56 protein-coding genes are annotated in these 41,870 nt (G+C 55.2%); 31 read left to right on the forward strand and 25 right to left on the reverse strand.

Annotated elements, in window-relative coordinates:
* From F7C11_RS05125 to F7C11_RS05180, 12 genes are all read right to left on the reverse strand, one after another.
* Window positions 1-643: hypothetical protein (locus F7C11_RS05125; protein ID WP_297091598.1), on the reverse strand; the 643-nt coding region annotated here is incomplete at its 3' end.
* A 133-nt stretch (window positions 644-776) separates the two neighbouring features.
* Window positions 777-1,310 carry a DUF998 domain-containing protein gene (locus F7C11_RS05130; protein WP_394354841.1) on the reverse strand — a complete coding sequence of 178 codons (534 nt, stop codon included), beginning with the start codon at window positions 1,308-1,310 and terminating at the stop codon, window positions 777-779.
* Between the two features lie 68 nt (window positions 1,311-1,378).
* Complete coding sequence (locus tag F7C11_RS05135) at window positions 1,379-1,762, reverse strand: 2-oxoacid:acceptor oxidoreductase family protein (protein ID WP_297091600.1); 384 nt, start codon at window positions 1,760-1,762, stop codon at window positions 1,379-1,381.
* Entirely contained in the window at window positions 1,750-1,980 is a 231-nt protein-coding gene (locus F7C11_RS05140; RefSeq protein WP_297091602.1) for a hypothetical protein, read from the reverse strand. Before F7C11_RS05140 ends, F7C11_RS05135 begins: the two co-directional genes overlap by 13 nt.
* A 165-nt stretch (window positions 1,981-2,145) precedes the next feature.
* Complete coding sequence (locus tag F7C11_RS05145; RefSeq protein WP_297091604.1) at window positions 2,146-2,625, reverse strand: PadR family transcriptional regulator; 480 nt, start codon at window positions 2,623-2,625, stop codon at window positions 2,146-2,148.
* A 117-nt stretch (window positions 2,626-2,742) separates the two neighbouring features.
* A complete protein-coding gene (locus F7C11_RS05150; protein ID WP_297091606.1) occupies window positions 2,743-4,416 on the reverse strand; it encodes an oleate hydratase in 1,674 nt (557 codons plus the stop codon).
* Window positions 4,417-4,578: 162 nt separating this feature from the next.
* Window positions 4,579-5,718: a SufD family Fe-S cluster assembly protein gene (locus F7C11_RS05155; protein ID WP_297091608.1), complete on the reverse strand. Its 1,140-nt coding sequence runs from the start codon at window positions 5,716-5,718 to the stop codon at window positions 4,579-4,581.
* Window positions 5,718-7,145, reverse strand: a complete 1,428-nt coding sequence (gene sufB, locus F7C11_RS05160; RefSeq protein WP_297091609.1) for a Fe-S cluster assembly protein SufB — start codon at window positions 7,143-7,145, stop codon at window positions 5,718-5,720. Before sufB ends, F7C11_RS05155 begins: the two co-directional genes overlap by 1 nt.
* Window positions 7,123-7,866: a Fe-S cluster assembly ATPase SufC gene (sufC, locus tag F7C11_RS05165; RefSeq protein ID WP_297091690.1), complete on the reverse strand. Its 744-nt coding sequence runs from the start codon at window positions 7,864-7,866 to the stop codon at window positions 7,123-7,125. Before sufC ends, sufB begins: the two co-directional genes overlap by 23 nt.
* Before the next feature lie 119 nt (window positions 7,867-7,985).
* Window positions 7,986-8,510, reverse strand: a complete 525-nt coding sequence (locus tag F7C11_RS05170) for a ferritin (protein WP_297091692.1) — start codon at window positions 8,508-8,510, stop codon at window positions 7,986-7,988.
* Window positions 8,511-8,559: 49 nt separating this feature from the next.
* A complete protein-coding gene (gene thiI / locus F7C11_RS05175; protein ID WP_297091611.1) occupies window positions 8,560-9,651 on the reverse strand; it encodes a tRNA uracil 4-sulfurtransferase ThiI in 1,092 nt (363 codons plus the stop codon).
* Between the two features lies 1 nt (window position 9,652).
* Window positions 9,653-10,624: a ThiF family adenylyltransferase gene (locus tag F7C11_RS05180; RefSeq protein WP_297091613.1), complete on the reverse strand. Its 972-nt coding sequence runs from the start codon at window positions 10,622-10,624 to the stop codon at window positions 9,653-9,655.
* 143 nt (window positions 10,625-10,767) lie between these two features.
* Here F7C11_RS05180 and F7C11_RS05185 point away from each other — a divergent pair, with 143 nt between their 5' ends.
* The 6 genes from F7C11_RS05185 (at window position 10,768) to F7C11_RS05210 (ending at window position 14,635) form a co-directional block, all read left to right on the forward strand.
* Window positions 10,768-11,331: a bifunctional 2-polyprenyl-6-hydroxyphenol methylase/3-demethylubiquinol 3-O-methyltransferase UbiG gene (locus F7C11_RS05185; RefSeq protein ID WP_297091615.1), complete on the forward strand. Its 564-nt coding sequence runs from the start codon at window positions 10,768-10,770 to the stop codon at window positions 11,329-11,331.
* Window positions 11,318-11,854 (forward strand): nitroreductase family protein, encoded by a 537-nt coding sequence (locus F7C11_RS05190; protein ID WP_297091617.1) that lies wholly within the window; start codon window positions 11,318-11,320, stop codon window positions 11,852-11,854. The genes F7C11_RS05185 and F7C11_RS05190 overlap by 14 nt, the downstream gene beginning before the upstream one ends.
* A gap of 157 nt (window positions 11,855-12,011) precedes the next feature.
* Complete coding sequence (locus F7C11_RS05195) at window positions 12,012-12,257, forward strand: hypothetical protein (RefSeq protein ID WP_297091695.1); 246 nt, start codon at window positions 12,012-12,014, stop codon at window positions 12,255-12,257.
* An 80-nt stretch (window positions 12,258-12,337) separates the two neighbouring features.
* A complete protein-coding gene (locus tag F7C11_RS05200; protein WP_297091697.1) occupies window positions 12,338-13,639 on the forward strand; it encodes a cytochrome c biogenesis protein in 1,302 nt (433 codons plus the stop codon).
* A gap of 12 nt (window positions 13,640-13,651) precedes the next feature.
* A complete protein-coding gene (locus F7C11_RS05205; protein WP_297091620.1) occupies window positions 13,652-14,005 on the forward strand; it encodes a DUF302 domain-containing protein in 354 nt (117 codons plus the stop codon).
* 195 nt (window positions 14,006-14,200) lie between these two features.
* On the forward strand, window positions 14,201-14,635 hold the full coding sequence (locus tag F7C11_RS05210) for a ferredoxin family protein (protein ID WP_297091622.1): 435 nt from the start codon (window positions 14,201-14,203) through the stop codon (window positions 14,633-14,635).
* Between the two features lie 26 nt (window positions 14,636-14,661).
* On the opposite strand, the gene F7C11_RS05215 is transcribed toward F7C11_RS05210, so the two are convergent.
* The gene (locus tag F7C11_RS05215) at window positions 14,662-15,114 is read right to left on the reverse strand and encodes a low molecular weight phosphatase family protein (RefSeq protein ID WP_297091699.1); all 453 of its coding nucleotides are present in this window, start codon (window positions 15,112-15,114) and stop codon (window positions 14,662-14,664) included.
* Window positions 15,115-15,262: 148 nt separating this feature from the next.
* On the opposite strand from F7C11_RS05215, the gene arsB reads away from it, so the two are divergent.
* The 15 genes from arsB to F7C11_RS05290 all read left to right on the forward strand — a co-directional run bounded on the left by arsB (window position 15,263) and on the right by F7C11_RS05290 (window position 26,957).
* A complete protein-coding gene (gene arsB, locus F7C11_RS05220) occupies window positions 15,263-16,357 on the forward strand; it encodes an ACR3 family arsenite efflux transporter (protein WP_297091624.1) in 1,095 nt (364 codons plus the stop codon).
* Between the two features lie 108 nt (window positions 16,358-16,465).
* Window positions 16,466-18,178 carry a 2-oxoacid:acceptor oxidoreductase subunit alpha gene (locus F7C11_RS05225; protein WP_297091626.1) on the forward strand — a complete coding sequence of 571 codons (1,713 nt, stop codon included), beginning with the start codon at window positions 16,466-16,468 and terminating at the stop codon, window positions 18,176-18,178.
* Window positions 18,175-19,050, forward strand: coding sequence for a thiamine pyrophosphate-dependent enzyme (locus F7C11_RS05230; RefSeq protein ID WP_297091628.1), 876 nt, complete (start codon window positions 18,175-18,177; stop codon window positions 19,048-19,050). The genes F7C11_RS05225 and F7C11_RS05230 overlap by 4 nt, the downstream gene beginning before the upstream one ends.
* A gap of 48 nt (window positions 19,051-19,098) precedes the next feature.
* Complete coding sequence (locus tag F7C11_RS05235; protein ID WP_297091630.1) at window positions 19,099-19,551, forward strand: peroxiredoxin; 453 nt, start codon at window positions 19,099-19,101, stop codon at window positions 19,549-19,551.
* Window positions 19,552-19,650: 99 nt separating this feature from the next.
* Complete coding sequence (locus F7C11_RS05240) at window positions 19,651-20,880, forward strand: FprA family A-type flavoprotein (RefSeq protein WP_297091700.1); 1,230 nt, start codon at window positions 19,651-19,653, stop codon at window positions 20,878-20,880.
* 70 nt (window positions 20,881-20,950) lie between these two features.
* Window positions 20,951-21,490 carry a ferritin family protein gene (locus F7C11_RS05245; RefSeq protein ID WP_297091632.1) on the forward strand — a complete coding sequence of 180 codons (540 nt, stop codon included), beginning with the start codon at window positions 20,951-20,953 and terminating at the stop codon, window positions 21,488-21,490.
* 9 nt (window positions 21,491-21,499) lie between these two features.
* Window positions 21,500-22,582 carry an NAD(P)/FAD-dependent oxidoreductase gene (locus F7C11_RS05250; protein ID WP_297091634.1) on the forward strand — a complete coding sequence of 361 codons (1,083 nt, stop codon included), beginning with the start codon at window positions 21,500-21,502 and terminating at the stop codon, window positions 22,580-22,582.
* A gap of 91 nt (window positions 22,583-22,673) precedes the next feature.
* Window positions 22,674-23,189, forward strand: a complete 516-nt coding sequence (locus tag F7C11_RS05255) for a rubrerythrin family protein (protein WP_297091636.1) — start codon at window positions 22,674-22,676, stop codon at window positions 23,187-23,189.
* Between the two features lie 79 nt (window positions 23,190-23,268).
* Complete coding sequence (gene rd / locus F7C11_RS05260; protein WP_012571827.1) at window positions 23,269-23,430, forward strand: rubredoxin; 162 nt, start codon at window positions 23,269-23,271, stop codon at window positions 23,428-23,430.
* Between the two features lie 10 nt (window positions 23,431-23,440).
* The gene (locus tag F7C11_RS05265) at window positions 23,441-23,788 is read left to right on the forward strand and encodes a class II SORL domain-containing protein (protein WP_297091638.1); all 348 of its coding nucleotides are present in this window, start codon (window positions 23,441-23,443) and stop codon (window positions 23,786-23,788) included.
* A 113-nt stretch (window positions 23,789-23,901) separates the two neighbouring features.
* Window positions 23,902-24,507 carry a hypothetical protein gene (locus F7C11_RS05270; RefSeq protein WP_297091640.1) on the forward strand — a complete coding sequence of 202 codons (606 nt, stop codon included), beginning with the start codon at window positions 23,902-23,904 and terminating at the stop codon, window positions 24,505-24,507.
* Window positions 24,508-24,539: 32 nt separating this feature from the next.
* Window positions 24,540-24,899: an iron-sulfur cluster assembly protein gene (locus F7C11_RS05275; RefSeq protein ID WP_297091704.1), complete on the forward strand. Its 360-nt coding sequence runs from the start codon at window positions 24,540-24,542 to the stop codon at window positions 24,897-24,899.
* Between the two features lie 3 nt (window positions 24,900-24,902).
* Window positions 24,903-25,253 carry an iron-sulfur cluster assembly protein gene (locus F7C11_RS05280; protein WP_297091642.1) on the forward strand — a complete coding sequence of 117 codons (351 nt, stop codon included), beginning with the start codon at window positions 24,903-24,905 and terminating at the stop codon, window positions 25,251-25,253.
* A gap of 3 nt (window positions 25,254-25,256) precedes the next feature.
* Complete coding sequence (locus F7C11_RS05285; protein WP_297091644.1) at window positions 25,257-25,778, forward strand: ferritin family protein; 522 nt, start codon at window positions 25,257-25,259, stop codon at window positions 25,776-25,778.
* A 132-nt stretch (window positions 25,779-25,910) separates the two neighbouring features.
* Window positions 25,911-26,957, forward strand: a complete 1,047-nt coding sequence (locus tag F7C11_RS05290) for a DUF835 domain-containing protein (RefSeq protein ID WP_297091646.1) — start codon at window positions 25,911-25,913, stop codon at window positions 26,955-26,957.
* A gap of 103 nt (window positions 26,958-27,060) precedes the next feature.
* Here F7C11_RS05290 and F7C11_RS05295 read toward each other — a convergent pair whose 3' ends face one another.
* The 3 genes from F7C11_RS05295 to dps all read right to left on the reverse strand — a co-directional run bounded on the left by F7C11_RS05295 (window position 27,061) and on the right by dps (window position 29,286).
* Window positions 27,061-27,510: a ferritin family protein gene (locus F7C11_RS05295; protein WP_297091648.1), complete on the reverse strand. Its 450-nt coding sequence runs from the start codon at window positions 27,508-27,510 to the stop codon at window positions 27,061-27,063.
* A 118-nt stretch (window positions 27,511-27,628) separates the two neighbouring features.
* On the reverse strand, window positions 27,629-28,666 hold the full coding sequence (locus tag F7C11_RS05300; RefSeq protein ID WP_297091650.1) for an encapsulin: 1,038 nt from the start codon (window positions 28,664-28,666) through the stop codon (window positions 27,629-27,631).
* Window positions 28,667-28,734: 68 nt separating this feature from the next.
* Window positions 28,735-29,286, reverse strand: coding sequence for a DNA protection during starvation protein (dps, locus tag F7C11_RS05305; RefSeq protein WP_297091707.1), 552 nt, complete (start codon window positions 29,284-29,286; stop codon window positions 28,735-28,737).
* Between the two features lie 104 nt (window positions 29,287-29,390).
* Between dps and F7C11_RS05310 the strand changes: the two genes are divergently transcribed.
* Complete coding sequence (locus F7C11_RS05310) at window positions 29,391-29,768, forward strand: Fur family transcriptional regulator (RefSeq protein WP_297091652.1); 378 nt, start codon at window positions 29,391-29,393, stop codon at window positions 29,766-29,768.
* Window positions 29,769-29,842: 74 nt separating this feature from the next.
* On the opposite strand, the gene F7C11_RS05315 is transcribed toward F7C11_RS05310, so the two are convergent.
* Window positions 29,843-30,265: a ferritin family protein gene (locus tag F7C11_RS05315; RefSeq protein ID WP_297091653.1), complete on the reverse strand. Its 423-nt coding sequence runs from the start codon at window positions 30,263-30,265 to the stop codon at window positions 29,843-29,845.
* Window positions 30,266-30,320: 55 nt separating this feature from the next.
* Between F7C11_RS05315 and F7C11_RS05320 the strand changes: the two genes are divergently transcribed.
* Window positions 30,321-30,848 (forward strand): GNAT family N-acetyltransferase, encoded by a 528-nt coding sequence (locus F7C11_RS05320; RefSeq protein ID WP_297091656.1) that lies wholly within the window; start codon window positions 30,321-30,323, stop codon window positions 30,846-30,848.
* On the opposite strand, the gene F7C11_RS05325 is transcribed toward F7C11_RS05320, so the two are convergent.
* On the reverse strand, window positions 30,845-31,198 hold the full coding sequence (locus F7C11_RS05325; RefSeq protein ID WP_297091658.1) for a hypothetical protein: 354 nt from the start codon (window positions 31,196-31,198) through the stop codon (window positions 30,845-30,847). The two genes, F7C11_RS05320 and F7C11_RS05325, sit on opposite strands and share 4 nt — an antisense overlap.
* Window positions 31,199-31,203: 5 nt before the next feature.
* Window positions 31,204-31,833 (reverse strand): DOMON domain-containing protein, encoded by a 630-nt coding sequence (locus F7C11_RS05330; protein ID WP_297091659.1) that lies wholly within the window; start codon window positions 31,831-31,833, stop codon window positions 31,204-31,206.
* A 140-nt stretch (window positions 31,834-31,973) separates the two neighbouring features.
* Here F7C11_RS05330 and F7C11_RS05335 point away from each other — a divergent pair, with 140 nt between their 5' ends.
* The 5 genes from F7C11_RS05335 to F7C11_RS05355 are packed head-to-tail and all read left to right on the forward strand — an operon-like array spanning window position 31,974 to window position 34,755.
* Window positions 31,974-33,206: a hypothetical protein gene (locus tag F7C11_RS05335; RefSeq protein ID WP_297091662.1), complete on the forward strand. Its 1,233-nt coding sequence runs from the start codon at window positions 31,974-31,976 to the stop codon at window positions 33,204-33,206.
* Window positions 33,207-33,246: 40 nt separating this feature from the next.
* Window positions 33,247-33,537 carry a winged helix-turn-helix domain-containing protein gene (locus tag F7C11_RS05340; RefSeq protein ID WP_297091664.1) on the forward strand — a complete coding sequence of 97 codons (291 nt, stop codon included), beginning with the start codon at window positions 33,247-33,249 and terminating at the stop codon, window positions 33,535-33,537.
* Window positions 33,537-33,815 carry a hypothetical protein gene (locus F7C11_RS05345; RefSeq protein ID WP_297091666.1) on the forward strand — a complete coding sequence of 93 codons (279 nt, stop codon included), beginning with the start codon at window positions 33,537-33,539 and terminating at the stop codon, window positions 33,813-33,815. The genes F7C11_RS05340 and F7C11_RS05345 overlap by 1 nt, the downstream gene beginning before the upstream one ends.
* Window positions 33,816-33,820: 5 nt before the next feature.
* Window positions 33,821-34,402, forward strand: coding sequence for a molybdopterin-dependent oxidoreductase (locus F7C11_RS05350; RefSeq protein WP_297091668.1), 582 nt, complete (start codon window positions 33,821-33,823; stop codon window positions 34,400-34,402).
* A 5-nt stretch (window positions 34,403-34,407) separates the two neighbouring features.
* A complete protein-coding gene (locus F7C11_RS05355) occupies window positions 34,408-34,755 on the forward strand; it encodes a hypothetical protein (RefSeq protein ID WP_297091670.1) in 348 nt (115 codons plus the stop codon).
* Between the two features lie 15 nt (window positions 34,756-34,770).
* Here the strand turns inward: F7C11_RS05355 and F7C11_RS05360 are convergent, their stop codons facing one another.
* From F7C11_RS05360 to F7C11_RS05385, 6 genes are all read right to left on the reverse strand, one after another.
* Entirely contained in the window at window positions 34,771-35,466 is a 696-nt protein-coding gene (locus F7C11_RS05360; RefSeq protein WP_297091671.1) for an ABC transporter ATP-binding protein, read from the reverse strand.
* Window positions 35,463-35,900, reverse strand: a complete 438-nt coding sequence (locus F7C11_RS05365; protein WP_297091674.1) for a hypothetical protein — start codon at window positions 35,898-35,900, stop codon at window positions 35,463-35,465. The genes F7C11_RS05360 and F7C11_RS05365 overlap by 4 nt, the downstream gene beginning before the upstream one ends.
* On the reverse strand, window positions 35,897-36,640 hold the full coding sequence (locus F7C11_RS05370; RefSeq protein ID WP_297091676.1) for an ABC transporter permease: 744 nt from the start codon (window positions 36,638-36,640) through the stop codon (window positions 35,897-35,899). The genes F7C11_RS05365 and F7C11_RS05370 overlap by 4 nt, the downstream gene beginning before the upstream one ends.
* Window positions 36,637-37,719 carry a hypothetical protein gene (locus tag F7C11_RS05375; protein ID WP_297091678.1) on the reverse strand — a complete coding sequence of 361 codons (1,083 nt, stop codon included), beginning with the start codon at window positions 37,717-37,719 and terminating at the stop codon, window positions 36,637-36,639. Before F7C11_RS05375 ends, F7C11_RS05370 begins: the two co-directional genes overlap by 4 nt.
* Window positions 37,720-37,791: 72 nt before the next feature.
* The gene (locus F7C11_RS05380; protein ID WP_297091681.1) at window positions 37,792-38,172 is read right to left on the reverse strand and encodes a hypothetical protein; all 381 of its coding nucleotides are present in this window, start codon (window positions 38,170-38,172) and stop codon (window positions 37,792-37,794) included.
* Window positions 38,173-38,326: 154 nt separating this feature from the next.
* The gene (locus tag F7C11_RS05385; RefSeq protein WP_297091683.1) at window positions 38,327-38,851 is read right to left on the reverse strand and encodes a ferritin family protein; all 525 of its coding nucleotides are present in this window, start codon (window positions 38,849-38,851) and stop codon (window positions 38,327-38,329) included.
* Between the two features lie 374 nt (window positions 38,852-39,225).
* On the opposite strand from F7C11_RS05385, the gene F7C11_RS05390 reads away from it, so the two are divergent.
* From F7C11_RS05390 to hisD, 3 genes are all read left to right on the forward strand, one after another.
* Complete coding sequence (locus F7C11_RS05390) at window positions 39,226-40,116, forward strand: ATP phosphoribosyltransferase regulatory subunit (RefSeq protein ID WP_297091684.1); 891 nt, start codon at window positions 39,226-39,228, stop codon at window positions 40,114-40,116.
* A gap of 24 nt (window positions 40,117-40,140) precedes the next feature.
* Complete coding sequence (hisG, locus tag F7C11_RS05395; protein ID WP_297091709.1) at window positions 40,141-40,758, forward strand: ATP phosphoribosyltransferase; 618 nt, start codon at window positions 40,141-40,143, stop codon at window positions 40,756-40,758.
* On the forward strand, window positions 40,748-41,870 hold a 1,123-nt coding region (hisD, locus tag F7C11_RS05400), incomplete at its 3' end, for a histidinol dehydrogenase (protein WP_297091687.1). The genes hisG and hisD, both read left to right, overlap by 11 nt.

Genomic DNA, 41,870 nt, shown 5'->3' on the forward strand with positions numbered 1-41,870 from the left:
CCCTAATGCTCCGGACGAGGACGCTGCCGGTTCCGACCTGGTAGATTTCAATGCTCTCAAGCTCGTAGCCCCTCGTGATGGAGTACATCTTTTCGACCATCTGTGGGACGTCCATCCTGGTCGTCTTCCCGTTTCCGGTGTAGAAGAAGTCGCCCCTTGGGCTGTAGAAGGCCCCTATCGGCTCGCCGGTGGTGGCGTTCTCCCAGTAGGCCTTCTCGACAGCGCTTATACCGACGGCTGACCTGAGGTTGAGGAGCTCGTAGTACCTCAGTCTGGCGAGGTCATAGAGCATTGCAGTCCTCTGCCTGGGGTCTGTTTCTTTATCCGCTTTCTTCCTCAGCTCTTCCGCCTTTGCGTCCCAGTTCGAGAACTCACCATCCTTTATTTCGAAGCCGGTCTTCTGGAGCTGAGCCTTCTCGTCTTCTATCGCGTTCTCATACTGGCCCACGAGGGCCAGGATTTTCTCATCGGTCGCCCTGGGAGGTTCGGTCGCTGTGCTCTCTGCGGGTGTTCCCGTCGAACTCCCGGTTTCCGGCGACACCGTCCTGGTTACGTTTCCCTGGTCAATACATCCAGATATAAATGCGCCGAGCATCACGACGCTTAAAAGCAGGGCAAAGCCTGCAAGCTTTCCAATTTTCATTTTTTACACCTTTTTCCAGCCACGGAACGGTAAAAACCGAGAAGAATCCGTCAAGTGACTTATAGTCGGGGTTAGGCGAGGACGTTATTAACAGTTATGCTTTCAAAGTGGAAAAAATTAAGCGAAAAGGCCTTCACCCCCTAACTGCGACGAGAACCGTGAAGGCCATCACCAGGGCTATCTCGTAGGTCTCTATCAGCGCCACAGACGGCCAGTTTATGAGTGTCCCCATCACCGCCAGCGCGAAGATAAACCCCGAACCGTAGCGAACGGCCTTATCCTTTGAACCCGCCCCGTAGACAAGCATCCCCAAGAAGAACTGGACGAAGAAGTAGGTCGAGACGAAGGAGTGTGGCCTGGTACCGGCGTGGAAAACTCCTATGAGGGCCAGGAAAAGGGCCGAGATGCTGATGTACGCCCCACCGACCGTCTGGAGCCTGTTCTCCGATGCGAGGATGAGGTAAATGGAGAAGACAAGCATAAACACCGCCGTCACGATGAGGCCGTAGTTGTATATCCACGGCGAGGCGGCCATTTCGAGTGAACCGAGGTCGCTCAGGGCGTTGTGGAAGAAGGAAAACCACCCGTTACGGCTTATGCTCCAGGCAACGAAGAGCCAGTAGCTCAATCCGGCCAGGATTCCGGAGTACTTGAGGTACCGCATCATGATATCTACTGAACCTTAGGGGAAATAAAAGTTCCCCTTAGAAGTGGCAGTCAAAGAGAAAAAAGAAGTCAGAGAAGCACCTTCATCGCCTCGTAGCCCAGCTCAAAGGCCTTAACATTGGCCTCCATTGCTTTCTCCGGTACGCTGGCCTTCACGGCTTCGAGCATGGCCTCTTTGTCTATCGGGAAGTCCGGCAGAGCTGTCAAAGCCCCCACAAGGACGACGTTCTGGGCCAGTGCAGTTCCGGCCTCTTCGGCCAGCTTGAGGGCGTCTATCTCGTAGAGCTTAGCTCCAGACTTTTTGATGTTTTCGACTATCTCATCGTAGGTCACGTATTTGTCTATCTTACCCTTCACGAAGTTCTCGGTCTCGTAGGGGTGGTGTATGAGGCGCGTGTTCGTTATCACGGTCCCCTCGGGCTTCAGGAAGTATATGTACCTCAAGGCCTCCATGGGTTCGAGGCGACCTTTTCATTGGCGGCGATTTCGACAACAATGTCGTCGCGGTAGTGGGAGACCCCCTCAACGGTGTCGAGAATCTCCGTCTGGGGCGAGCTGGGGTAGAAAGCTGTCACCTTGACGTCGGCCTCCAGGGCAGCCCTGACAATCGCTTCGTTGGTCAGCATGTAGCCCACATGGGGCTCCTCCTTCAGAACCTCTTTTAGGGACATAAAGACACCGTAGGGTTTTGGAAGCGAACCTATATATCATTTTTCTGGATGGAAGGGGACAGTGTTAAACATTTTTGAGTGTGAAAACAAACAATGTTAATTTTTCAAGCCCTGACCTCAAACACTTTCCGAAACCACCAAAAATATGAAAAATCCTAAAAGAAATCACGGGATATTCGATTCTATAGTCTTTATCTCTTCGTCCAGGATGTCTCGTATCTTCTTCAGAAGCTCCAGGTACTCTTTGACGGCCTCTTTGTCCATCCCCTTTTTCTCGCCAAGGGCGTCGAGCTTCTTCTTGAGGGCCTCGTGATAGTTCACAGACGTGTATAGAACCCGCAGAGCAAGATCGTTCGAGACCTTCAGATACTCGAGCCCCTTCGGGGTGAGACTGTACTTGACGCGCCTCACCCTCCCGCGGTACTCCTCCCTCGGCTCCAGAAGGCCCTCCTCAACCATCTTGCTGAGGAGGGTGTAAAGGTTGCTGTGACTCGGCTTCCAGAGGCCGATTGCAAGCTTCTCAAGCTCCTTAAGTATCTCGTAGCCGTGGGCCTCACCCTTAAGCCCAACTATCACCAGGATTATATCCTTCAAGGGGACAGTAAACAACCCCTTGATGATTCTGCGTTCCACGTCAGTTCCCATTGTTTTCACCCGCATTTTGAAACTATCTGTGAAACCCTTATAAAAGCATCTTCAACTCGGAAAGTTCCGAAAACGATTGGATTATTAGAGTATAAAGGAGATTAAAAGAAAATGTCATCACAGCCTTCCGGCGAGATAAAGCATCATGGTGTGCTTGAACAGCTCCTTCTTGTCGTTGTCGACGAGCGTCTCTATAGCTTTCACCAGAACAGGGACCTCCTGATAGGGCGTGTGCGCCGGTGGAACCTCCCTGCCGAGGTCTAAGAGGCTGTAGACGCCCATCATGGCCGACTTAACCGAATACTCGACGGTGAAGACACACTCACCGGGTATCTCGACATACTGGCCCATCAGGGCAAGGTTGGCATAGTTCTCCGGGATGACTGGTGGCCTGTCGCCGGGCTTCCTCGGCATGAAGTGGGCGGTGATATAAGGCATCATGGCCGTGCGGACGTTAATAACAGTCTCCATGAGCTCGTCCTTCTTCTCAAGCCAGCCGAGGTGGTAGAGAAGCTCCAGGAATATCTCCCTGCCCGTGGCCTGGCTCATCGGCTTCTTGATGTAGTCTCCCTCCCTGTCGACGAACAGCCCATAGCCCCAGAGGACGGTAACGTCCTCCGGCTGGTTCCTGAAGTGCGGCTGCCTGAAGGCCACGATGGACATCAGCCATGAGGAGTCCCTGAAGGTAACCAGGCCCCCGGTTCCGGTCCTGTTGCCCGTGAACTCCTCGAGCATCTTGAGGAACTTATCTCCCTTGAAGGTTATCGTGAAGGACTCCCACTTGGTCTTGTCGATGTCGCCCGCGAAGACGTCGGGGTTTCCGAGGGACGGGTCCTTCTCGACGAGCTTTCTCCAGAGTTTCCAGCTGTCGCCCTCGCCCCTGTTGAGAACCGGCGGGTGGTCGAGGTCGCCGTAGGTGGAGTTGTCCACCATCGAGCCGAGGGTTATGAAGACGAGGTCCTTCTCCCCGACCTCTATGACACCCTCACCGTTCTGACCCTTGGTGTAGAGCCGGGTGATGTACTTCCTGCCGTCCCTCTCGGTTATCTCGACGTCAACCACCTTGGTTCCCATTATGAAGTTGACTCCCCTCTCCTTGAGCCACTTCTGTATCGGAAGGATTATCGAGTCGTACTGGTTGTAGGGAGTCCTCTTGACGCCCTCTATCCTGTTGAGGCCGGGGACGAGGTGCATGAAGCGGAGCATGTAGCGCCTCATCTCGGCAACGCTGTGCCAGGGCTGGAAGGCGAACATCGTGGCCCAGAAGTACCAAAAGTTCGTCTCGAAGAAATCCTTGGAGAACCACTGCTCTATAGTTATTCCGCCGAGCTTCTCCTCAGGCGTCATGATGAGTTCGTTCATCTCGTTGAGGTGCCGGAAGGTCAGCCCGTATTTGCTGAAGTCCACCTTTTTGCCCGGCGTTCCGACGAGGCGACACTTGGAGGAGCCAACGTACTCCTTATTGAACTCCACAACCTCGTCGAGGATGGTCTTCTCCGGGTCGTCGAGCGAGGGGATGCTGCCGAGGAGGTCCCAGGTTGCCTCGTAGTGCTCCTCGAACATCCTGCCGCCCCTGAGCAGGTAGCCGTTCTCCGGGTCGCCGGAGCCGTCAAGGCAGCCGCCGTTGACCGGGGTCTTCTCGATTATGTGGATGTTCTCTCCAGGCATTTTGGCGTCCCTTATGAGGAAAACCGCCGCCGCAAGGGAGGCTATGCCGCCGCCTACCATGTAGGCCTTCCTCTCTTTGATGTCCGGTATCTTCCTGGGGGTTACGCGCTTGTAGTTTAGCATATTCCTCACCTTAACATGTCTTTATTATACATGTCATTTTCTAACATATCTTGCTAACTTAAAAATATTTCGGAAGCAGTTCATTAAGACAGGTCCGTAGAGTAGTGTGAAACATCACAAGCACTCGAAGAATTCAGGATAAGTGGATCCAAAAAAGAAAGCTCAGAGGAGCTCCTCGACGAGCTCCGCGGTGGCGCTTCTTGCCTTGCTCCTCAGTCTCTCAAGGTGACCGCTCAGGGCCTCGCCAATGCCGTGGACGAAGAGGCTCATCGCCTCATCACTGTCCAGGCCCCTCGACCGGAGGTAAAAGAGCGCATCTTCATCGAACTGCCTTACAGCCGAGGAGTGGAATGCACTCTCTATCTCCCCGGTGTCGACCTCAAGCATCGGCACGCTCACGCCGAGCGAGCCCTCGTCCATTATGGTTATCTGGGACACAACCCCGCTCGATGAGTTCCTGGCGCTCTCAAAGACCTTTGCAACGCCCCTGTGAACCGTCCAGCCGTTTTCGTAGGAGAAGCCGTGAACCCTCGTCTCGCTGGCCGTTTTTTCCCCGTACTGGAGGACGTTGGTGAGGTAGTCGACAGCCGAGCCTATAGCTATCGGCATTCCCCTCAGTATCAGCTCGCTCCCCTTACCCTCAAGGGAGTAGTCCTCGCGGTGGTGGCTCATCCCCCCGGCGCTTATGACGGTAAAGGCCCTGACGCTCGCACCCTCTCCGAGGCTCGCCCTGAGGAGGTAGTGAGAAAGGCTCTCGTGCCTCCCAACGGTCAGGATCTCAAGCTCGGCGTTTCTGGCTTTCAGCTCGACCACGAGGGACTTTGCTCCTTTCCCGGCGAAATCGTAGATTATTATCGGGGCCTTAACGTCCTCGGCCTCGATGCTGATGTGGTGGCTGATGAAGGCCCTCCTTGAGAGATGGGAGGCTATGACGAGGGGCTCCACCAAGTCCCTAGTAATCTTCACCCTGTAGGCCTTTTTAAGGGCGTAGAAGTGGAATCCGAGGATCCTCGACTCCTCCGGCTGGGAGAGGCCGAGCGTCCCTTCGCCAAGTTCGACTCCATCCGGAAGGTCAAAACTCGCTTCGCTTCCCGAAAGGGTTATGTTCCCCCTTATCGGAACCTCCCCTGCTTTTGCTTCGGTTGGAAGCCTGAGCGGTGAGTTCTCCTCGAAGAGCTTCCACTTGGTGTAGCTCTTTATGGTTGGACTGTCGCCGTACTTCTGGTAGGTGAGTTTCTCCAGTGCCTCGCGGGTGATGAGAGGCTCGTTAGAGCGCTCGTCAGAGAGTCTGGAAGGACGCATCAGCCAACACCCCCTACCTCGCTGAACTCCAGCTCTATGACCTTCTTCAGCACCTCGACGTACTCGAAGGGTAGTCCTTCAAGGATTTCGCTGATGAAGCCGAGGACTATGAGGCTCTTCGCCTCTTCCTCGCTTATTCCCCTGGAGTTCATGTAGAACAGCTTGTCCTCACCGAGCTTCCCTGTGGTTGCCTCATGGATTATGCTCGCGCTCGGCTCGTCACTCTGGTTGTGCGGGTAGGTGTAGGCCTTGCTCTCCTCGTCGAGGATGAGCGAGTCACAAGATACAGTCGCCGTCGAATTTTTAGCTCCCTTCAAGATCCTCACCAGGCCGCGGTAGATGTTTATCCCGCCGTTGGCACTTATGCTCTTGGAGACTATCTTCGAGCTGGTGTTGGGGGCGAGGTGCCAGGTCTTTGCCCCGGTGTCCTTTAGATACGGCCCGTTGCTCAGCGAGACGACGTACTGGGCTGTCCTTGCCCCTTCGCCCTTCAGGACGCTCGACGGGTAGGTGTAGGTTATGTGGCTCCCTATGCTCCCCTCGATCCACTCAACGTAGGCGTTCTCCTCTATTATCGCCCTCTTGTTGTTGAAGTTTATCACGTTCCTGCTCCAGTTCTGTATGGTGGTGAACTTGACCGTGGCGTTCCTGTGGGCGTAAATCTCGACCATGCCGTCGTGGAAGGAGAAACCCTTGTACATCGGTGCGCTGCAGCCCTCTATGAAGTGGACGTAGCTCCCCTCGTCCGCTATTAGGAGGGTGTGCTCAAACTGGCCCTCCAACGCGGAGCCTATGACGAAGAAGGCCTCTATCGGGAAGGGCACCCTGACTCCCTTCGGGATGTAGACGAACGCCCCACCGCTCCATAGGGCGTGGTGTAAAGCTGAAAACTTGTGCTCTCCAGCCGGAAAGACCCTGCCGAAGTAGCGCTTAACGATGTCCGGGTACTTCTGAACCGCTTCCTCCATGGGCACCATTATTATGCCCTTCTTCTCGAACTCCTCCTTGAGCTGAGAATAAACGCTCTCGCTGTCGAAGACCGCCGTAAGGCCCGAGAGGAATCTCTTCTCTATCTCCGGGATGTTGAGCCTCTCAAAGGTCTTCCTGATGTTCTCCGGCAGGTCGTCCCAGTCCTTAACTTCGTTGCCCACCTCAGGCTTTGAGTAGAGGGAGAAGCTCTCCAGGTCAAGCTCCTCGATTCCGACCACCCACCTGGGCATCGGGAGCTTCTTGAAGAGCTCCAAAGCCTTTAGCCTGTGCCTCAGCATCCACTCGGGCTCGTTCTTTATGCGGGATATTTCCCTGATGACATCCTCGGTGATCTCACCGCGCAGCTCGATTTCCTTGGGGTAGGGGACGGCGGTTCCCAGTATCTCCTCCAGCGAACCGGCCTTGAGTATCTCCTCAAGCCTTGACTGCTGTGCCATTACCACCCACCGCCGCGAAGCCCTTCTCCTCGATGAGCTTTACAAGCTCCATCCCGCCAGAGACTACGAGTCTGCCCTCCTTGAGCACGTGAACCCTCTGGGGGTTGAGGTACTCCAGTATTCTGCCGTAGTGCGTGATGAGGAGTATCCCGGTGCCCTCTTTGTGGAGCCTCGCTATTACCCCGGCTATGACCTTGAGCGAGTCAACATCGACGCCGCTGTCCGGCTCGTCGAGAATGAGCAGCTTGGGCTTCACGAGGTACGCCTGGAGCATCTCAAGCTTCTTCCTCTCGCCGCCGGAAAAGCCGACGTTCAGCTCCCTTGAGAGCATCGAACTGTCAAAGCCGAGCTCCTCGACTGCCTTGAATATCATGTCATAGGCTTCAACCTCCTCTATGCCCCGGAGGTTCTTCAGAGTCCTCTGGAGGAAGTTTATGACCTTGACTCCCTCGACCTCTACGGGGTGTTGGAAGCTCAGGAAGATGCCCTTCTTGGCTCTCTCCTCTGGCTTTGCGTCGGTTACATCCTCCCCGTCGAAGATTATCCTGCCCTTGGTGACAGTGTATCTTGGGTGGCCCGCTATGGTCAGGGCAAGCGTTGACTTTCCTGAACCGTTCGGCCCCATAACGACGTGGAGCTCGCCCGATGCGAGTTCAAAGTCCACTCCCTTCAGAATTTCCTTATCGGCAACATTAACATGGAGGTTTTCCACTTTCAGCATGAGCATCACCGTTTTTTCTTTACCCGCGTTTGGGTAGAAAAGCACACTTTTAAAACCTTTCTTCGCAAAACTGTGTATTTCGGGAAGACCGGAAGAAGAACAAATGAGGGAGAAAAACCTCAGCCTCCGGCCTGAAGGAGAAGTCCCGGAAGCTGGGGCTGTCTCTGGCCGAGCTCCTGGTCAAGCATGAAGATGACCTGCGGGCTGTCCTTGGCGAACTTGAGTTTATCGACGATCTTCTTGACGTTTGCCTCCTCCTCGACCTGCTCGTTGATGAACCACTCAAGGAACGCCCTCGTCGAGTAGTCCTTCTCCTCCTCGGCAAGGGCGGCGAGCTCGTGTATGTGCCTGGTTATGAACTGCTCGTGCTCGTAGGCGGCCTCAAAAGCGGCAAGCGGTGAGTCCCACTCCTTGGGCGGCTCTTGGACTGCCTTCAGCTCTACCCTGCCGTTGCGGTCGTATATGTAGTTGTAGAACCTCAGGGCGTGGCCAAGCTCCTCCTCGGCCTGGGCCTTCATCCAGTTGGCAAAGCCCTCAAGGTTCATGTCCTCGAAGTAGGCCGCCATCGAGAAGTACAGGTAGGCCGAATAGAGCTCCCTGTTCAGCTGCTCGTTGAGGGCCTTCAGCATCTTTTCACTCAGCATCTCCACCACCTCCAGGTATAGTTACACCGGGTTACTTTAAAAGCTTTCCTCATACCAGCCCTTCCCGCTCCAGCACATCCAGAACCCTCTGGAACTGCTCAAGCTTCCCGCTCGTAACGACCCTTTCCGGGCGGAACGGGCAGTCGCAGTAGGGGTACTCAAGGAACGCCTGATACGTCCCTATCTTTCTCGCTATCGCCACTATCTCCTCCTTGTCCATCCCCAAAAGCGGCCTGTGGACAGGGAAGCGCACGCTCATGGTCTCGAAATACAGGTTAGAGAGGGTTTGTGAGGCCACCTGTCCGAGGCTGTCTCCGGTGACTATCCCCAGCGCACCCTTCTCCCTCGCTATCTCCGCGGCTCTCCTCAGCATCGCCACCTTGCAGACCACGCACGTCCACTCGCGGAGATTGGCCTTTACCAGGGCCGAGACGTAGGGCTTCAGGATCTCAAAGTGGTTCTCCACTATCAGCTCTATCGGCTCAGGGGAGTAGTCCTCAAGTATGTCAACGACCTTCTCGACGACGTTTCTCGCGTTCAGCCCCTGGTCAAAGTGCACCGCGATGACTTCAGCCCCCCTCTTGAGCATGAGGAAGGCGGCAACGGGAGAATCTATGCCCCCGCTCAGCAGGACGACGACTTTGCCCTGCGTCCCAACCGGCAGGCCGCCAACTCCCCTGAGCTTCTCAAGGAAGACGTAGGCCTTCCCGGCTATTATCTCTATCCCGACAACGAGCTCCGGGTTTTTTAGGTCAACCTTCCAGCCGAAGTTCTCGACGATGAAGGCCCCGATCTCACGGTTTACCTCCATGGAGGTCTTGAGGAAGGTCTTGTCGAGCCTCTGGGTTTCGACCTTGAAGCTCTTCGGGTTGAGGCCCTTCAGGGCATCCATCAGGTAATCCGGAACCTCTTCGTAGTCCATCTCCCTCGCTGGAGATACCGAGACCACGCCGGGAACCTTGGCTATTATCTGGGCCGCCTCGTCGGGGGCATCGACCAGTATCCGCCCCTTGATTATCTTCGCCCGTCCCTCTATGCCCTTCCTCCTCAGCGCGGCGAGTATGTTGTCCCTGAGCTTCCTCTCGAACTCCCTCCTTTTGCCGCCCTTGATGCCGACCTCGCCGTAGCGCACGATTATCACTTCAACCACCTAGGTAGCGGGCGAAGAAGTTCTTGGCCTCCTTCTCGTCCTCGGCACCGCGGATTACCATTCTGCCCGTCCTGAACACCAGTATCTCGGCGTAGTCGTCCTCGAACTGGATGAACTGGCTCGTCTTCAGGTACTCGATGCCGAGCTTCTCAAGCCTCTCCGCGAACTCGTCGAGGTTTATGCTCATGGGTACGGGCGGCGTCACCTGTATCGAGCCGTCGCACATGCGCTCGACCTTTATCCGCTTTTCGAGAAACGTGAGTTCCTTCCTCACACAGGCGGGACAGTCCTCCCTCCTCGGTATCCTGACCTTCTCGAAGTCCATGCTCTTGAGGTCAAAGAATAACAGTTCGCTCTCGACCTCCTCGCCGAGCAGAATCTTCGCCGCCAGGGCAACGGCCAGTGATGCCGCGAAGCTTGGAACATAGCTCATTATTCCCGCTATCGCACAGGTCGGCAAAGGCCTTTCGGGGAGTTTGGGCATCAGACAGCGGAAGCAGGCGGTTTTTCCGGGGATTATCGGCATTATGTTGCCGTAGGTTGCCAGGACACCCACGTAAATCCAGGGCTTGTTGTTTTTGACCGCGTAGTCGTTTATGACCTGCCTCGTGTAGATGTTGTCAGTCCCGTCGATTATCAGGTCAGCTTCGTCCAGGAGACCCACCGTCCCGGGGTTGAGGTCTTCGAAGTGCCCCACGACCCCGAACCGCTCCTTCAGAACCTCAACCTTCGGCTTTCCGACGTCCTCCTTGGTGTATACCGTCCTGGGGAGGTCGCTCTCGTCCACGAAGTCCCTGTCGATAACGATTATCCTTCCAACACCGAGCTTGTGGAGGAAGTAAACCTCCCAGCTGCCCAGAGCGCCGGCTCCGACAACGGCAACGGTGCTCTCGCTCAGCTTTCTCTGTCCCTCGATTCCTATGATCGGGAAGTGCCTCGAAAAGTCCATCTTTACCCCCACCATACTCTCACCACTGGGGGCTCTGTGGAGGGGATAAAAAGGGTTTTGGAAACCAAAGGTTGCATGGTTCTAAAGCCATTATGCGCCACCTGACTCGACCAAAAGGAATTTCTACCCGAATGGCCAACGATGCAGTGGGGGTTAAAATGCACCGCTTCAGTCCCGAGCATGCGGGTGTGCTGGACTCCGAATGGAGGCGGAGGGTCTTTCCGGCGGAGGAGGTGATAGAGTTCGCCGTCCGCGAAGTCCCTCAAAGAGGAACCGCCGTGGACGTTGGCGCAGGTACCGGCTATCTGACCGTGCCCCTGGCCAGGGCCTTCAAAAAGGTGTACGCCATCGAGATAAGCCCGAAAATGGCGGAGAAGCTTGAGGACAGACTCAGGCGGGAGGGAATAACAAACGTGGAGGTCATAGTGACCGAGGAGCCCCCCGATGTGGGGGAGTTTGACTTGGCCGTTTTCTCCAGTGTTCTCCATGAGATGGAGAGGCCCGGGGAGTACCTCCGCTGGGCCGGGAAGGCCTTCGTCCTCGTGGCCGAGTGGAAGAAGGAGCCGATGCCCTTCGGGCCCCCAGTGGAGGAGAGGCTCTCCCCCGAGGACATCGTGAGGCTTGCCGAGAACTTCGAGCCGGTAAAATACAGGGAGCTGGAGTACCACTATCTGATGCTCCTGAGACCGAAGGTGCGGGGTGGGCGGAATGGAGTTCTTTGAAGTTCTGAGAAAGAGACGGAGCGTGAGGCGCTTTCAGGACAGGCCCGTGCCGCGTGAACTCGTGGAAAAGCTGCTTGAGGCGGCCTTTCTCTCGCCGAGTTCCTTCAACAAGAGGCCCTGGCACTTCATCGTTGTGGACGACGGGGAGAAGCTCAAGGCACTCTCAAAGGCAAAGCTTGGCGCCTCCGGTCTGGCAACGGCCCCCCTGGCGATCGTCGTGACCGCGGACGAGGGCCGGAGCGACGTCTGGGTGGAGGACGCCAGCATAGCGGCGGAGCATATACAGCTGGCTGCCTTTGACCTTGGCCTAAGCTCCTTCTGGGTTCAGATAAGGAACAGAATGCACGGCGAAGGGAAAACCGCCGAGGACTACGTCAGGGAGCTCCTGGGGATTCCGGAAAACTACCGCGTGCTCTGCATCATAGGTGTTGGCTATCCCGCGGAGAAAAAGTCCCCCCACGGGGATGAGGTCTTCGAGTGGGGAAAGGTGAGCCTCAACCGCTTTGGCGAGCCCTGGAGGTAGCTTTCCATTTTTAATTCTTCCTTAGGCATATCCATGCTACCCCTCTGCCACCTGATACGGGCAGATATAAACTGTAAAATTTCCTGGCACTGACCTTTCTATAATGGCAAAGATAAACCCAATAAGAAGTCCAGAGTATAAAACACCGGTGGTGCTCATGGGTGAAAATGGATGCAACGTCTTTCCAACCGCAAAGGTGTGCAAGTTCTGCGCCGGAGAGCGCCTTGACGACGTCGTCGCCCTGCTGAAAAGGAAGGGGTACGAGGTGAGCGTCGAGGGCTGCCTTGGCCTGTGCGCCAAGTACGACTGCGGCAACATAAACGTCATAGCCGGAGGGAAGGAAATATCTGCCCCAGACATAGAGGAGCTCGGGGCTCACCTCGGCGCGACTGGGATGGGTTAAGAGAACATGGCGTTTTGATGAAAAAAGCTTCAAAAAAAGGCTTTTTAACCACTCCATTAATCTTTTTTCAGGTGAAAGGAGTGCGCAGGGCGCTTTTGATGCTCGTGATTCTGTCGCTGCTCATACCGCTGGCCAGCGCTGGGACCGTCAGATACGGGAACATGTCTTTTCATGACGTCACGACCGAAAAGGAACTTCGGGAACTGGTCTCCTCGAACGGAGGGAGGTACTTCTTCATCTTCTACCACTCCGAGAGCTGTCCCGCCTGCCAGTACATGAAAACGAACGTTTTTCCAACTGCCACCGCAGAAAAGGCGCTCAGCGGGTTCGTGCTCGTCTCCGTGGACGTGTACAGAGGCCGCTCAATAACGACGCTCCGGTACAGGGTTTACAGCCCCGTGGTGGTCATCCAGCCGGACAACGCCGGCTACTACCGGCCCAAAACCCCAGGAGAAGAGATAAGCGTCGGCGTTCCGGGGACGCCGACCATGGTCGTCTTCAAGGCCGTTAACGGGACGATGGTTCTGAAAGGGGTGGCGGTAGGCGCTCTGAACCCAGACGGGCTGGCCTACTTCCTGGAGAAGGCAACGGAGGGGGAAGAACTCCAAACCGCCCCCCGGCCAGAGGGGCAGGGGTCATCCGCCGGGGACGGATCAGAGGCCTCCAACGGGGGAAGCAACCTCAGCCTCGCTGTCCTGCTCCCGATATTCTCCGCAGGGATCGTCAGCGTTTTCTCACCCTGCGTTCTCCCCGTCATAGTCGGGACGCTCTCCCTGACCTTCGCGAGGAGGAAGGTCGAGGCGATAATAGCCGGAATGGTGGCCTCCTTTGCCCTGCTCGGTGCCCTCGTCGGAAGCCTCGGCAACTACGCGTCCCAGATACAGGGAGCCCTCTACCTGATTGGAGGGGCTGGCTTCATAGCCATAGGAGCAAGCCTTGTGAGCGAGCGCGTCAGTGCGGGACTCGAAAGGCTCCTCAGTTTCTCCCCCGCCGACAGGGTATCCGGAAAGAAAGGCGTGGCCTACGACTTCGCCCTCGGCTCGGCCCTGGGGGCGACGTGGCTCGGCTGCATTGCTCCCTACGTGGGCTTCGCGGTGATAACCGCCGCCCTAAGCGGGGACACGCTGAGCGGGGTCATTGTCATGGGAACCTACGGCCTGGGGATGGGCCTCACCGTCTACCTGCTGACGGCATCGAAGGACCTGGGAGAATGGGTGAACAGGAAGCTCCTCTCCGGAAGGCTCTCCCTGAGCGGGAAGGGCAGGGCGAGGTGGGAGATCGTCCTCGGGGTGGTTCTGATCCTGCTCGGCCTGATGATGCTCACAGAGCTGACGCCGCTAAAGCTCTGGAGCTCGCTCTTTGAATCGCTCTCACAGCTTTGAGGAGGTGGTTTGATGTACAGGTACAGGAGAAAACTCGATATGGGCCTCAATGAGGCCGAGGAGAAGTTTAAGGCAAAGCTTGAGGAGAAGGGCTACAAGGTCGTGCTGGAGTTCACGCCGAGCGACGTCGTAAAGGCCAAGGTCGGCGTCGATATGGAGCCCTACAGGATCCTCTGGGTCTGCAACCCCAAGATATTCTACGAGATGACGAAGGAGGACTACGAGATCGGATCCTTCGCTCCGTGCCCGGTGCTGTTCTACAAGAAGGACGGCGATACCTACGTCGCAATAAACACCGCCGACGACGTGCTGGACATAATCAAGGAGCCCCTTGAGGTCGTCAGAGGGGTCATAGAGGAGCTCTAAGCCCCTCCTTTTTATTTGCAGAGTTTATGCAGTAGCGCCTCTCCCGAGACGGAATCAACGTAAACTCCATTTTTTGCGACCGTCCCCGCACTTGAAGACTTCTGGACAGAACCGTCCAGAACCGATGGTTAGAAACAAAAACATATGAAAAATATTTTATATGAAAATTTTTTCTTGATTAGTGGGGTGAATGAAATGTCTAACGTGGAAGCTCCCATCATAGGGAAAGACGCCCTTGGAAGGCCCGTTAAGGATCTGAGCGTTGTTCCCTGGTGGGGGATTGAGAGGAAGGAGATAGAATGGTACCCGAAGATCAACTACGACGTCTGCGCGGGCTGCGGAATCTGTTTCGTCACCTGCGGGAGGAGGGTTTTTGACTGGGACTCAGAGGAGGGAAAGCCCGTAGTGGCAAGGCCCTACAACTGCATGGTCGGATGCAACACCTGCGCGATGATATGCCCCTGCGACGCCATAGAGTTCCCACCGAGGGAGTATCTGAAGAAGTGGGTGGCAAAGGGCCGTGTCACGAAGAAGGCCTTTGAGATAGTGAGTCAGATCACCAAGAAGGGCAACATGAGCGGGGAAGAGATAACGGCAACGCCCGATCAGAACCCTCCAAAGAAAGGATGAGGTATCAGAAGCATCGAGGGTATCCACTATTCAATCTTGAAAAGACCCTTTCGCCCTATTATCTCCTCCCTGCTCTTCCCGGTTTTTAAGTCATCGATGAGCCCCAGGACGCGGCGCCTTATCTCGTCCCTGACCTCCCGGTACTTCCCAATGGGCTTGCCATAAGGGTCATCCAGCCCCCAGTCCCACGTTTTTTCGGGGGGAGCGTAGGGGCACTTGTCGAGGCAGCCCATCGTTATCACGAGGTAGGCTTTATCCGCCATCTCCTCGGTGTAGAGCTTTGAGTACTGACCATCGAGGGAGATCCCAATCTCTTCCATGACCATCCTCGCGAACGGGTCTATCTCGTCGGCCGGTTCTGTGCCGGCGCTCATCGCCCTAAAGCGCGGGTCGTCGTTAAAGCGGTTGAAGAAGGCCTCCGCCATCTGGCTCCTCGCTGAGTTCTTGACGCAGACAAAGAGGATGAGCTTCTCCACCATTTTTCTCACCGGAAAAGGCTCCAGGGCGGGCTTTAAATCCTTTGCCGCAGTAGTCTATGTAGGCTATATAGTTCTCGGGAAAGTGGTAAACCTAAGGTTTTGGAAACCCTTATATTTGAAATTTTTTTAGTCGGTCTGGTGGAAAAGAATGGAGAGGAAAGGGCTGAGTCTCTTCGAAAAGTACCTTTCGCTGTGGGTTCTCCTCTGCATAATCGCAGGCATAGCGGTTGGGAAGTTCTTTCCAGCGCTCCCGGAGGCCCTCTCAAAGCTCACCGTTGCGAACGTCAACATGCCCATAGCGGTGCTGATATGGGCGATGATATACCCCATGATGGTCAAGGTGGACTTCTCCGCGATAAGGAGGGTGCACAAGGGGCAGATGCTGAAAGGATTGACGGTCACGTGGGTCACCAACTGGCTGATAAAGCCCTTCAGCATGTTCCTCATAAGCTCGTTCTTCATAGGTGCGCTCTTCTCGGCGAGGCTCGGTCTCATCGAGCCCTCGCTGGCGAAGGAGTACATAGCAGGAGCGATACTCCTCGGGGCCGCGCCGTGCACGGCGATGGTCTTCGTGTGGAGCTACCTGGCCGATGGAGACCCGCTCTACACACTTGTGCAGGTCGCTACCAACGACCTCATAATCCTCTTTGCCTTCGCCCCCATAGTGGGCTTCCTCATGGGGCTCAACGAGGTTCCCGTGCCCTATGACACGCTCCTACTTTCGGTTATCCTCTTCGTGGTGATTCCCCTCACGGCAGGCTACGTCTCCAGAAGGCACATTCTCAGGACTAAAGGACGGGAGTGGTTCGAGAGGGAGTTCCTCCCGAAGCTGGGCACCGTCTCAATCATCGGCCTCCTCCTCACGCTGATACTCCTCTTCTCCTTCCAGGGAAAGATAATCCTGGAGAACCCGCTCCACATAGTCCTCATAGCTATCCCGCTGACCATACAGACCTACTTCATCTTCGCCATAGCCTACGGATGGTCTTGGCTCTGGAAGCTCCCGTACAAAGTTGCTGCCCCGGCGTCATTAATCGGCGCCAGCAACTTCTTCGAGCTGGCTGTGGCGGTGGCGATAGCCCTCTTCGGTCTTGAGAGCGGCGCGGCGCTTGCGACGGTCGTCGGCGTTCTGGAGGAGGTGCCCATAATGCTCAGCCTCGTCTGGATAGCCAACCGGACGAGGGGACTTTTCACAGCAGAGTTTGAAGCGGGGAGTGCCGCACTGGCACTCACGGAGGAGTGATTCTCTCCCCACCCCCCAACTATTTTTGGTTCACAAAAGAAAGTTATATAAGCCTAATTCACAAACCTTATGATGTCGAAAGTCGAACTTAGATGAGAGTGATGTGATATGGAAGGGTTCAGAGAGGACGTTTCTATAGTTCTCGGTGGAGCGGCCGGACAGGGAATTCAGACCGTCGAAGGGATTCTGACGTACTCCCTCAAGAAGTCCGGCTACCACGTCTACGCAAACAAGGAGTACATGTCCCGCGTGAGGGGCGGGATCAACACCACGGAGATAAGGGTTTCTTCAAGGCGCGTCAGGGCCTTCGTGAGGAGGATAGACATCCTTGTCCCCTTCAAACAGGGCGTTCTGAGCTGGGTGGAGGACAGGATCTCGGACACTACCGTCGTCCTCGGCGAGAGGGAAAACGTCGAGGAAGAGTTTGCTGAAAAGGTGAACCTCGTCGAAGTGCCCCTCACAAAGCTCGCCCTCGAAACCGGGAGCCAGCTCTACCTCAACACAACTGCGGCGGGCCTTATAGTAGGCCTCTTCCACGGCGACTTCGGGGCTGTCGAGGAGTACGTAAGGAAGCGCTTCGGGAGCAAGGGCGAGAACGTTGTTGGGAAGAACATTGAAGCCGCCAGAAAGGGCTACGAGCTGGGCGTTAAGCTCTGCGAGGAAGGAACGATAAAGGTAGAAATTGAGGGGGACGAGAAAGTCAGGGAGGAAATCCTCCTCAGCGGGACGGAAGCGGTTGGAATAGGTGCCCTGGCCGGGGGCATGAACTTCCTGAGCTTCTATCCGATGAGCCCCTCTACAGGCGTTTCGACATTCGCGGCCCAGCACGCCGAGGAGTTCGGGATAATCGTCGAGCAGGTTGAGGACGAGATAGCGGCGATAAACATGGCACTGGGAGCGTGGTACGCTGGAGCTAGGGCAATGGTAAGCACCTCAGGAGGAGGCTTTGCCCTCATGAGCGAGGCGCTCAGCTTAGCAGGAATGGCCGAGAATCCGGTTGTGATACACCTCGCCCAGAGGCCTGGACCGGCCACCGGCCTGCCAACGAGGACGATGCAGGGCGACCTAAACCTCGTCCTCCACGCCGGCCACGGCGACTTTCCCAGGATAATCCTCGCCCCAGGGAGCATGGAGGAAGCCTTCTACCTGAGCGCTGAGGCCTTCAACCTGGCGGACAGGTATCAGGTGCCCGTGATAATCCTCACCGACCAGTACTTCGTCGACACCTACTACAACCTCCCAGCCCCGGACGTGGGCAAAGTGAAGTTTGAGAGGCACATCGTCGAGGCGAAGCCCGGCTACCGGAGGTACGAGCTTACGGAAGATGGAATATCGCCCAGGGCAGTTCCCGGCTACGGCGAGGAGGTAGTGGTAGCCAACGGCAACGAGCACGACGAGTGGGGGGACATAACTGAAGATGCAGAGATGACGGTGAAGATGCAGGAGAAGAGGGCAGTCAAAAAGCTCGAAACGATACGGAAGAACGCGCCCCTGCCGAGGCTCGTTGGGAGAGAGAACGCTGAGTACCTCGTGGTCTCGTGGGGGTCAACGCTTCACGCCGTTGAGGAGGCCCTTGAGAGGCTCGGAAGCGGGAAAGTTGCCCACCTGCACTTCAGCTGGGTCTACCCGCTCAACCCCAAAACAGGGAAGCTCTTCGAGGGCAGGAGGCTCATAGTTGTTGAGAACAACATCACCGGTCAGTTCGCTGACCTCCTTTGGAAGGAACTGGGCGTTAAGGCCGACCACAGGGTTCTGAAGTACGACGGGAGGCCGTTCTCGGTGGAAGAGGTCTTAGCTGCCCTCAAGGGGGTGATAGAATGAACCTTCCCACGGGCAGGGATGCCTTTGAGCCCAAGAGGCCGGGAAGCGAGGACGTCGCATGGTGCCCCGGCTGCGGCAACTTCGGCATAAGGAACATACTCATCTCGGCCCTCGCCGAGCTTGGACTGAGGCCCAGCGAGGTGGCGATAATCAGCGGGATAGGACAGGCCGCGAAGATGCCCCACTACATCAACGCCAACGGCTACCACACGCTCCACGGCAGGGCCATACCGATAGCGACGGGCGTCAAGGCGGCAAATCCTGAGCTGACGGTCATTGCTGAAGGCGGAGACGGCGACATGTACGCCGAGGGCGGAAACCACCTGCTCCACGCGATAAGGAGGAACCCTGACATAACCGTCCTCATCCACGACAACCAGATATACGGCCTCACCAAGGGGCAGGCGTCGCCGACGACGATGGTGGGGATGAAAACCCCGACCCAGCCTTGGGGAGTTTTTGAAGAGCCCTTCAACCCGGTTGCGCTGGCCATAGCCATGAACGCCTCCTTCGTGGCGAGGACCTTCATGGGCTACTTCCGGGAGAGCGTCGAGATAATCAAGAAGGCGATCCAGCATAAAGGCCTCGCGATAGTTGACATCCTGCACCCCTGCGTCAGCTTCAACAGGGTGAACACCTACGCCTGGTACAGGGAGCACACCTACTGGATGGAGGACGGGCCCTTCGACAGGGAAGAGGCCTTCAGGCGCGCGATAGAGGTCGACCCGCTCCCGCTGGGAATCTTCTACGTCAACGAGAGGCCGACCTTTGAGGAGAGCGTCCCGGCCTACAGAACCGATAAGAGCCCTCTGTGGAAGCGCGGGCCTAAGCTCGACCTCGTTGAAAAGTTCCTCGAAAGTAAGAGGCTTTGAGAAACCTTTCATTTTTTTCTAATTTGAAAGCACTGGAGGTGTGCCCTTATGAAAATCGGAGACCAAGCCCCTGATTTTGTCCTCAAAGACCAGAACGGGGAAGAGTTCAGGCTGAGCGATTTCAGGGGGAGGAAAGTCCTGCTGTCCTTCCATCCACTGGCCTGGACGGGGATATGTGAGAAGCAGATGAAGGCCCTTGAGGAAAACCACGAACGCTTTGAAAGGCTGAACGTCGTTCCCGTCGGGATAAGCGTCGACGCCGTGCCGAGCAAGAAGGCCTGGGCCGAGCACATCGGCCTCAAGAAGCTCAGGATTCTGAGCGATTTCTGGCCTCACGGGGAGGTTGCGAAGCTCTACGGCCTCTTCCGCGAGAAGGAGGGCTTTTCAGAGAGGGCAAACGTCCTCATAGACGAAGATGGAAAGGTTGCGTTCTTCAAGGTCTACCCGATAAGGAAAGTGCCCGACCTGGAGGAGATATTCGGACTCCTGGAGGGAGGGTGAGTCCCCTTTCAGAATTTTAACTCTACCCAATTTCGTCCTTAACTTTTTGGTTAAGAAAGCCTTTTTATGTTCCCGCACCAAGTAGGTTCGGTGATGAAAATGCCCAAGATATGGGTCGAAAAGATACTCGACGAACCCGAACTCTACATTCTGAGGATTGACGATGACAGGATAAAGTACTTCGAGGCCACCTGGGACATCCCGGAGGGGATAACCTACAACGCCTACCTTATGAAGACTGGCGATGCGGTGGTTCTCTTCGACGCCTGGAAAGGGGAGTACACCAAGGAGTTCCTTGAGACCCTGGGGAAGCTCGTTGACCCGAAGGAGATAACCCACATCATAGTTCATCACACGGAGCCCGACCACAGCGCTTCCATCCCGGCGCTCCTTGAGGCCAACGGCTATAGGGCCAGGCTCATAGGCACCACCTTCGCCAAGCGCTTCATGGAGGGCTTCTTCGGGGAAAAGGTCGTCGAGAACTTCCACACGATAGCGGACGGTGAGGAGATTCAGATCGGTGGGAGGACGTTCCGCTTCATAACCGTCCCCTGGCTTCACTGGCCGGACACGATGATCACCTACGTCGTCGAGGACAGGCTCATATTCAGCTGCGACGCAGGCGGCGGCTACTCAATCCCGCCGGCCATAGACGACAGCGATGAGGAGGTCGTGAAGAACTACCTGCCGCACGTGACGAAGTACATAGTGACCGTCATTGGCCACTACCACAAGTATATCGTCCAGAACATCAAGAAGCTCAAGAGCCTCGGAATAGTCGAGGAGGCGAGAATGATACTCCCCGGGCACGGTCTCATATGGAGAAAAGACCCGATGAGGATTTTTAGGCACTACGAGGACGTGGGCTCGGGGAGGAGCAAAAAGGGCAAGGTTCTCGTTATCTACGACTCCATGTACGGGTTCGTTGAGAGGAGGATGGAGATAGTCATAGACGAGCTCAAGAAGCACGGGATGAAGCCCGTCGTATACAAGTTTACGGACAAGGAAGCCCCCGCGGTGAGCGACATACTCGGAGAAGTCCCGGACAGCGAGGCAATAATAATAGGAGCCTCGACCTATGAGGCCGAGATACACCCGAGGATACGCTACACCCTCTACGAGATTGTTGACAAGGCCAACTACGAGAAACCTGTGCTCATCGTTGGAGCCTTCGGATGGGCGGGGGTTGCAGGTAAGAAGATAGAGACCATGATAACGCGCAGCAAGTTTGACCACGTCGACACCGTTGAGAGCCGCGGTATGCCAAGGCCAGACGACGAGGAGCGGCTCAGGGAGGGCGTCAGAAAGCTCGTGGCCTGGATCTCGTGAGGCAATTTTCCTTTTTCGCCCCACGCATATTTAAATACTTCAATAAAAAATATAGAAGATGGTGATGTGAATGGAAGATGTTCTTGACAGACTTGCCCAACTCCCGCCGAGGGAGATACTGGGCTACGCCATAGCCTCTGAGGAAGACGCAAAACGGTTCTACGAGACCCTTGCATCAAAAAGCGGGTCCCTTCTTGGAGATTTCTTCAGGGAGCTGGCCAAGGCCGAGGAGGGGCACAGGACAATACTTCTCAAACTGCACGAGAGCCTCTTCGGGAACACCGACTACACCGTCCCGGAGGGCATACCCTTTGCCGAGACCTCGGTCAGCGTGGACACCGTGGCAAACCTCATCGAGGCAATGAGGGTCGCACTCGTCAATGAAAAAACCGCCGAGAGGCTGTACAGCCATCTGGGCAAGATACTGCCCGAGCACAGGGGGATATTCGGATTCCTGGCGGCACAGGAGAGGGCACACTACGCATCGATACGGAGCCACGTCGAGTACCTCGAAGACGTCACCCAGGGACAGCCGGAGTACGTGAACGCCCCGGTGGAGTTCTTCGGCGCCCAGCTGGAGCTCTACCTGGGCCCGCGCACAAGGAAGTGAGGTGACAGCGTGAGGGTCGTTATAGTCGGCAACGGGCCGGGTGGTCTTGAGCTCGCCAAGAACCTGAGCAAAGAGTTTAACGTGACCATAGTCGAGAAGGAGAAGCCACCCCACTACTCCAGGCCAATGCTTAGCCACTACATAGCGGGCTTCATCCCCGAGGAGAGGCTCTTTCCGTATTCCCCCGAGTGGTATGCGGAGAAAGGGATAAACCTGCTCCTCGGGGCGGAGGCAAAGCTGATCGACAGGTTCAGGAGGGTTCTGGTGACGGACGGGGGCGAGATACCCTACGACGTCCTCGTCATGGCGACCGGAGCGAGGGCCAGAGAGCCGCGAGTTCCCGGAAAGGATCACATCCTAACGCTCAGAACCCTTGACGATGCAAGGCTGATAAAGGAGCGCCTTGAGGAGGAGGGCGAGATAACGGTTCTCGGCGGGGGCTTCATAGCCCTTGAACTCGCCGGAAACCTCGCCAAGGCCGGCCACACCGTGAGGGTGGTTCACAGGGGGGAGACCCTGCTCGGTCTGGACGGCGAACTTAGTGACCGCATCAGGGAGGAGCTTGAGAGGACTGGAGTTGAGTTCCACCTGAAGTCAAAAGTCATAAGCGCCGACGAAGACGGTATAAACACCGAAACGGGCTACATCCCCGGGAAGCTGAAGGTCTGTGCCTTCGGGATAGTGCCGAACAGGGAGCTCGCCCTGAAGAGCGGCATCCACGCCGGCAGGGGGATACTGGTCGATGACCACCTCAGGACATCAGCCAGGGACGTCTACGCCATAGGGGACTGCGCGGAGCTTGGGGGCGTCGTTGGGGGGACGGCCAGAACAGCGGTGGAGCAGGCGAAGGTTCTCGCGAGAATACTAAGGGGGGAGGAGGCCAGCTACGTTCCGTTCAGGTCGGCGTTCTTCAAGTTCGCCGACTTTAGCGTAGCCATCATCGGAAGGACGAAAGGGAGGGGAGAGTGGCTCAATGAGAACACCAAGGTCTTCTACGATGGGGAGAAAGCCACCGGCGCCGTCGTCCTCGGTGACCTCAGGGAAGCCATGAGGCTCGAAAAAATTATCAGAGAAGGACTACCTATTGACTGAAGTGCAGGTTTCATCAAACTTTTGGTTTGGAAAATCGTTATATACCCTTGGCACGGAGATATTAATGCAACAACGTTTGTAGGTGATATGCATGGCGGTGAAAAGGAAAATGACCCGGAAGTTTCTGGAGGATGCCTTTGCCGGCGAAAGCATGGCGCACATGAGGTACCTGATTTTTGCCGAGCAGGCCGAGAAGGAAGGATTCCCCAACATAGCCAAGCTCTTCAGAGCCATAGCCCACGCTGAATTTGTCCATGCCAAGAACCACTTCATAGCCCTTGAGCACCTGGGCAAGACCCCAGAGAACCTGCAGGCGGGTATAGACGGCGAGACCTACGAGGTCGAGGAGATGTACCCGGTCTTTAAGAACGCCGCCGAGTTCCAGGGTGAGAAGGACGCGGTGAGAACGACCCACTACGCCCTTGAGGCAGAAAAGATACACGCCGAACTTTACGCCAAGGCGAAGGAGCTCGCCGAAAGCGGAAAGGACATCGAGATAAAGAAGATATACATCTGCCCGGTGTGCGGCTACACCGCCGTGGACGAGGCCCCCGAGTACTGTCCGGTCTGCGGTGCCCCGAGGGACAAGTTCGTGGTCTTTGAGTGAGTTTTTCGCTTTTTCATTTCTCAGGTTTGAGGCGCAAACCTTATAAGGTCGAACTAATAACATTAGGGTGGTGAAAGAAATGGCCAAATGGAAGTGTATAGTATGCGGATACATCTACGATGAGGATGAGGGCGACCCCGACACGGGGATCGAGCCCGGAACCAAGTTCGAGGATCTTCCCGAGGACTGGGTCTGCCCGCTCTGCGGCGCTCCCAAGGACATGTTTGAAAAGATAGAGTGAGGTGGTCGGGATGATAAGCGGAACCATAAGGAGTGGAGACTGGAAGGGGGAGAAGCACGTCCCCGTTATAGAGTACGAGAAGGAGGGCGACCTCGTCAAGGTCGAGGTTCAGGTCGGCAAGGAGATACCGCACCCGAACACTCCGGAGCACCACATCGCCTGGATCGAGCTATACTTCCACCCGGAGGGAGAGAACTTCCCGGTTCTCGTCGGCAGGGTTGCCTTCACCAACCACGGCGACCCGCTCACCGAGCCGAGGGCGGTCTTCTTCTTCAGGACGGGCAAGAAGGGCAAGCTCTACGCCCTCAGCTACTGCAACATCCACGGCCTCTGGGAGAACGAGGTCACGCTTGAATGACTCTTCCGCCCCAACCCCCTCTCTTTTTTGATGTTCTGCCTGAGCAACATCCGGAAGGTTTATTTATACTGCCGACGAGAGTGTTCTACAATGAATTATTGAGATGATAGATGATGTACCAGTACCACGTTGTCATGAGCGTTGGCGGAATCCTGGTTCTTCTCGGGATTTTCCTGACGTGGAACCTCTCAAGGAATATAGAAAAGTTCCGGCTCGGAACAAGGAGTATTTCCTGGTTCATGTTCCTCGGCGGGCTCCTGACGGCACTTGGGTTCATCGAGCTTATGATAGGGATGGGAACCGAGACAATGGCACTTCCAGCCATCCTCGGACCAGCCCTGATAGTTTACGCACTCTCCGAAAGCGGCCTTGTGAGGGCAAAGCCGGAGATGCTCGTCCAGGTGGCGGTGATAGTGGGCTCACTCGTGCTGAGCGGGGACAGGATCCTGTACGTTATCGAATCATTCTCTGCCATAGCCATCGTGATCCTTATGGACGCCGCCGCGTTCTACGTCCACACCCCCGAATCCTACAGCAGGGGGGCGAGGCTTTCGGCGTGGCTGTTCACCCTCTTCGTGCCCTTGAACGCATATGAACCAGGAAGTCCGCTGGCCATGGGGCTGTACCTAATCTCGACCACCCTCTGGGTCGCAATACTCATCGGACTCCACGGCGTCCTCAGGGAACGCTTCCCCAGAACTGCCCAGGAAAGCTTATAACGGGACACTCCAACTCCCCTCAGGTGAGAAAAATGAAGGTTTACATGCCGGGCAGGGAGTGGCCTGAGCACTATAAGGCTGTTCTCAATGAACTCGCGGAGATAACCGACCCCGTCACGGGGGGAGACATCCTCGACTCGGGTGTTGTTGCGGGGCTTGAGGTCTCGGACGACACGCTCAAGGTCTGGCTCAACTTCGAGAGCCACGCCGAGTACAACATAACGGGTGCGAGTGCGATAGCGTACTCCAAGATAATCGGCGACATAATCGAGCGCTTTGCCCTGGTCAGGTTCCAGAACGTCTACGTCTACGACCTCAAGAACAACCCCGTCGGAGTTTTTGAGAACAAGAAGGGATATAAGATTGAGGATATAAGCACGGAGAAGGTCTGAGCCTTGGGACTCTTTGAACTTTTTAGGGCAAAAAAGAGGCCCGAAAAGGGGCCCAGGAAGGACCTGCCCCCCGAGGTCTCCAGGGTAGTTGGGATTTTGCGGAACGTTCACGACCCCGAAACCGGGCTCAGCATAGTCGATGAGGGTCTCCTCTACGGCTTAACAGTGGAAAGGGACGAGGTCGATGTTTTCCTTCTGATGGCCAGGTCAACGCCGGAGTGCCATTTCTGCCAGATGCTGGCAATAAACGTCCAAAACAGAATTCTGAGAGAGATAGTGGACGCCCTGAAGAGGGAAGGGTTTAATAGAATAAGAATCTACAACGAAATTGGACTGTTGCTTGCGGAGGGATGATTTATGGTTCAGGAACTTGACGAGGGGCTTCCCCTCGAAAAGGTTAAGGATTTCTCCCTTGAGGAGCTCCTCGGAATGGCCATAAAGGCCGAAATCGGGGCAAGAAAGTTCTATGAAAGCCTGGCTGAAAGGCTCGATATCCAGGCCCTGAAGGAAAAGATTGAGTGGCTTGCCGACGAGGAAGGCAAACACGAGGCGCTCCTAAGAAACCTGTACGAGAGCATGTTTCCCGGAAAGGAAGTGGTCTTCCCTGGGGAGCACATAGGGCCCGAGCTTCAGCCCGTTGCAAGGGAGCTCCACGGGGCCGAGGACATCATAGAGCTGATACGCTGGGCAATGAGGGCCGAGGAGATAGCGGCCAACTTCTACGCCGAAATCGAGAACATCGTCGAAGCAGAGGACAAAAAGAGGCTCATGCGCTACCTAAGCGACATGGAAAAGGGGCACTACTACACCCTGAAAGCCGAGTACGAACTCCTCCTCGACTGGTCGATGTACAGCCAGATGATGAACCTCGGCCCGTGATTTTACCTTCATTAGGTATTCCCTTATTATGTTACAATACGTTTTTGATAATATCAGGATAATGCGACATTCAGAGAAAAATTTATAAATCCATAACTAAATCCCGTAGCAACACGTGAAAAGGGGGTTTAAATGGGTGACAATCTAGTGATCTTTATACTCTTTCTTAAAATTGGAATGGGAATTATATTTTTGAATGCTTTTTTCAGAAGTAGTCGAAAATCGGCTCTTTTGATATCCCTTGGGTGGATAACCAGTGCTACCTTGCCTATAAAGCGCGTGCCTTTCCATGGGATATACCTGGATTCCGTCATCATGGGAGTATCCACTGCACTTACCCTTGTCGGGATATTACTTCTGATTGAGGAGGAGACCGGCAGACACTCCCCCACCGCCATGCATTTAACCCTCCCAGTAATTCCAGTCGCCTATGGGATTTTTGAGAGCCTCATGAAAGAAAACTGCGCTTGTGTCTACGCAACATCGGGAGTTCTCCTAGTTATAGGTGGGGTGGTGATCATAGAATTTCTTTCCAAATACTACCACAGTCAAGCAAAGCTGTTTGGCGTGACTATTCTTCTTTCAGGAGTCGCTAGTATGGCATACCCCAGTCTGTATTTTAATGGAATGATGCCGGAGCAAATAGAAATGTACGGTGCAACATTATTGGCGCTCTTAACGGCCTATGCATATTATCAAATCATATACAGCAAGAGGTTCCTCGAAATCCACAAGATACCCACAAATTCTTCTTCGGGGCCCGATATATCCCCCGGGGTATACATAATGTCTCTCACTGAGTTCAAAGAGATTCGCCAGAAGTTAAGAAGATACCCCGTGCTTGCATTTTTGAGAACAACCCCTGGGGAAGAGGGTTGGATAACGTACTGGATACGAACTATTGAAGGTCCTGACACAATACCTCCCACATCTCTCTACAGAATAACACAACTCACCTCCCAGTATTTGAATGAGATGACACAGGCCAAAAAGAATGGGATTGTGGTTTTAGAGGCTCCTGAATTCTTAAAACTGTACAACGACTTCAGGAGTGTGTTAAAATTACTCTCCAGTCTCAGGGATATCTCCATAATATTTAGAGCAACCCTAATTGTGGTAACTGAAAAAGATACCTGGGAAGACAAAGAATGGCCCCTTCTAGTCAGGATACTCCACTAGACTGCAAGAGATAGAACTTCCCTTCCAGTTTCATTTCTTAGCGGCTATAATAAAAAATAATTAGGAAGCCACCGAAGAGTCCCTGCGGAACCCCTCGTGAGTTTCACTCCTTGTACTTTGATATCAGCTCCGCCAGAATCCTGTGGTGCTCCTTCTCGTTCTCGACCAGGGCCTCGGCGAGGCTCTTGAACAGGGGGTGGGTCATCTTCTCCGCCATCTTCTGATAGGTCTCTATCATGTCCTTCTCTATGTCCAGGTGCATCTCGGCAAAGCGCTTGACTAGGGCTTTCTGCTCGGGCACAAGTTCGACCTCTTTGGTCTCCTCTATGGGCCCCTCGCCCGCGAGCTTCTCCAGCTCCTTTTGGGCCTCCAGAATGGCCTTCATCAGGTGCTTGTGGATTATCGTGTCGACGGCTATCCTGCCAACGACCTTCTCAACGCCGGTGTACTTAAGTCCCTGACCGCGTATCCTTCCAAGGCCATCGGTGTAGCTTGACGCGGCCTTTTTCTCGGTTTCGTAGGCCTTCTTAACGAGGGGTTCAGCCATGGACATCACCGGTTATACGTTTGGCGTTCGAAATATATAACACTTTTTGCATAAATCCGGGGTGTAGCATCAGAACAGGAGGAATCTGAAAAACAGAAGGACAAAAACAAAAAACGAAAGGGGCTCAGCCCAACACCACGATGGAGCCTGGGTCCTTAACCCTCAGGGCGAGTGCTTCACTCACAAGGAATGCAACCTCCTCCCCTTCCGGACCGAGTTCCTTGAGGTCGGGCTCCTGGCCTATTACGATGTCGAGAACGGCTGGGGTGTTCGCGAACACCACTACCTTGTTCTCGTCCAGGCTCGGCGTTACGAATATTCCTCCGCGGAAAACCCCTTTGAGGACCTCAATCAGCATCTTCCCTCCCTGCTCGTGAACGCGGAGGAGCTTTGCGTACCTCTTGGGGTTGATCACAAGGGCAAAGGGCCCAGAGGAGGACTCGCTGGCCATCTGCAGGGCCGTCATCAGGCTGTCGAGGGCGCCTTCAGTGGACTCCCAGTCTCCCAGGGGAGCGCTCTTTGAGCCGGCCGAGAGGAGTTCTCTTATAAGGAGAGCCTCCTCGTCCTTAACCAAGAGCTCCCCGGCCTTTACGGCAACGGCCGGATCAAAGGAACCGTCGCTGAGCTCTCTCAGGCCAACGTAGAACTTCTTCGTCAGCAGGGGGATCGGCCTGTACTCCTGCCTTGCGACCCTGACACCGTCCTTCTCCTCTATCACGTCCACCCTGTAGGACTGGAGGCCGAGCATCTTGGTTCTTGGGAGGGCGTTGTAGAGCACCCTGCTCCTCTCAACTGCTCCCAGGAACGCGTCCCTCAGAACTTTCATGTAGTCAGCGACCCCGGCCTCTGGATCGCCCGAAGAGAGCTCAGTCCTAATGCCCGTCATCTCCTCGACCTCTTCAAAACCGTCCTTGAGCTCCCCTACCTGCTCGGAGTCCAGGTGGAGGAGCAGTGCCATGAACTCGCCCACATGGGCCTTCTCTTCCCTAGCGACGTCCAGGAAGACACTCTTAAGCTTTTCGTCCTCGATAAATCGAGCGAACTGCTCGTAGAAGTTTATGGCATCGAGTTCTGCCTCAATGGCCCAGCGAAGGGCCTGGGCTATTTCCTCCTTGGATAGGGGTTTCTCCCGGGATATCGAAATGGGGTTCAGACCCAGCATGGGATCACCACCATAAGGTCTCGTTCTTCCTAAATAACCTTTTTCGCCAAAAAAATGTAGAGGGAAAATCACTTCAGAAACTTCGAGACGTATGGACTTTCACCGGGCTTTCCGCGCCTGAAGTGGCCGCTCGGCTTGCCGGTGAGCAGTTCCTCAAACCAGGCCTCGTGCTCTATCTCCTCGTGGAGTATCGCCAGAGCGAGGTCATAGGTCCTCGGGTCTTTGCCCATCGTGTAGTTACATATCTCGGTGTAAACACCGACTGCACAGCGTTCTGCCTCAAGGAGAACCTTAAGGATGTTCTCGATGGTGGGCTCCTCCGGCAGATAAGCGTCGCGGCACCAGGCCATGTTTGCGAAGTCCCTTATGTCCCTGGGGAGGTCTCCGCCAAGTTCGTATATCCTCGGCACGAGGGCCTCGAAGTGGTTCCTGTCCTCTATCCTGGCGTCCTCAACTATCTCCTTTATTGCCTCCCCCTCGAGGCCTGCCGCGTAGTTCCTCAGAATCGTGTAGTAGTAATAGGTCGTAAACTCCGCAGCGGCTGCCCTCAGCAACATATCCAAAAGCTTTTCCACGTCTATTCCTGCCCTTTCAACCAACCTTCTGTTGTGTTCCGACATAGGTTTCACCAGATTTTAGTTGTAACTTCTACTTAATAAACTTTTCTATTTAGAAGTTATTTCTAATTAGAAAGACTTATAAAGTTCCCCGAGAATTGGGACACATGTGGAGGGAAAAAGCGGTAGAAAGACTCAAGAGGGGTGGCTACAAGCTCACACCCCAGAGGCTCAGGCTGATAGAGGTTCTCGATGAGCTCGGGAAGTCCCACCCATCGCTCACCGAGCTCCTGGAGGAGATAAGGAAGGAGTTCCCCACGATGAGCTTTTCGACGCTCTACTCCAACCTCCTGACCCTGAGGGAGCTCGGGTTAGTTGAGCTCTTCTCCCTCGAAGGTGAGACCAGGGTAGAGGTAAACACCGAGCCTCACGTGAACATCATAGAGGGGGAGAGGATAATCGACGTTAACGACCCGGAGATAATAGAGGCCATAAGGAGAAAAACGGGGAGAAGGGTTAAGCTCGTCAATGTGCTAGTCGAATAAAGCTCCTTCCGAACCCATCAGTCCACCTCAAGGCTGAAGTCCTGATAGTCCATCCATATGCCTGTCTTCATGACCTAGTCGTACTGAGCCTTCAGCAGCTCGTAGTGGGCCTTTTCCACCTTCGCCAGCTCCTCGAAGATCCTCCTAACGCTCTCGTGTTCTGCTTCCTTCGCTGCTCTCTCGTAGAACTCCCAGGTGAGCTTCTCCTGTTCCATGCCGATCTTCACCGCATCGACCTCGCTTAGGTTTTCCTCCTCGACCTTGACGAGGAGCCTGTCGAGGGCCTCCATGTCCACCGCGGGAAGCTCACACTTCTCCACCAGGGCCCCCGCGAACTTCTCCTCAAAGATATCCCAGTGCTCCGCCTCTTCCCCGGCCAGGAATAGGAACATCTTCTTTGCCCTCTCGTCGCTGGCCTTCTTTGCCAGCCTTATGTAAAACTTCAGCTCGGCCTTTTCGACCTCAAGGGCAAGAGCAAGGGCTTCAAGTTCGTTCATGTTATCACCAAAAGACTTTAGGGGGTTTGGCCCTAATAACCTTTGGTGGACAGAGATGGGGATTGAGAGGGTTGAAAGGCCGCTTGAACTGAAGGGAGAGCTTCTCGGCTTCGTTTTCCGTGTCTACCAGGGCACCGGTGGGGCTTACCCGGCCCTTGAGTGGGTCGAGGAGAAGCCTTCAACGGACGACTTCGAGGGCTTCAGAAAGGTCTACGAGCCCTTCCTGGAGTTCAGACTAGGGAAGGAGTTCGACGAGCTCTACGTCCTGAGAGAGGACGGGCGAATAATAGGTACGGTGGCGCTCGTCTACAACCTTGAAGGTAAGGACGTCTGGTGGGTGCCTGAGGAAATAAAAAACGAGAAGACCGGCCTCATCGAGTTTTTCATGGTCGATCCGTCTTACAAGGGCAAAGGCTACGGCTCGAAGCTCCTCGAGTTCGCGGTGGGAAGGCTAAAGGAGTTAGGCAAGGAAGCCTACGTGATAACCTTCCCGCATCTTGAGGCATATTCATATTATATGAAAAAGGGCTTCACCAAGGTAATGGACTACGGGGAGTTCGTCGTGCTGAAAAAAGAAAGCTAGAGGACGTAGAGGTAGAGGGCGGCAAGTATCTGGAGGAAGAGGAGCAGGACCGCCGATAATGCAATCATTTTGTGCGTATTCCTTGTTAGTTTCCTCCCCCAAAACAGCCTTCCGCTCGCTGCGGCAAAGAGGACGTAGGCGTAGACGAAGAGCCCGAACCTGCCGTGGGCCGACGGTACGCCGACGACGGTGTAGAGCATGTAGGCAACCCCCGCCGTGAGCAGGCCCACCGCGGAGTAAACGAAGTAATGGTGAACCCGGCGATCGTGCTTTCTCGCGTAATAAATCCCAAAGAGCAAGAGAAGGAGCGCCGTAACCTGCACTATTGCGTGAACCTGGAAAGGCTCCATTAAGATCACCCGTCGAGCTTAAGCTCCCCGTAGCCCCTCGCTATGTTGTGCTTGGTCGTGAAGTCGTCAGCATCTGCCATCGCGAAGATGAACTTGACCTTCTGCCCGGGCGTGAAGGCCTTGTCGTACTGGTCGCCGGTGTTGAGCTTTCTCTTGAACTCTATCACCGTGTAGCCGTTCTCCTCCTTTCCGGCATACTCGATTATGTCGCTGCTCCCACCGAGCTTCTCGTCGGGCGGGTGGGGCCCGTAGGTTCCGGTTGAGTAGGCATCGATCACAACGGCATTGCCTTCCTGAACCCAGCCGAAGACCATGTCGGCGTCTTTCATCTTGTCGGTGGGCTCGAAGCCTATGGCAACCCAGCCGGTCGTCTGCCCCTTAAGGGCCATGTAAAGATATTCACCATCGTTCCTCCAGTAAACGACCAGCTTTCCACCCGCCAGGGAAAGCTGGTGGGCGTACTCATTTTCGCCTATCACACCGTCGGCCTTCCACTCCCCGAGCTGGGGCGGGGAAGCTGTGGAAGAAGGAGTCGTTTGAGAGGGTGAGCTCGTACCACCTCCCCCTGTGCAGGCGCTCAAAAATACAACCCCCACCAAGAGAAGGGCAACAATGCCAAAATTTTTCGGCTTCATGTAGTATCACCTAATAATTTTCCACCTTCATGCTATTTAAACCTTTTCATTTATGTAACATTTGTACCCAATTTGTACCCTATTTTTGTACCAATAATAAAAAATCCTTTTATAGTTTGGGGACACATTGTTACATGCATATGGAGATGTTAAGAATGGACGTAAAAGTTTGGGGATTCCTTCTGGTGGGGCTCCTCATCGGAGCCCTCGTGGGGTACGGGCTCGCGCCAAAGGGTATGAGCCAGGAGGACTACAACGCCCTCCAGGGGCAGGTCAAGGAGCTTCAGGGGAAGGTAGGCCAGTATGAAAGCCAGATCAGTGACCTCAAGGGAAAGGTAAGCGACTACGAAAAGCAGCTCGGAGAGCTCAAAGGAAAGGTCTACACCGTCAACATAGCCTACAAGGAGGGCATAGGCTATTATCTAGTGGACAGGGACGGAAGGGCACTCTACTACTTCGCCAAGGACGTGCCCAACTCAGGGGAAAGCGCCTGCTATGGGGACTGTGCCCAGAAGTGGCCCGTCTTCTATGAGGAAGAGCTCAACCTTCCGCCCGGGCTCAACAAGGACGACTTCTCCGTTATAACACGCGACGACGGCAGCAAGCAGCTCACCTACAAGGGATGGCCGCTGTACTATTTCTTCAAGGACGAAAAGGCCGGAGATACGAACGGTGAAGGCGTTAAGGGCGTTTGGTTCGTCATGAAGCCGGACTACACACTCATGATAGCTTACAAGGACGGTATAGGCACCTACTTCGTTGACCCGAAGGGCATGGCCCTCTACTACTTCGCGAAGGACGTGAATGGAACGAGCGTCTGTTACGGCGAATGCGCCCAGAAGTGGCCAGTGTTCGCTCCGGAAGAGGTCTCCGCCCCCTCAACACTCGACCCGAGCGACTTCAGCTACATCACGAGGGAAGACGACACCAAACAGCTCGCCTACAAGGGATGGCCACTCTACTACTTCTTCAAGGACGAGAAGGCAGGGGACACCAACGGAGAGGACGTCAAGCACGTCTGGTACGTTATGAGGGACTACGACGTTATGATCGCCTACCAGCCCAGCGTGGGGACTTACCTCGTTGATGATATGGGAATGACCCTCTACTACTTCGTCAAGGATTCGAACGGTACCAGTGTATGCTACGGCGAATGCGCCCAGAAATGGCCGGTGTTCTACCGCGAGAACCCTGTGGTGCCTTCGGTGATAGCGAACGACTTCGGCGAGATAACGAGGGACGACGGGAGCAAGCAGACGACCTTCAGGGGCTATCCGCTGTACTACTTCTTCAAGGACGGGAAGAGGGGAGACATAAACGGCCAGGGTGTCAAGAACGTGTGGTTCGTGGTCAACCCCTTCAACTTCCCGTGACCCCCTTTAATTTTTTAAGGATTAAGGACAACCCCCAATCATGGACAGAAAGCTCAGGAACGTCCTTCTCTGGCTACTGGTCGGCTCGAAGGGCGGAAAGACGAGGGTCAAAATCCTCAAGCTAGTCCGAGAGAGGCCCTCTAACGTGCACCAGCTCGCTAAGGAACTCAACCTTAACTACCGCACGGTAAAATACCACCTCGAACTCATGCTCGAGCACGGAATCGTTGAAAGGGTTGGCGAGGACTACGGGGCGATCTACGTGCTCTCCGAGGAAGTTGAGAAAAACTGGAATGAAATAGAAAGCATAATCGGGGTGAACGGAAGGTGATGGGGATTTACTGGCAAATTAACCTGCTCATAGTGCTAACTGAGTTAATCCTGGCCCTCATGCTCCTCAGAAACTATCTGGAGATGAAGGACACGAAACTCGGGAAGAAGCTCTTCGGGGTGTCCCTGGTCTTCGTGATCCAGAGCCTGCTCGCGATAGTTTTCTACGTCCGCTGGGCAGGTATGGGAATGGGGAAGGAGGTTGCGGGGCCGCTCCTCCTGCTCTCGCTGAGTGGCCTTTTTGGGGTCAGTCTGCTGTACTCAATTTCGAGGATGTGATTGGTTTGAGAAAAGAAATATTTGCCCTTTCCATACTTCTCCTGCTGGTCGCCACCACGTACTGGCTCGGCGGCGGCAAAAACACAACGCAGGTGCCGAAAGAACAGCTCTCCAGCGGGCAGTCTGGAGTTATCCAGATCACCGGACTCGTCGAGAGGCCCTACAACATAACCTACGAGGAGCTCAGGAAGTTCCCCTCCAGGGAGGTGGAGTCGCCCCTCTACTGCGTGAGCCAGCCCGACCAGGTCAGGAAGAACGGGACGTGGAAGGGAGTCCCGTTAAAGGCGATTCTTGAACTGGCAAGGCCCAGGGGCGGGGCGTACAAGGTGGCCCTCTACGCGAGCGACGGTTTTACAACGGACTTCTATCTCGACGCTGTGATGGCGGACGAGGACATCATCATAGCCTACGAGTTCAACGGTGAGCCGATAACTCCCCGAATAGTCGCCCCTGGCCGGTGGGGTTACAAGTGGATCAAGTACCTGACGAGGATAGAGCTTGTAAGCTACGACTTCAAGGGCACGTGGGAGAGCGCGGGTTATCCCGACGACGCGCTGATACTGGACGGCTCTTCACCGGGAAGGTGAGCGCCTTGAGGACGAAAACTGCACTGGCGATAGTGGAGTGGACGTCGCTTCCGCTCCTCCTCCTGGCTGGACTGCTGGTCATCAGCGGCTACGGGCTGACGAGTGAGGCGGCGAGAAGCGCATCACTCGGCCTGCTGACCTTCTCCCGCTCCCAGGCGATACACCTGAGCAGGGTCGTAAAACTCGGCTTCGTTTTCCTTTTACTCCTCCACACCTACGCCGGGACGGGGGTGCTGGCAAAGAAGGTGAAGAAGAGCGGCCACCAAGGGCTCGCGGCTATTATGGAGTATTCTGTGCTGGCGTTTCTGCTTTACGTCGGCTGGATAGCGCTGAACGGGGAGTTCGGAGGATAAAGAGAACAGAGGGATTTACTCAGTGGCAACCGACGGCGGCCGGAACATGGCCTCAACGTCGTCCCTGATGTCGGCAAACGGGCCCGCCAGGTAGACCTTCCCGCCGCTGATGACCACGCCGTAGTCGGCCAAGTTCTCGAAGGGCTCCCAGATGTGGCTTATGATAACGAAGCTCTTCCCCCTGCCCTTCCACTTCCCGATGACGCCGACTATTTCAGCGACGCTCTCGAAGTCCACGTTGGCAAGGGGCTCATCGAGGAAGATGACGTCAGGTTCGCCAACGAAGGCCTGTGCAAGGCTCAGCCTCTTGAGCATCCCCGAGGAGTAGCCCTCTATCCTCCTGTCAAGGGCGTCCTCGATGCCGAACAGCCCGGCGGCTTTCTCGACGTCCTCCTCACTGGCTCCCCGGCCCTTCGCTATGAACTCCAGCCACTCCCGCCCGGTCGTCAGCTTGGGGAACCTCCCGGGGTCGAAGGCGACGCCGACGCTTTTCCTGGCCTCGGGACTTTTCCAGGGGTCTTTTCCCAGGAGCTTCACGCTCCCCTTCGTCGGCCTGTAGAGCCCGAGGGCGACCTTCATGAACGTGCTCTTTCCGCCACCGTTCGGGCCAAGGATTAGCGTTAAGCCCTCCGGAATTTCAACGGTCACCCCCTGGAGGGCCTTTATCGGGCCGAAGTACTTGTGCAGGTTTTCCGCCCGGATTACGGTCATCTCCTGCCACCCCCGAGGAGCGTTACGGCCAGCAGCCCGCCGAAGAGGACAGCTGTCCACAGGTGTGCCGTCTTCTGCCTCCCGGGAAAGCCCACCTCCACGGGCGTTATCGTTATCGTAATGCCCTGGCTGGAGTTCCCGCTGAACTCGTAGAAGCCGGGGTGGGGAAACACCACCGCGAAGGCCCCGTTGCCGTTAACCCTTCCGGAGAATATCACCTCACCGGTCTGAATGTCTCTCACCCTGAATTCTCCAATGCCAACGGCGTAGAGCTTTGCCGAGGAGGCCGAGGAGATGTAAACCGCCGTCGCCTGCCTGCTGGACAAGAAGGCGTTGTGGTAGTGGACGTCGCTGGGTTCGAGGCCCGACTGCAGACCCAGGCTCAGGAGTGAGACCAGCATGAGGGTGAGGAGGAGAACCCGAAAGAGCCTCATCTCACGTCCCTCCAGTTGCCGATAAGGAGGTAGAGCGCCGTGAGAACGAGGGCGGGGAGGAGCGATGCTTTGATGAACTCCCGGCCAAAGACCGGATCCATGCTCAGGGATATCGTGGCCCACATATAGTTGGTCAGTGCATCCCTCCACTTCAGGAGCCAGAACCACCCGGCGCCCAGGAACTCGGGGAGGTAGAGGAGCACGAAGCCGCCGAAGATCGAAACGTAGGTGTTGGGTGAGGCTATGGCAACCACTGCCGCGACCGAGACCATGAAGAGAAGGGCCGAGAGGTAGAAGAAAGCCATTGGGATGGTCTGGACCTTCAGCACCTCGATGACGGCTTTGGGGGTGTCCGCGAAGTGAAGGTAGAAGAGCAGCAGATGCACCGAGAAGACGAAGATGAAGAGCACCAGGAAAGCCGCCAGGAACTTGGCGAGGAGGATTCTAACCCTCGAAACCGGGAGGGAATAGACGGAAAGCGCGACCCCCTCGTCCCTTTCGAGCCTCACCGCCAGGGTGACGAGGAAGGGAACGAGGAGGGCCAGGAGGAGGTAGACGTCACCGGTGAACGCGTCGCGAAAAACGGAACCCAGTATATCAACCCCGTACGGCCCCTGGTGGGAGCTCGCACTCCAGGTCATGTAGTACCGCTTCATGACCAGTCCTATCAGAACCGCACCCCCGGAGGCCATCGCAAGGTTTAGGGGGGAGCGGAGCTCCCAGCGGAGGATTTCCCTCAACGCCTCCACCTCCAGAGGGCGAGAGCTACGAGGATTGCTGCCACTCCAACCGCCGCCGCTATGGCGGTCTTTGACGGCCCCTCGTCGGGGAGCTCAGCCGGCTTCGTGAAGTCGATGTTGGTCTCGGCTAAGACGAGGCCAAAGGGTGGCATCTTGTTGCTCTTCTGGATTTCATCTCTGTATTTCATTTGGAGGTATGTATCTGCTATAGATGTCCCAGACACTCCCATAATCTCCCACAGTGGGCTGAAGGGCATGAAAAGTGATATTACAAGACCGCTTGATCCATCATAGAAGAAAAGATCCTTTCCGGAGAGCCCAATATCACTAACGCTTATCATATTAGTTTGGGCCATATAGATCGGAGCGTTGAAGTCGCCATAATATGTGAGTATAGTGGAATTTATTTCCCGGACATCTTCAATTTTCAGACCTGAAAGTATCTCAAGCCCGGTCATGTTGGCCGGGTTTTCGGCCCAGAGGAAGTTCTTTCCCACAGGACTCCCGTTGACATAGATATCGCTCGTCTTCAGGTTGAGCTCAAAGGTTCCACTCCGAGTAAAGTTTTCAGGTATGTATGACTCATTGAATAAATAGCCTCTTCCTTCCGCTATTCCCAAAGCGGCCCTATAACGCTCCGTCTGCTCCATGTAACTGTCTTCACATACCGTGGCGTTTATTGTTTCAGACTCCACCGTTATGCACCCCCCGCCGGTGAAGTTGTATCTCTCTTGGTACCCTTGGAGCAACTCTCTGGCAATGTCTTCATCCAAAACATCCCACTTTTTCCTTGTGCACCTGAATCCTTGAAGCAGAACCCCTATCTGTGCCTTATCGTCGGTGACCTTGAGGACGCGCCACGTGAACTCAATTTGATGACAGTAAAAAACAATTGCTTCACTGTCTGAAATCTTAATTTTTATCAAATCCATTCCTTCTGGTTCTTTTGAGATATATTTTGCATAAATCCCTTCCTTGAACCAGTATGGGGTTGCATTAACTAGCAGGGTTGACTTTTGGAAAGAGAGGGTAACTATGACAATTAATATAATAATAGTTTTTTTGCTGACCCTAATCATCAACACCTCCCTAGTTCGTGATAATTTAGTTTAAGCAAGATATAAAAAATTGTAAAGTAACCACGTAATATATCATCCAGGAACCCAAGAAATTTCAGCATAGATTATACGTACATCATAGCACCATCCCTTTGTAGAAATCTGGGCTGAGAACCATGCTTTATGAAGTGTACTGACAGTAGATGGATCAAAACTGTATGTATATACTTCGCAAATCCCAGAGTCCCCAGCTCCTCCGTATACATTATACAAGAGGCCAGGGTTACTTTGACTTGCATATCCACTTATCCATGTATATAAGTCCCCTTGGGGTATTGAAAAGCTTCCAGTATCCCGTACTAACGGATCCGAAATCACTTGCGGCGCAATATCGCTGAGGTTAGTCGCTACCACAGCAGTCGCTGCAAAAATCAAAACACCAACCAAGACTAGAGCTAATACTCTCCTTGGCATCGCCCCCCCCCAACGGGGTTTTGCACTTAAAGTTACGTTGCTGTCATTTATTAGGCTTTCGGTGTTCTAAAGTTCACAGCAAACAACTTACAGGAGCAACAGTAGGCCCCAAAAATCCGGATAATCCAAAATACAAAGGAAGGTAAGAAGGCCGTCAGAAGTTGAAGTTTACATCCTTCATCAGCTGGTCGTAGAACTCCTCCTTGTATATCTCCGGGTAGCGCATGATGTAGTCGTACTGCTTCTTCAGGATGTTGTAGTGGTTGTGCTCCATGTCCGCGAGCATCTCAAGGATGAGGCGCGTGTTGTCGGTGGCGGCGTAGCCGGCTAACTCCTTGTAGAGCTTCTCGCTGACGACTTCTGCCTTCATGGCTATCTCGTAGACCTCGTCGATGTTGATGTCAGGCTTCTTAATAGCCTCCGCCATCTTCTCGGCGATGACCCTGAACTCACCCATGACGTCGATGTCTATCTTCTTAGGCTCTGTCCTGGTGCCCTCGAACTTCTCGGCCATCTTTTCTATTATCTCGCGGTGCTTGTCCTCTTCCCTCGCAAGAAACAGGAGCTCGTCGCGTATTATGTCGCTCTTGGTCATGGAGGCCAGCTTCTCGTAGGCCTCCCTGGCCCTAATCTCGGAGCTTATCGCTATCTCAAAAACCTCTTTGTCGGTTATCTCCATCAAGAATCACCACTATATTGTAGTCGGAGATGGCTATTAACCTTTTGGATATGTCAAGCGAACAAGCGAAAATTGACACCACCTTCCGCCTCCGCCATGATGACAGTTATCAGATGAAAAGCTGACTAAATGACAATAAATTGAGGGATAATATTTTAAACCCCTTCAACCTATGGGGGGCACCAGTGGAGGGAAAGGAGATGTTCGGAAAAAATACCAAAGTTGGAACGTATTTCAAGGAGCCAAACGCGAGGTGCCTTAGCGTACCGGCTTTTCTGGTGACTTACCGCCATCATTGACTCTTCTGGAGCTTCGTTAGACCTGGATAGTTCTAACGCCGCTGATCCTTTGAATAAAACTCAGGAGGGGTTAGTGTGAGAAAGGGTTTACTTGCCGAGTCAGAGAGGTTATCCGAGATTGGAAAGTACCTGAGGAGAACCTTCGAGCTGTGGGGCTACCGCGAGGTCTTTCTGCCCGCGATCGAGGAGTACCGCGAGGGCCTCAGGAAGGGGACGAAATTCGCCTACAACAACGAGTTCTACGTCATCAAACCAGACATAACGTCGCAGATACTGGAGAACATCAAGGAAGTTCCGGAGAAGCTCAAGCTCTACTACATCAGCGAGGTGCTTGACGGCGGCGTGAGGGGGCAGTGGCAGGCCGGGGTGGAGTACATAGGCGGGGACGTCACGAAGATGGCCGCCGAGGTGCTTCTCACGGCCATAACCGCCCTCGAAGCGGTCGGGATAGAGGAGTTTTACATAGACATAGGGAGCCTGAAGGTCTGGGAGAAGGCCACAGAAGACGTGGAAGAGTTCCGGGCGGAAATCTACAGGGCACTTGTGAGGAGAAACTTTGAGATAATAGAGCGTCTCCCGATAAGCAAGGAGAAAAAGGAGGAGCTGTGGGAGCTTTTCAACTTCTGGGGGAAGGAGAGCGGCTATCGGAAGCTCGACAGGATAGTCGAGGCCGTCAACGACGAGAGGCTGTTCATCGACTTCGGAACGGTTAGACCGCTGCCCTACTACCGCGACGTGCTCTTCGAGGTCTATTCACCCGAGCTGGGGAAGCCCCTCGGTGGCGGTGGTGAGTACACGTTCAAGGGGAAACCAGCCTTCGGCTTTGCCTTTGATATGGGGGCGCTCTCGAAGCTCTTCAGGAAAAAGGGGGACAGGAACAGGAAGAGGCTGAGAGGTGAGCCCAGGGATGTCTTTGCAGAGGCCAAGAGGCTCGTGAGAATGGGCATCCCGGTGGAGGTGGAGTGAATGAAGCGCTCCAACGGTTCCCCGATAAGGTTCGTCCTCCCCAAGGGGAGGCTCCTTCAGGGTTCGCTGGAGATCCTCAGAAAGGCCGGAATAGAGCTGAGACCTCCCGCGGAAAGGAGGCTGATCGAGAGGGTCGGCAGTTACGAGGTTCTCCTCGCGAGGGCCTTTGACGTTCCGGTTTACGTTGAGTACGGAATCGACGTCGGCATCTCCGGGAGCGACGTCGTTGAGGAGCGCGGGAGCGACGTCCTCATACCCCTCGAACTGCCCTTCGGGAAGTGCAGGCTGAGCCTGGCCATGCCGGCGGAGAGGGTCGTCGGGCCGGAAGAGATGGACGGCTACAGGATAGCCACCAAGTACCCGGGGATAACGAGGCGCTTCTTCGAGGGCCTCAACGTCGAGGTGGAGGTACTGAAGCTCCACGGGAGCATCGAGCTGGCGCCCAGGATAGGGATAGCCGACGCGATAGTGGACATCGTGGAGACAGGGAACACGCTCCGCGCCAACGGGCTCGTCGAGGTGGAGAAGATAATGGACGTCTCCGCTTTGCTCCTCGTGAACAGGATAGCCCAGAAAACTAAGTTTGAGGAGATAAACGAGCTTGTCTTTGCGATAAAAGAGGTGATTAAGGATGGATTTTGAGCTTGAGAGCTACGTCGCCGGAATGCTGAGGGACATCCGCGAGAGGGGGATCGAGGCGGTCAGGGAGTACTCCAGGAGGTTCGACGGCTACGACGGCCCCTTCAGGGTCACGAGGGAGGAGTTCACCGAGGCCGTGAGGAGCATCCCGCAGAGGGACAGGGAGATAATCCTCCGCACGATAGAACGCCTGTGGGAGTACCACGAGAAACAGATGGAGAAGGAGAGGCTGTTCCTCAAGAACGGCTCACTCTACGGCCTGATATACCGCCCGATAAGGAGGATAGGCATCTACGTCCCCGGCGGAAAGCCGCTCCCCTCGACGCTGATGATGGTGGCCGTGCCGGCGAAGATAGCAGGCGTTAAGGAGATAGCGGTGACTATTCCGCCGAAGGAGGGCAGAGTGAACCCCTACGTGCTCTACGTCGCCGACCTGCTCGGCATCGACGAGGTCTACAAGCTGGGCGGCGTCCAGGCGATAGGGGCGATGGCGTACGGCATCGGGATGAAGAAGGTGGACAAGATATTCGGGCCGGGAAACAGGTTCGTCAACGAGGCCAAGAGGCAGGTCTTCGGCGTTGTTGGAATAGACAGCCTGGCCGGGCCGTCGGAGATAGCCGTCATAGCTGACGGGACGGCGGAGAAGGAATACGTCCTGGCAGATCTACTCAGCCAGCTTGAGCACGGGAAGGACAGCAAGGCGTGGCTCCTCACGACCTCAAGGGAGCTGGCGGAGTACTGCTCGCGCGAGGGAATAGAGGTCATGCTCTGCGAGACCCTTGAGGAGTGCGCCGAGAAGGCCAACGAGATAGCGCCGGAGCACCTTGAGATAATCACCGCCCGGCCGATGGAGCTCGTTGACCTGATCGAGAACGCCGGGGCAATTTACCTCGGCCCCTACACGCCGGTGCCGGCGGCGGATTACTTCCTCGGCGTCAACCACGTCCTCCCGACGGGCGGAGCGGCCAGGTTCAGCGGTGTCCTCACGGTCAGGGACTTCCTCAAGCCGATAAGCGTCGCCCAGGTGAGCAGGGAGGAGTTCCTCGCCGAGAGGGAGCTGGGGCTGAGGCTGGCCGAGATAGAGGGAATGGCCTTCCACAGGAGGAGCATGGAGG

This window comes from Thermococcus sp., assembly GCF_015521605.1.
Taxonomy (GTDB): domain Archaea; phylum Methanobacteriota_B; class Thermococci; order Thermococcales; family Thermococcaceae; genus Thermococcus.

Excerpts from the sequence above, each read along its gene's own strand:
- F7C11_RS05290 (WP_297091646.1), top strand. The coding sequence starts at position 25,911 with ATGGGTGACAATCTAGTGATCTTTATACTCTTTCTTAAAATTGGAATG.
- F7C11_RS05365 (WP_297091674.1), bottom strand. The coding sequence starts at position 35,900 with ATGAGGCTCTTTCGGGTTCTCCTCCTCACCCTCATGCTGGTCTCACTC.
- F7C11_RS05180 (WP_297091613.1), bottom strand. The coding sequence starts at position 10,624 with ATGGTGGGGGTAAAGATGGACTTTTCGAGGCACTTCCCGATCATAGGA.
- arsB (WP_297091624.1), top strand. The coding sequence starts at position 15,263 with ATGGAGAGGAAAGGGCTGAGTCTCTTCGAAAAGTACCTTTCGCTGTGG.
- F7C11_RS05375 (WP_297091678.1), bottom strand. The coding sequence starts at position 37,719 with ATGATTAGGGTCAGCAAAAAAACTATTATTATATTAATTGTCATAGTT.
- F7C11_RS05315 (WP_297091653.1), bottom strand. The coding sequence starts at position 30,265 with ATGAACGAACTTGAAGCCCTTGCTCTTGCCCTTGAGGTCGAAAAGGCC.
- rd (WP_012571827.1), top strand. The coding sequence starts at position 23,269 with ATGGCCAAATGGAAGTGTATAGTATGCGGATACATCTACGATGAGGAT.
- F7C11_RS05360 (WP_297091671.1), bottom strand. The coding sequence starts at position 35,466 with ATGACCGTAATCCGGGCGGAAAACCTGCACAAGTACTTCGGCCCGATA.
- F7C11_RS05150 (WP_297091606.1), bottom strand. The coding sequence starts at position 4,416 with ATGCTAAACTACAAGCGCGTAACCCCCAGGAAGATACCGGACATCAAA.
- F7C11_RS05255 (WP_297091636.1), top strand. The coding sequence starts at position 22,674 with ATGGCGGTGAAAAGGAAAATGACCCGGAAGTTTCTGGAGGATGCCTTT.
- F7C11_RS05300 (WP_297091650.1), bottom strand. The coding sequence starts at position 28,666 with ATGCTGGGTCTGAACCCCATTTCGATATCCCGGGAGAAACCCCTATCC.
- F7C11_RS05210 (WP_297091622.1), top strand. The coding sequence starts at position 14,201 with ATGTCTAACGTGGAAGCTCCCATCATAGGGAAAGACGCCCTTGGAAGG.
- F7C11_RS05265 (WP_297091638.1), top strand. The coding sequence starts at position 23,441 with ATGATAAGCGGAACCATAAGGAGTGGAGACTGGAAGGGGGAGAAGCAC.
- F7C11_RS05275 (WP_297091704.1), top strand. The coding sequence starts at position 24,540 with ATGAAGGTTTACATGCCGGGCAGGGAGTGGCCTGAGCACTATAAGGCT.
- F7C11_RS05335 (WP_297091662.1), top strand. The coding sequence starts at position 31,974 with ATGGAGATGTTAAGAATGGACGTAAAAGTTTGGGGATTCCTTCTGGTG.
- F7C11_RS05215 (WP_297091699.1), bottom strand. The coding sequence starts at position 15,114 with ATGGTGGAGAAGCTCATCCTCTTTGTCTGCGTCAAGAACTCAGCGAGG.
- F7C11_RS05190 (WP_297091617.1), top strand. The coding sequence starts at position 11,318 with ATGGAGTTCTTTGAAGTTCTGAGAAAGAGACGGAGCGTGAGGCGCTTT.
- F7C11_RS05225 (WP_297091626.1), top strand. The coding sequence starts at position 16,466 with ATGGAAGGGTTCAGAGAGGACGTTTCTATAGTTCTCGGTGGAGCGGCC.
- F7C11_RS05285 (WP_297091644.1), top strand. The coding sequence starts at position 25,257 with ATGGTTCAGGAACTTGACGAGGGGCTTCCCCTCGAAAAGGTTAAGGAT.
- F7C11_RS05145 (WP_297091604.1), bottom strand. The coding sequence starts at position 2,625 with ATGGGAACTGACGTGGAACGCAGAATCATCAAGGGGTTGTTTACTGTC.
- F7C11_RS05155 (WP_297091608.1), bottom strand. The coding sequence starts at position 5,718 with ATGCGTCCTTCCAGACTCTCTGACGAGCGCTCTAACGAGCCTCTCATC.
- F7C11_RS05135 (WP_297091600.1), bottom strand. The coding sequence starts at position 1,762 with ATGGAGGCCTTGAGGTACATATACTTCCTGAAGCCCGAGGGGACCGTG.
- F7C11_RS05325 (WP_297091658.1), bottom strand. The coding sequence starts at position 31,198 with ATGGAGCCTTTCCAGGTTCACGCAATAGTGCAGGTTACGGCGCTCCTT.
- F7C11_RS05230 (WP_297091628.1), top strand. The coding sequence starts at position 18,175 with ATGAACCTTCCCACGGGCAGGGATGCCTTTGAGCCCAAGAGGCCGGGA.
- F7C11_RS05240 (WP_297091700.1), top strand. The coding sequence starts at position 19,651 with ATGCCCAAGATATGGGTCGAAAAGATACTCGACGAACCCGAACTCTAC.
- F7C11_RS05235 (WP_297091630.1), top strand. The coding sequence starts at position 19,099 with ATGAAAATCGGAGACCAAGCCCCTGATTTTGTCCTCAAAGACCAGAAC.
- F7C11_RS05195 (WP_297091695.1), top strand. The coding sequence starts at position 12,012 with ATGGGTGAAAATGGATGCAACGTCTTTCCAACCGCAAAGGTGTGCAAG.
- F7C11_RS05345 (WP_297091666.1), top strand. The coding sequence starts at position 33,537 with ATGGGGATTTACTGGCAAATTAACCTGCTCATAGTGCTAACTGAGTTA.
- F7C11_RS05340 (WP_297091664.1), top strand. The coding sequence starts at position 33,247 with ATGGACAGAAAGCTCAGGAACGTCCTTCTCTGGCTACTGGTCGGCTCG.
- sufC (WP_297091690.1), bottom strand. The coding sequence starts at position 7,866 with ATGCTGAAAGTGGAAAACCTCCATGTTAATGTTGCCGATAAGGAAATT.
- dps (WP_297091707.1), bottom strand. The coding sequence starts at position 29,286 with ATGTCGGAACACAACAGAAGGTTGGTTGAAAGGGCAGGAATAGACGTG.
- F7C11_RS05385 (WP_297091683.1), bottom strand. The coding sequence starts at position 38,851 with ATGGAGATAACCGACAAAGAGGTTTTTGAGATAGCGATAAGCTCCGAG.
- F7C11_RS05380 (WP_297091681.1), bottom strand. The coding sequence starts at position 38,172 with ATGCCAAGGAGAGTATTAGCTCTAGTCTTGGTTGGTGTTTTGATTTTT.
- F7C11_RS05130 (WP_394354841.1), bottom strand. The coding sequence starts at position 1,310 with ATGATGCGGTACCTCAAGTACTCCGGAATCCTGGCCGGATTGAGCTAC.
- F7C11_RS05310 (WP_297091652.1), top strand. The coding sequence starts at position 29,391 with ATGTGGAGGGAAAAAGCGGTAGAAAGACTCAAGAGGGGTGGCTACAAG.
- F7C11_RS05320 (WP_297091656.1), top strand. The coding sequence starts at position 30,321 with ATGGGGATTGAGAGGGTTGAAAGGCCGCTTGAACTGAAGGGAGAGCTT.
- F7C11_RS05295 (WP_297091648.1), bottom strand. The coding sequence starts at position 27,510 with ATGTCCATGGCTGAACCCCTCGTTAAGAAGGCCTACGAAACCGAGAAA.
- F7C11_RS05205 (WP_297091620.1), top strand. The coding sequence starts at position 13,652 with ATGTACAGGTACAGGAGAAAACTCGATATGGGCCTCAATGAGGCCGAG.
- F7C11_RS05330 (WP_297091659.1), bottom strand. The coding sequence starts at position 31,833 with ATGAAGCCGAAAAATTTTGGCATTGTTGCCCTTCTCTTGGTGGGGGTT.
- F7C11_RS05185 (WP_297091615.1), top strand. The coding sequence starts at position 10,768 with ATGCACCGCTTCAGTCCCGAGCATGCGGGTGTGCTGGACTCCGAATGG.
- F7C11_RS05140 (WP_297091602.1), bottom strand. The coding sequence starts at position 1,980 with ATGTCCCTAAAAGAGGTTCTGAAGGAGGAGCCCCATGTGGGCTACATG.
- F7C11_RS05270 (WP_297091640.1), top strand. The coding sequence starts at position 23,902 with ATGTACCAGTACCACGTTGTCATGAGCGTTGGCGGAATCCTGGTTCTT.
- F7C11_RS05170 (WP_297091692.1), bottom strand. The coding sequence starts at position 8,510 with ATGCTGAGTGAAAAGATGCTGAAGGCCCTCAACGAGCAGCTGAACAGG.
- F7C11_RS05245 (WP_297091632.1), top strand. The coding sequence starts at position 20,951 with ATGGAAGATGTTCTTGACAGACTTGCCCAACTCCCGCCGAGGGAGATA.
- sufB (WP_297091609.1), bottom strand. The coding sequence starts at position 7,145 with ATGGCACAGCAGTCAAGGCTTGAGGAGATACTCAAGGCCGGTTCGCTG.